The organism is Alteromonas portus, assembly GCF_005117025.1.
In the GTDB taxonomy this organism is placed as follows: Bacteria; Pseudomonadota; Gammaproteobacteria; order Enterobacterales; family Alteromonadaceae; genus Alteromonas; species Alteromonas portus.
On record NZ_SWCO01000002.1, the window covers coordinates 173,015 to 230,685 of the forward strand.

Below are 57,671 nucleotides of genomic sequence, written 5' to 3' on the forward strand. Positions count from 1 at the left end.
TTTAAGGCCGATAAAGGCAATGAATAGCCCTATACCGCACTGCACGCCTATTTTAAGAGAAGGAGGGATAGACTCGGCGATTTTAGTTCTGACTCCGGTAAGCGATAGCACTAAAAAGAGAATGCCGTTCCAAAAAACAATGCCAAGCGCTGCTTCCCATGGGATTTCACGTCCAAGGCAAATTGTAAACGCGAAAAATGCATTTAAGCCCATTCCCGGCGCTAGTGCGATAGGGTAGTTGGTCATCAGCGCCATCATAAGCGTGCCAATGCAGGCTGCGATTGCTGTCACTGTAATTAAGCCTTCAACGGGCATGCCGCTTAACCCCAGAATACCTGGGTTCACCACGAGGATATAGGACATAGCCGCAAACGTAGTAAGACCTGCAATGATTTCAGTTCTTACAGTGGTTCCGTGTTCTTGCAGCTTAAATAGCCGTTCAATTACATTGTTGGACATCAAGAGTTCTCTGTTTGTATTTCATTTTAGTGTTTTTTTGTATTTGGAAGCAAAAAACTGACCAATTAGTCAACTTGTTGGTGTGTTTTGTGCTAACTTATATTTCAGTACAATGATCAATTAACAATCATTGGGTGACTCAAGGTCACTAGCCAGGCAGCACAAAGTCAGCCAAACGGTTAGTAATCAACATAGATGAAGTTAAATAAACCGCAAACAAAACCTAAATGAGCAATAGAACTCGTTTACAGATAGCATTAAAGATAAACTATTACGCACCAATTGAATGCTATTGCATTATTATGGTGCAAAATAAGTGAGGGGCCATGTCGCTGTCATCAATAATTAAAAACATTCCAAAGGCCGAACTGCATCTGCATATAGAAGGTAGCTTAACGCCTGAACTTATGTGGCGCCTAGCTGAAAAACACAGTGTATCACTTCCCTATGCTAACGTGGAAGAGATTGAAGCCGCATATAATTTCAAAGACTTACAAAGCTTCCTTGACCTTTATTACGCAGGGGCAGGCGTGTTGAGGGATGAGGAAGACTTCTTCACTTTAATGTGGGAATACTTAGCCAGGTGCGCTGAGGAAAATATCGTACATACTGAGATTATGTTTGACCCCCAAACTCACACCGAGCGAGGTATTGGGTTTGATGTGTTTATGCCTGGCTTCTTGCGTGCCATACAAAAAGCGGAAGATGAATTTGGCATTAGTAGCTACCTGATAATGTCTTTTCTACGTCACTTACCTGAAAGCGAAGCATTCGAAACGCTTGACGCTGCTAAGCCGTACTATCAATACATTACAGCAGTAGGCCTGGATAGTTCAGAGTTGGGACATCCGCCATCTAAATTCGAGCGAGTATTTAAGAAGGCTAAGTCGCTCGGTTTCAAAATTGTCGCTCATGCAGGGGAAGAAGGGCCGGCATCTTATATTTGGGAGGCCATTGATCTGCTAGACGTTGACCGAATTGATCACGGCGTACGTTGTCAAGAAGACCAAGCACTTATGGCATATTTGAAGGAAAAGCAAATACCGCTTACCGTATGCCCATTAAGTAATTTGAAGCTATGCGTGATAGACGATATGAAAGAGCACAATATTGTGCAACTGCTTGATGCTGGATTATTGGTTACGGTTAATTCTGATGATCCCACGTACTTTGGTGGCTTCTTGAATGAAAATTTTGAGGCGTTACACACGTCGCTTAATATTGATGAAAAGACCATACGTATGCTGGCAGCAAATAGCTTCAAGGCGAGTTTTTTGCCTCAAGAAAAGAAGCAAGTATTTATCGAGCAAGTCGAAGTTGCCATGTAGCGTTGCCATTATTACCGGCGCATAGTCGCTTACTCAGACAAGGGCACCTAGGTGGCTTAGTATTAAGATTGCATTACCGCAATGGTTTGCTCAATTAAGCTGTCTAGCTCTTGCATGTCCTGCGCTATTTCAGTCAAATCGTCACGCTTAGCTTTGTTTTCTATGGACGACGCTTTCTCGCGTATAGCGTCGGCGCCCACGTCTCCTGAAACTCCCTTCATAGCGTGGCTTGTGAAACGTACACCTTCAATATCTTGTTCATTAACCGCTTTTTGTAATGCCTGCTGCTTTTGTGTAATTTGAGCTAAAAACATTTCAACGATACGATTGAGCAAGCCCTCGTTTCCACCAAGTCTGTTTATTGCCGCTTCTCTATTCCAAAGCTGCTGTTCTTGCGCCATATTATGAGTATTTAATGTATTCATATTATTGTTCCCTCGGAATCAACACATACTTTAACTGTATACCAATTGGGCTTTACGAAAAACATTACAGCCAAGGAATTTTCTGTAAAACCTTGTTTTGATATGCAAATTATACTAAAGGCTAATGTCTTTTTACGTATGTCGGACGATACTACATAAGGAATTTATTAAGTAGTGTGGTATTTCTCATGGAAAATGAGACACAGAAAGTAGTCATCATTGACGATGAACCAACAACACTCTTGTTACTAGAAAATGCAGTAGAATCTTTAGCAGATGTTGTTACGGTTTCGCAAAGCGTCGATGCTTTCTCAACAGTCAGGGCGCAACTGCCAGATTTGGTCATTTTGGACATAAGCATGCCTGAGCTCTCAGGGTTCGATGTGTGCAAACAGCTTAAAGCGTGCCCAACCACAGCCTCAATCCCCGTTATATTTGTTACCTCTCACAGCGATTCCGAAAATGAACATATTGCACTGTCTCTAGGGGCAATAGATTTTATATCAAAGCCCATTGATATAGAAATGTGTCGTATGAGAGTAAGAAACCACCTTACTCTTCAATATCAAAAAGTACTATTAAAAGATGTTAATCAAGCGCTCGAGGCCGAGAAGAAGCAACTTGCAATTACGTTAAAATCGATCGCGGACGGGGTTATCTCGATTAATGCCGCGGGTGATGTCACATTTATAAATCCGGTTGCACAAAGGCTAACGGGTTACAATATTCAAGAAGCATTAGGTAAACCTATTGATGAGGTAATGAACTTACGTGATGCATCAAATCAAGAGTCTCTGTTAAATCCGGCGTTGTACGCGCTAGAAGTGAAGCGGCCAGTGGCTATGTCGTATAATGCGACCCTTATCAGCAGGACAAAGGAGATTTTTAGGGTTGAAGATAGCGCATCGCCAATTATAGACGATGACGGCAATATTAGCGGCGCGGTCATGGTTTTTCAGGATGTATCTGAAGCCGTCGAAATGGCGGTAAAAATGACTCACCTTACTAATCACGATCAACTGACAGGCTTGCCAAATCGCGTACTGCTTCACGACCGCGTTGTGCAAGCGATAGCACGCAGCTTTACCAGTAAACAAAGCATCGCCTTATTGCTCATTGATATTGATAATTTCAAATACCTTAATGATAGTTTGGGTCATCAGGTCGGCGATTTTGTTATCTCTGTAATTGCAAAAAGACTTTCAGACACCCTCGGCAAAGATGCTACGCTAGCCCGCGTGGGGGGAGATGAGTTTGCGTGTTTATTGTCTGATATCGGTTCTGGCTATAGTGCAGAAAGTATAGCTATGGCTTGCTTACATTCGGGAAGACAGCCTATAGAAATAGACGGAAAGGCTCATCAACTAAGCTTAAGTATAGGAATAAGCTTGTATCCTCAAGATGCTGTTAACGCGGAAGAAATGATGCGTCACGCAGATTCAGCAATGTACCGCTCTAAATCAAAAGGTAAAGATACATTCAGCTTCTTTTCAAAAGACTTGCAGCACGCCATGCATCATCGGGTTGAAATGGAAATAAAGCTTAGGCATGCGATAGAAAATAACAGTCTAGCAATTTATCTTCAGCCCAAATACGATTTTGAGAACAACGAAGTCGCCGGTGCTGAAAGTTTGGTAAGAATGGTTGATGAAAGCGGTAAAGTTTTTGGACCGGACGAATTTATACCTCTCGCAGAGGAAACGGGGTTAATTCACCAACTTGGTAAACAAGTGCTTCAAAAAAGCTGTGAGTTCATTGCGCGTTGTAACGAGAAAGGGCAACACTTAAAAGTAGCGGTGAATGTTGCGGCTAAGCAGCTTGCAAATCCTGGTTTTGCAGATGAGGTTGCAGAAATAATTCGTTCAGCGGGTATTGAAGCATCGTCTATTGAGCTTGAGGTGACAGAGTCTGCGTTAATGCACGATTTTGAACAAACCCGAGATATTCTAAATGCGCTAACATCACTGGGCGTGACTATAGCGCTTGACGATTTTGGTACCGGCTATTCTAGCTTGTCTTATTTACGTCAATTCCCACTTAATGTGTTAAAAATTGACCGTTCATTTGTTATTGATATGGATGAGGAGCAGCAAGCACACGATATCGTTACCGCTATCGTGCATTTAGCTCTTAGTTTGGAGCTTACTATTGTGGCTGAAGGCATTGAAACCCAATCACATTTCAATGGATTAAAAGCGCTTGGATGCCATCTTGGTCAAGGATATTTTATGTGCCGTCCGGTAGCGATGGAGGACTTCTTCAATCAGTTTATTAGCAATGAAGAAGTCGCGTGAATTAAGATAAGCACTCGATTTTAAATTTCTCAACAGTGTGGGTATTAGGTGTTATTACTAATACCTATTGCTCGTCAAAAATTAACCTTTTCAATATACATCTATCATGAAGGTGTTAGACTGTTCGAAAATGCTATAGTTACTAAAAAAGCTTTTAATAACAATGCAAGAGCCTTAAATATGCGTCTCTGGCATTAGAATAAAAAAACAATGGACAGAAAAGAAATCAAACCCTATTCACAATGCAATGTGCTTATTGTAGATGATGAACCAATGAGCCGCTTGCTGTTGCAAACGATACTCGACACAGAGTTCCACTGCACTACCGTTGAGTCTGGAAGCGACGCTATTTCATACTGTGTAGAAGCACTGCCAGACTTAGTGTTACTCGATATGAACATGCCTGATATCGGCGGATTAGAGGTGTGTGCAACATTGAAAGCAGCGCCGGAAACCAAAGATATCCCGGTAATATTTGTGACTTCTACCATGGATATTAAGAGCGAAAATGCATGTTGGGAAGTGGGGGCATCTGACTTTGTCATGAAGCCGGTAAATGCATCAACGCTTACCCACAGAGTAAAAACACACCTTCAAAACAAGCTTCGCACTGAGTTCCTTGAAATGATGACATTTCACGATCAACTTACCGGCCTCTACAACAGGATGTACCTTACTAAGGAGATCCCCTTGCTCATAAAGCAGGTGGCTAGAGACCAGAGTACAGTTGGCGTAATAATGGTCGATATTGATTATTTCAAACTCTTTAACGATACATATGGCCATCTTGAAGGTGACATATGCCTGCAGAACGTGGCGGAAATTTTATCTGATAACATTAGACGTCCTAAAGATGCGGTAATCCGCTTTGGCGGCGAAGAGTTTTTGATCATTCTTCCTTACATCGATGAAGATGGCACAAAGCTTGTGGCAAATCAGCTTGTAGATGCAGTGGCTAAGGCCAAAATACCTCATGGAAAAGGCATTGAAAATCGCGTCTCTATTAGTGCGGGATTTGCGGTGTGGAAAGCTACTGACGTTGTACGAGATGACCTAGCAGCACTAATTGAAGATGCAGATAGTTCCTTGTTTGAGGCAAAGGAATTAGGTAGAAATCAAGCCAGAGGTTAAAAGCTTAAACAAAGGCTTTAAACTATCCTATTGTTTAATTTCGCAAGTAATGATAGCGCGCTATTATCATTGTAGTGTAGTGCTACTGTGCATTTTTTCAGGCGTGGATTAGCACCTCTCTTTGACGAGTTTAAGGCTTAGGTAGCGAGCAATGGTTTATTTCGACGAACAATCGAGTTTGAATGTAAAGCTGGAAGAGCAGCTTAAAGCATCGCTTACTCAGATAGTACAACGTGGTTGTGACTCATTAGGTATTTTTCAGGGCCTACTTTTGCATGTTGACGAGGATACCGTCAATATCCTCGTCAAATCTTCATCTGCTTATCCACCTAGCTTTAAATCCATTCCTTCGTATGCGAATTGCTCTCCCGTAGACAATTGTTTTCCAGTAAGCAGTGCTAAGTGCTCTTCTGCATTTAAGCAGTGGTTTACTACTTACTTCAGTGCGGAAAAATACATAAGAGGGCAAGTTCACAAGCTTGATGGTGGGCATGTCTGCCTAGTTTTCATTAACGCTTGCCCAGAACAACCAAATAATTTAGAAAAAGTGGCGTTGCTCGACGAGTGGTTATCAGTAACGTTGGAAAAATTCCACGTAGAAAAAGCTGAAACAAATCAAAATACGCTATACGAGAAGCTGCAAAGTGTTGCGAATGTAGGTACGTGGGAAGTTGACCTTATTACCAGTGAGTTGACCTGGTCGTCTCAAACTCGCCTTATTCATGAAGTAGACGAAAACTACAAGCCAACGCTAGAAACGGCGATTAATTTCTACAAAGAAGGGTTCGATAGAAATGAAATAAGCCGTATCGTTTCTCACACCACAGAAACGGGTGAGCCGTGGAGCGCGACCCTGGAACTTGTTTCGGCAAAAGGAAACTCTGTTTGGATTGAAACCCACGGTATGGCAGAGATGAAGCACGGCAAATGTATTCGTTTGTTTGGAACATGCCAAAATGTGAATAAATCGGTACAGCTTAGATTAGAGTTAGACGCCCGTCGAAAAGAAGCTGAAGCCGCGTCGAAAGAGCGAGGCATGCTACTTTCAAGAATTAGCCACGAATTGAAAACGCCGCTGAATGGCATTACTGGCATGCTTCAGGCTATTAAATTTGAAACGAAAGACAACGTTCGAATTAGAAAAGCCGATATTGCATTACATAGCGCAGACCGCTTGCTATCACTTATTAACGATGTACTTGATTACACGTCAATTATTAATGGTGAGTTTACTCTCAAACACAATGATTTCTGCGTTCGTTCTTTATGCGAAGACATTGTTGATGTGTTTAAAACAAAATGTGCAGAAAAGGGGGTACGGCTTTATGCTGTGCTGTCTTTTGATGAAAAAACCTATGTTCATGGCGACGCAGCAAGAATAAGTCAGGTAATTACGAACTTGCTGTCTAACGCAGTCAAATTCACCGCTAAGGGCTACATATCTGTTCAGGTTACCCTAAAACACCAAGGCGACGTTCCCATACTGCTCGCTTCTGTTGAAGACACGGGGGTTGGCATGAGTGACGATATCCTGTCGCGAGTGTTTAGACCATTTCAAAACGATACCGCTAGTGCTTCCGAAGAACTCAATGGGAATGGCTTAGGACTTTCAATAGTAAGCCAACTCGTTGATAAAATGGGTGGTGAGTTAGAAGTGCGCTCGAAAGTAGGCAAAGGCACGTGCTTTGATATTGCTATTCCTATTGAAATGGCAACATTAGACGAAAAATCTAGTGGAGAGATTGAGCTGTCCTCTGAAGTGCTGAGTGTGCCTTTAAATATTTTGGTTGTTGATGACAACGACATTAACCGCCTAGTTTTAGGCTCAATGCTAGAAAAATTCAATTACTTTCCAGACGAAGCGGAAAATGGCGAAGTAGCGGTACAGATGGCAAGGTCCAGAAAGTACGATATTATATTTATGGACTGTGCTATGCCGGTGCTAGACGGTGTAAGTGCAACAAAAATCATATATCAAGAAGGTTTAATGCCGAAGCATGGCCGCATTGTTGCGGTTACAGCGAACACAACGGCAGAAGATAAAGCCAGCTGCAGCGAAGCGGGAATGCAAGACTTTCTGGCTAAACCCGTTGTACAAAATGATGTTACTTTACAGCTTAAGTTAACGTTAGACGCAAAATCTGTAACGGTATAGGGGCCTTTGATTGCATTAACCTGCAAAGCCCCATTTGCTTAAGTACATAAACGTTAGTTACATCAAAGCCTGGGTTGAGCGAGCAGGCTGACAAAAACTAACGTCGGCCACTCAATTTAGCGGCAATCTAACATTGCTGTTTTTTGTTATTCAGTAACCGGAATACTGTCTTTTGTAGAGTCCCAATTCTGCACGATGTAGTTGGTAACACGAGAGCCAACGTTATACGCCGCTTCAATTGCTGCTCCCATTGCGGCATAGCCTTCACCAGAGCTTTCAAGTTTCAAGTTTTGTGCAGCACTTAACGAAGGCGGTTGCATGGTAAAGTTGCTCGCCGTTCTTAAAATCATTAAACGCTGTTTATCTACCAAGCCAGCATTATCTAAATAGGTTAAACTTTGTAGCGTAGCTGAGTCTTCCATACCTGATGTGACGAAGTTTCCTTTGCCTTGTGTCCAGTATGCTACCCAATCGTTTGCCCATGAATTTAGCTTTTCTCCGTGCCAGAAAGTAGACGCAGATAAATGCGCACCCATAGAAACATTGGGAAGAGTCCTAGCATTAGGTGAGTGAGTATATTTCGCTCTAAGTAAATTCATTGCGTCGTTATTTAAAAGCTTGGTGTCTTTTGTCAACGAATAAGCCCACTTAGCTAAAGGCAGATTAAGCGCATAAACCTCACCATTTGGGCTGTTGTTCACATCCACTTGCTCGGCGTTTTCATAAGGTGCATGGGTAAACAGAGGAAAATATCCTGTACGCCATGTTGAAGGAATTTCTCTTGCATCGATGTGATGCGCAAGGTCACCATCTACAACGTAGTCAGTCCAAATAGCGCTTCCAATAGTATTATCGGCAGGGTCGACACCTGCAATACCTGCTACAAGCCAATAGGCTTTTGATAAGTCGAAGCGAGGGTCGAGCCCTAGTGCCATTATTGCCGCTGAAGCACGCGCAATACCCATACCTGTCACTATGCCAATTACGCCCGTTTCAGTGTTTGCATACACATCGTGAAAGCCGTGGGGCAGTGGGTATTTTGTTGTCAGTTTTTGACGGGCTTTCCACAACTGAAATTCGCCGGGTGCGTCACCCTCGTCATCACCAATTTCAAACATACTCACCACTACAACTTTCACTTCCATAGGTGGTTCTTCTTCACTAGCGTATGCATTGACTGAGAGTGTGCTTATCACAACGCCTTTAAACACTGCTAGTGCAAATGATTTGCTTAAAGTAGAACTACTGCGGTGTTTAGCAATATGCAAAAGCGCGCGTTGTGCAAAATGTCGAATGAATAGGGCTAAAGACATAAAATACTCCTAAAAAAAAAGAGCCCAAGTTTAGAAAACTGAGCTCTTGATTTAACGTGATTTATTAAATGATGCCGTTAACCTTCTACGTTCGATAGAAAGCGTGACATCATTCACAGGCTAAGCATACTTAGAATGAGTAAGTAACTTTAGCATTAAAGTGACGCGGTAGTTCAGGAAGAACGATTTGGCTACCGAATAGATCAGGGAAGTTAGAACGGAAATAACGTTCATCAGTTAGGTTTTTAACGGTTAAGTTAAATGACCAGTCTTCAGCCTGATAAGATAAGCCAGCATTCACTAGCGTATAAGCCGGTAGCGTTACAGCAGCAGAGAAACCTGATGCTACTTCTTCAACATCTACCACGCTTACGTTAGCCGCATAACCATTTTGGAAATCGTAAGTCGCAGTTAGCGTATAGATGTTTTCAGGGATACCTGCTTTACGTCCATCTGTATTATTAAAGCCTTCACCGATAAGGTTAAGACCAATCACGTTACCACCGAAGATCAATGAAGGATCTTCAAGGTTCACTAAGTCTTCAGCACCCAAGAAACCAAACTGGTTACCATTTTCAAGTGCTGTAAGGTTAATTACCTTAATGTTGGTGTAACCTGCAGATACAACAAGGTTGTCGTTTACTACCCAACGAAGTTCAAACTCAGTACCTTTGTTGTTGGTGGTATTATTAGTTACCGTGTTTTGCGCGTTAAAATCGGTACGCTCTTGCTCAAACGATGAAAGTGCAAAATACAGTGTATCTTCTAACAAAGAACCTTTAATACCAAACTCAAGAAGTTCAGAGGTATCAAATGCGCTGCCGTCGCCTAGTTGGCTAACGCCAATCTCAGCACCTTGACCTGCTACAAGCGTTGCTTGTTCTGCCGCAGTTACGTAAGGAATAAGGCCAAATTCGAATTCGTATGAAAGGCTGGCGTTCCAAGACCACCCGTCTACCGTTTCTTCAGCGTATTCTGGTGTTTCATCGCCTGTTGCACCTAACAGAAGATCGGTACGTGAAGTACTTTCAATATCGATAGTGTCGTAACGCAAGCCTAACACTAGGTTTAAGCCCCAATCCCAAGTTAAGTCTGTCATTGCAGCAATACCTAGGTCTAGGTAGTTACCCACATCATAGTTATCGTAGTTTTTACCTGAGCGGGTAGACAATAAACGACGATCCAGTGCCGAAGATGGCATGGTTAGGTCGCGACGGTTGAAATATTCAAACGTGAAATCATCGCCGTGTTCGAAGTCGGTATAACGAACAGATGGCGAGAATTGAAACTGTGCAAGCAGGCCATCGTTTTCATATTCGGTAGCGAAAATTAGCTTGTCTTCAACAACCCAGCTGTCGTGGAACTGTGAGAAACCGTACGCATTTTCATTGATGTTGTCGTATGCATCATAGAAAAGTTGGTTGCGGATTTCCCAGTTATCTGTGTAGTAAATCGTGTCGAAATACAGAGTAATAGCTTCGTTGCCAAGCTGATCATCAGGCGCTACCAGTACTTGGTTTCCACTAAGCGTTGTGGTTCCAACGTTTTCTAATTGCATTAACGCTGTGGCTTCGTCATCCGTAAAGCTAGACGCTGGAACATAGAAGAAGCTCTCGCCGGCAATGTTTACCGCAGCGTATTCTTCGTGGCTAATTTGGCCGTCGCCATCAGTGTCTAGAGGCTGTGCTGTACCTGTAATATAAGTACCGTCGTCAACTAGCTCTTGGGTTAGACGGTTCCAACCAGCAACTTGGTTGCCGTCGTAATCGTGGTACATACCACCAAATTCGAAGCGAAGGTTGTCGGTAACATCAATGTTAAATGATGCTTGTAATACCGTTTGGTCAGTTTGCGTATTGTCGTAATAGCTGTCTGAATTTTCTAGCTCGCCGTATATGTAGTAACCCATCTCTTTGCCCGCGACGCTAGTCGGGCCGCCAACTTCTGCGGTTAAGATGCTTTTATCCCAAGAACCAGTGGTGTAAGACAACGCACCCGTTGGGGAATCTAGATACTGGCCGCCAGAAGCGCGTGCAGATTTAGGGTTAAAGTTTAGATAACCACCAATTTTAGATGGACCATAAATAGGTGATGCAGGACCACGTACAATGTCGATACGGCTTGAAGCACCGATAGGTGTAGGGTAGTTACCCGGGTTATCTAAGCGCTTAACGCCACGGAAGTATGTTTCACCTGGCGTACCACGTACGTCTAGTGAGCCCGCAACACCAAAGAATGATTGAGTAAACGTACCTGGAGCAAATGCTACCAGTTCGTCAATGTCAGAAACGTTGAAGCGCTCCATCTGCTCTTGCGAAATTGTCGATGCAGAACGTGGCGTTTCAAGAATAGACTTACCAAAACCAAATACCGATTCTACGTCTTGGCCTGGAAGACTACCAAGAGAACCCGTCACTTCGATCTTCTCTACGTCTTTTTCTTTTACCTCTGTATCTTCTTGAGCAAAAGCTTGCGACGAAAGTGCGACTGCAGTGCTCATCGCAAAAGCTTTTGCTAGAGGAGATAATTTGAATGTAGTGTTTTTCATGGTTTCCTCAGATTTTAGTTGCCCTTTTTTAGGGCTTTTTTAACGAATTATTTTTATGATTCTTGTCGTTAGCAAGAGAGTTAGCAGGATGGATGCCAACTACTTGTCCAGTTGGTCAACTTTTGACCTGCTTTTAAGTTGCTGAATTATAGGGATAAAAAAATATAATGTTGTTCTTATATTGTTATTTTTATGTAAAATCTAGCGGTATCGCCAAAGCTTGCACCTTCAAAGTGATTTCTAGCGACTTTTTGCACCAAAAAGAGTAGGTGCGCCATCAGCATGGCCTTTAATACCTAGAATTACGTTAAGAGGTTGGGGAAATGACACCGCCTCTTTGTTTTTATAATCATTTCTATTCGTTTTTGGCGACAGCGTTGTATCGTTTGCGTTGTCACTTTTAATGGCTGAAATTTCGTCAGTAGCAGAAGAGGCCTGGGTGCAGTCTTCAGTGCTTAGTTCTGGTTTTGTATCTGAACTCTTTGCTTTTTTACCTGGCAAGGTTAGCTCTAAAATTACGGCAGTAAGGCCGGCTGATGTCACAGGGGAAAGCAAAATGTTTTCGAGCCACGTTGGCAGTTCAGCAAGGGCTTCGGGAACCATCATTACGCCTATTGCCATACCAAGGGCGCAGGCGGTTACAAGGCTGCTGCGTCTATCAAGTGCGTAGCTAGCAAGAAGCTTTAACCCGCCCACTGCTACCATTGCAAACATCACCAGCGTTGCTCCGCCTAAAACTGGCTTAGGAATAGCTTGCAACACGCCACCAACAATAGGAAAGCAGCCAATAAGAACAAACAGCGCTGCAACAAAAAAGCCCACTTTACGGCTGGCAATACCGGTTAACTGAATAACGCCATTGTTTTGGCCAAATGTGGTATTTGGGAAAGTGTTAAACATTCCGGCAAGTAGTGAGTTGACCCCGTCTCCCAAAATACCGCCTTTTACCCTTGCTAAATAAACAGGGCCGCTTACGGGTTGCTTACAGAAAAGGCTATTTGCTGTTAAGTCTCCCGCCGTTTCTATTGCGCTAAACAGGTAAATAAGTGCAATGGGCAAAAATAAATTAATGTCAAAAGCAATGCCAAACGCAAATGGGGTAGGGATAGCCACTAATGAAAGTGAAGCGAGCCCAGAGAAATCAAGGCCTTTTGTAAAACCAACATACGTTGCACCTATAGCCATGCCAATAAAAATTGCGCTTAAGCGAAGCCAATGGTTGGTAGACGCATTTAAGAATACGATAACCAGTAATACACAAAGACCAACTGCTAAGTTTTCAGTACTGGCAAAGTCAGCGGCATTAAAGCCACCGGCTAGGTCGGTCATACCTACGTTTATCAAGCTAAGGCCTATCGCAGTGATCACTATCCCCGTGGTTAAAGGCGTAATGATGCGCTTGAGTTTATTCACAAATAGGCTGAACACTACCTCAACTAACGCCCCAGCCATGGTCAGGCCAAACAGTAGGGCTAAAATATCCTCTGGTGTGCCGCCATTGGCTTTTACTTGGTTTCCGGCCAAAATCAACGCACTAATAAACGCAAAGCTGGTTCCTTGAATGGCAACAAGGCCACTGCCTACTGGGCCTATACGTTTTGTTTGAATTGCTGTGCCAAGGCCGCTGACAAACAGCGCCATACTAATAAGATAAGGGGTGTATTCAGTAAGACCTAGCGTTGACGTAACAATAAGAGTAGGGGTTATAACACCAACGAAGCTCGCTAATAAATGCTGGAATGCCGCGGTAAGAGAAGGAAGAAATGCCGGGCTATCATGTAAGTCGTAAAGTAATTCGCTGTGATTTGAAGACATGAGCAATTTTTCTTGATGACAGTTGCTCATTGTTTGCAAGATGTTGACCAATTGGTCTGTTTAAGGCTTGTTTTGTAAACTTTTGTTTTTGAATGTTTTTATATGTGTTCTGTAAATAACTTAAAACAATCAGAAAGTAGCTAAGCCCCAATTTGGTGCCTAAACGAAAAAATGCGCTAATTTAGCGCATTTTGTAAAGCGACATAGGCGTTAAATTAAAAGGTAACACCTTCATCTAACGTCACAAAAATAGAGTGGCGAACTTCATTGTACATAGCCCTTGAACAGTGGCCTTCACCTTCGGTATCTTCCAGTAACAGCACGTCGCCTGCTCCAAATACATGACGCTCGCCGTTTGATACGGTAAATTCTGCGCGCCCTTTTAAGATGAAAAGTAACTGTCGCGCCGGAGCAGGGTGCCACTTGAAGTCATAATCTGCGGGGGTTTCGCGAAAAATAATTTTATCTGCACCAAATTTTTCTGACAGCATGCCGATAGGGCCGCCGTCTTTTAGCGCTATCTCAACTTCACCAAAGTGGCTTTTGCCCGCCTCATCGTTGTAAATCCTTGTTATTTTCATTATTAACCCTTAATTAAAACTTTACTGATTAGAACATTACGCGTGCTTAAGCTTGCCGATAGTTCTATAAAGCACTGACAAACTTGCTGCTACATCTTCACTGGTAATAGACTCAGCAGGATGATGGCTAATGCCGCCCTTACAGCGTGTGAACAACATGGCTACAGGGCATATATCTGCAATAGCCATAGCATCGTGACCTGCACCAGATGCAAGAATTCGCGGTGCAATACCGCTTTCCTCTACGCCGCGAACTAACGCGTCTTTTAACTGGCTATCGCAATGTACTGCAGGCGCACTGTGGGTTTGCTCGCGAGTAAGTGTTACTTGTCTAGATTGCGCAATGTCATCAAATTTTTGCAATATTTCTGCCAATACTGAATCGCGCAAACTGTCATCTTCGCTTCGAATATCTAGGGAGAAACGTGTGCGACCAGAAATGACGTTAACGCCGTTAGGTGCATTTTCAATTTTCCCTACGGTAGCTACCACGCCCGGGCGTTGTAAGCTAATACTCTCAACAGCAAGTAGCATTTCTGCACTTGCACATAAGGCGTCACGACGCATTGACATAGGTACAGTACCGGCGTGACCAGCCATACCTTCTACCGTAAAGTTAAAGCGTTTCGCACCCGCAATGGCACTTACCACACCCACAGGCAAGTTTTCTTGCTCTAAAACAGGGCCTTGCTCTATGTGAAGCTCTATATAACCTAAAATGTCAGTACGCGAGATGGCCGCACTATTCACCGCATCGAAATTAAGCCCAAAGTTCGCCATGGCTTGCTCAAGGCTCACGCCATTTTCATCTTTTAAATGGCGCCATTGTTCTTGCCACTTGCCCGTTAAGGCGCGGCTGCCTAGTAGCGTGGTGCCAAACCGTGTGCCTTCCTCGTCACAAAAGCCAACAATGTCGATGTGAAAAGGGAGCTTAGTTTGCGTACCGTCAAACATGGCCACCAGTGAAATTGCAGCGACCACGCCAAGCATGCCATCGTACTTTCCGCCGTTAGGCACAGTGTCGAGGTGACTGCCTAGAATTAATCGCGGCGCGTTGGGTACACTTGATGTATAGCGTCCCCAAATATTACCCACAGCGTCTTGCCACGTAGTCATACCCGCTTCAATCATCCAACCAGAGGCCAGTTGATTCGCAAGCTTGTGTTGATCAGTCAGGTAGCGCCTGTCTAGACAGGTTGGGTCTTGGCTTATTGTGCCTAATGTCTCACACCTCGCCATAACCTGTGTCGCCAGTTCAGTAAATTCTACGAATTCACCCATTCGCGACTCCTGCAGCTTTGGCCTTGGCGTAAACGCTAATCGCTGCATCTACCCCTTTACCCGCAGGTAGCTCAAAACCTTGCATACGAAGCACAGTTTCAAGTGACTGAAGTGTGTGAAGAACAGCGTCTTCCCTGGCGTTGTAGCCCATGGTGCCAATGCGCCAAATTTTGCCTTTTAGCGGACCAAAGCTAGTACCAATTTCAATGTTAAAGCGCAGAAGCAAGGTTTCGCGCACTTCTTCGCCATGAACACCATCTGGAATGTGTACGCCAACAACGTTGTACATCTTGTGTTTCAAATCGCCAAAGGGCTCAAGGCCCATGGCTTGAATACCAGCAAGCATGGCATCGCCGGCCACTTTGTGGCGAGCAATAACATTTTGTTGGCCTTCTTCTATATGCACACGTGCGCATTCCCGTGCGCAATAAAGCATACTAGCCGCTTCGGTATGGTGGTTTAGTCGCTCTTCGCCCCAGTAATCCATGATCATAGGTAAGTCGAAGTAGTTTGAGCGAATTTTAGGGCCTCGTGCGGCTTCATGATGCGCATCGCGAATACCTGCTTCAACGTGATGACGGGTACGCACGGTTTTAACAAACTTGTCGCTTAGTGTAATAGGTGCGCTGCCCGATGGACCACCTAAACACTTTTGCAGGCCAACTGATACCGCGTCTAACTTCCATGCGTCTACGTCTAGCGGGTTACCGCCTATTGACGCTGTAGCGTCGCAGTAAAACAAAACATCGTGCGCTTCACAAATAGCACCAATATTCTCAAGCGGTTGAAGCATGGTGGTAGACGTATCGCCTTGTACTATGGCAAGAAGCTTAGGTTTTACTTCTTTTATTGCGGCTTCTATTTGCTCAGGTGTAAATACTTCACCCCAAGGTACTTCAATGGTGTGTACTTCAGCGTCAGCACGCTCAGCAATTTCGGCAAGTAAATGGCCAAAACGCCCAAAGATAGGTACAAGCACCTTATCGCCCGGTTCTATCGCTGAAACTAAAACAGCTTCAATACCAGCGCGCGACGTACCATCAACAAGAAAGGTTTGCTGGTTTTTCGTATTAAAAACATTGCGGTAAAGCTGCATCACCTCATTCATGTAGCCGGTCATTACGGGGTCATATTGCCCTACTAACTGGGTAGACATCGCGCTTAATACACGTGGGTAACAATTAATTGGCCCCGGGCCCATTAGTAGTCGAGGTGGCGGATTAAGTGGTGCGAACGTATTTGTAGATGCTCCTGTAGACATTAGAACACTCCTAGATAAGCACTTGCGCTAGCATGCGCAAGCCAGTGATGATAAGAACAACGGCAAAGATTTTCTTAAGTAAACCAGCATCTAGCTTGTTGGCGATAGTTGCACCAAGTGGCGCAAATAACACGGTAAGTGGAACAATGCAAGCAAAGCCCAGTAAGTTTACGTAGCCGTAGGTAGCAAAGGGCGCATCGGCAGGTGTAGTACCTACAAATAGCAGGGTAAGTGCCGCAGGAAGCGAGATGATCAGGCCAACCGCTGCGGCTGTGCCCACCGCTTTATGCGCTGGGTAGTTACAAAAAGTAAGGGTAGGTACGGTTAACGTGCCGCCGCCAATACCCACCATAGAGCTAAACAGCCCAATACAGGTTGCCATAACCGACTGACCCGCACGGCCCGGAAGCCCTTTAAATAAGGCGTCTTTCTTGCCAATAAGCATATTAAGTGCTGACAAGGTTGCGATAACACCAAATAGCAATGTCAGGAATGTTGGGTTAACCACCGTAACCGCATAACTACCTGCAAGCACGCCAATTAAAATAAATATTGCCCACGCTTTTAACAAAGCAAAGTCTACGTTTCCTTTACTGTGGTGAGCGCGAATAGAGCTAACTGAAGTAGGAACAATTGTCGCAAGTGAAGTGGCTGTGGCTATAACCATTGCGCTTTCTGGCGACACACCAAGGGCTTGAAATAAGAAAAACAGTACCGGCACAATAACAATGCCGCCACCCACGCCGAGCATACCTGCCAGTATGCCCGCAAATACGCCTGTTCCCGCAAGCGATAATATAACCGTAAGGTTATCCATTAAAAACTGCATGTGATTTCTTTCTCTTTAACGTTTGTTGTTTTAACTATTTTGTACATGCTGCGTTTTAGCGATTGCGTTTTAGTAACTACAACGTAAACGGCAAGACTTAAACGCAGTAACGAAACTAGCGATGCCCTAAGTAGGCTTTACCGTCGCTTCTAGGGTCGCTTGCGCCGCTTACAGTGCCCTCTGTATCACGAATGATTGCGCCAGCATGGCCCATTAATTCATTGCAAGGGTCTACCGTCACCATATCGTGGCCCCTAGCAAGCAAACTCTCGCCTACATATTCAACCAGGTCACGCTCGGCTTTTAGGTTGTGGCTTTGATCGCCCCATGTTCTGCCTAGAAGCCATCTGCCAAGAGATATTGCTTTAGCAATAGGCTGTCCGTGATAAATATGGCGGGCGAAAAGTGCCGCCTGAGTCTGCGGCTGACCTTCACCACCCATAGTGCCGTAGCTCATACGGCGACCATCAATAAGTTCTGCAAAAGCTGGGTTTAATGTATGGAAAGGCTTCAACCCCGGCGCTAAATATTGGTTACTGTTAGCGTCTAGCGAAAATGAGGTGCCTCGATTGTTCCAAACGATACCCGTTTGCGGGCTTACTACGCCTGAACCGAATTCCCAATAAAGCGATTGTATGTAGCTCACCATACGTCCTTCTGAATCGCAGCAGCCCATCCAAATGGTATCGCCGTGCTTGGCTTCATGTGGCCATGGCAGGGCTTTGTCTAGTGAGATATTCTTTACCATCTCATCAAGTACATGGTCGCTCAGCAGGCTTTGTAAACTTACCGGCGTACGAGAAGGGTCGGTTACGTTTGCGTTACGTGCAATAAAGGCTTGTTTTGTACACTCAATGAGTAGATGCACCATGTCGGCGTCGGTGCTACCTAAATGCTGAACTCTGTCATAAAGCGCTAAAATGATAAGCGATGCTACACCTTGCGTTGGTGCAGGCAGGTTATAAAGCTTGCCTTTACTGGTAGAAACTGACAAAGGCTCAACAATGGTTGCCTTGTAGTTGTTGAAGTCTTCAAGGCGGATGGGGGAGCCTGCCGCTTCTAAATCTTCAGCCAGTTTTGAAGCCAACTCACCGTGGTAAAAATCATCCAGCCCTTTTTCTGCTAGGTGTTTCAACGTTTCAGAAAGCTTTGTTAACTTTAATATTTTGCCTTTTTTAAGGGCTTTACCTTTAATCAAAAACTGATCGAAGTTTTCATCTGCGCTTAGTTCGTCAAAGGTTTTGTTGCTGGCATCGACTAAACTTTGTGTAACCTCAATTCCCCAGTTAGCCTGGTTTATTGCCGTGTCGAAAAGTGTACTTAGCGGTAAACCACTTTGCCATCCATGACTTATTTCAAGTGCAGCTTTCCAACCAGCAACGGCACCTGCCATGGTCAGTGCAGACTTTCCGCCTCGGCTAGGTATGGCATCGTTACCCTCGTAGAACGCTGGCGTTGCGCCTTGTGCCGCCACGCCCGATGCATCAATACCAATAGGTTTTTTACCCGGCTCACTAATTAGCCAAAAACCATCGCCGCCCATACCGTTCATATGGGGGTATTCAACGGCGATAGAGGCAGCTGCTGCAACCATAGCTTCAATGGCTGTGCCGCCTTTTTCAAGAATGTTTAAGCCTACTTGCGACGCCGCAAAGTGAGGCGCTGTAAACGCGATATTAGGTTTTTCACTCATAATTATTTCCTTCAAAAACTCAGCAACCACGCCGTCATATTCAGCCTAATGCGGGCAAATTGACGTGCGTTTAGGTCTTACTTCCGCTTTCTACTTTCAACTTGAATGCGATAGGATGCTTTATGCCCTATTTAAGTACGATTTATCTGTGACTTAAATAAGGCCAGCACACTGTGCACGTTTAGCGAGTGGTTAGCTTTTTTGCTAACGCGAGAAGTGCAAGATCGTTGCCTTTTTTGCCCACAAGCGATAATCCGCATGGGGCATTGTGTAGGGTAAACAACGGCAAATGAAGCTGCGGTAAACCCGCAAGCCCAGCTATAGCAGTAAGTGCAAGCAGAGCGTTTCTATCATTTGCCAGCGTCGTTTCATCAGCGTCGCAACGAGGTGCAACGCCGGGTGTTGTGGGCATAACCAATACATCTATTTCTTCAAACAGTGTATTTATATGGTTTATTACCACAGATTGTTGCGCTTTAGCCTGTTGAATATCTTGGGCAGTGATGGTTTTACACCAATCCAAACGCAACATAATATCTTTAGCGATATTGGGTTGAGTGTCTTCAATCCATTCGCCATGCTGCTGCCAAATCTCGCTACCTTGTAAAGTGCGAAATGTAGCGGCAGTTTTTAATGTATCTAAATTAAGCTGTGCTTCAGGCAGCTCAATGCAGTCGTTTGGCTCAGCAAGCGCTGAAAGCCAGGTTTTGCATAGCGATTTGTGAGCAGTTTGCTCGAACAAATGGGTTGCTATGCCAAGTTTAGGTGCTTCTGATATTTCGCTTTGCGCTGCGCTATTCAAACAAACGTTTGCAACCTTAGTTAGCGTGTCTAGGTCGCGGGTCATCCAGCCTACAGTATCAAACGAAGGCGCAAGTGCTACCATATTGTCGCAAGCTACTGCGCCATGTGTAGTGCGAAGTCCCCACAACCCTTGATAGCTAGACGGCACCCGAATAGAGCCGCCCGTATCTGTGCCAAGACCAATGTCGGCAAGGTGTGCGCTAACAGCTACTGCAGAGCCCGACGAAGAACCTCCAGGAATATGTGCTGGCGCCACTGGGTTTACGAGCGTTTCGTAATGTTTATTTTGCCCATGTAGGCTGTAGGCCAGTTCATCGGTAATGGTTTTACCTTTAAACGCGGCACCTGCACTTAGTATTTTTGCAACACAACTATTTGTACTTTCTGGTATCGGGTGGGTTGCTAACCAATCAGGATTACCCGCCGCGGTTGGCAAACCTTGAATATGAAACAAATCTTTGACCGCAAGGCCCAAACCGCACAGCGCTTGGTGAGCATGGTGGCGCTCACTTGTCGAGCCACAAGCCACTGCTTGCTTTTGCCCATTACTAGATGACGAAGTTTCATCCTCAATGGGGTCATAGCAGTTAAAGGTTGCTTTTAGATTGTTAATTGCCTGCGTGAACGTTGCATCACAGGGCTTCAGTACAAAAGGAGAGCTCACAGCGCATTCTTATTAGTTGATGTTTCTTTATTCGTCTTCACTCCATGAAACAACTGTTTCATTAAAAAGTCAATAGAAACGATCGTTACTCCTAAATAAACGAAAGAGATAAACGAAAAAGATAAACTGAAAAAGATAAGTCGAAAAAGACAAACCAAAAAAGATGAGTTAAAAAAGCTATGCCGCTAAATTGGTAACGCCTAAAAACACAAACAACGTAAATAGATGAAATAGCGGCCAAATCACAGGATATAAATTAGTATGGTGCGCTTTAGTAATAGATACTTAGGTCAAAACTCCAGAAGTAAGCGCTAAAGACAACCCCTACACGAGCATTAAAACCCTTGAGGATACTTCTTCAAAAAAGCCACTTCGTCAGAAGTTGACTCTCTACCCAATATAGCGTTTCGGTGAGGGTAGCGGCCAAACCTTTCAATAACCTGTTGATGGCGTTTTTCAAAGGTAAATTCTTGTTCTAAGCCTTCTTGAGAGAACAGTTCCATTGCCACATCATGAATAGCTAGCGATTCACTGTGCATAAACGGCATATAAAGAAATGCCCGCTGTTTAGGAGTGAGTACCTTATCTGCTTCCACGCTTACGGCTTCCTGCGCAAGCACTAAAGCAATACTATCTGCGCTGAATGCATTTGGCTTGTTGCGATAGATGTTTCTTGAAAATTGATCGAGAAGAATTATTTCGGCTAATCTTCCCGTCGCAGTGGCGCGCCAGGGCCATAACTCTCCGAGCATCGCTGCTTTCAGCAACGAAGAAAATCGCGATGTAATTGTTTTGTCTAGTGCCGCATCTTCCGTAAACCATTGTTCAGGCGATAATTCGCCAAACCAAAAGTCTAGCACACCGTTAGCTTCTTCCATGACCACTTGCGTTTTATCCATATTCACTCCAACAACACGCTTTCAGCAGTTAAATACAAGTCAACGTGACTTATACCTATTTTTTAGCAAAAAAGTTCCATTTCTGCTTGCAAAATAACAATTCTCTGCTACTCACACTACCATAGTATTGCTTAAAAAATGTGCTATGGGAAGTGTTAACGCTTTAGGCTCTCCAATTCATCCATTTGAACATAGATGTCGGAAATAGCGTCAACACGGTCTGCTGCCTTGCTGCCTAAAGCTTCATAGGTAAGGTTACACAGTGATGCGACTAAGCTCATTGGTGCAGCATAGCTATCAAAAGGTGAGTCACTGCCAATATGGGTGACAATGAGGTGGTCGACATCGTGGCGATAACCTTGTCCTGTCGGGTCAGTAATAAGTACGGTTTTACAATGTTTTATGCTATTTAAAACAAACTTAAATTGACGGGTTCTACGACGAAAACCGAAAAGCACCACAAGATCGTTTTTGGTTAGGTCAATAATATCTTCGCTCAGTGTCTGTCCTGGCTGTGGAAGCACGCGAACCGACCCCCTTATTTGTTTAAGCTGCTGCCTAAAATGAAGGGCAATGGGGTAAGCGTTGCGAAACCCAATCAACGTAACCTGGCCCGCTGAAGCGAGTAATTTTGCAATGTCGCTTAATGCTTCTGACGACGTCCCTTCGAAAGTATTGGCTAGGTTTTTACTATCACTTTCATGTTGCAAAACGCCACTAGAAGGGCTTATCACCGGCACGCCTTGCTCGCGAAGCTGCACAAGGGCTTCTTTAGCTTGTTGGTGTGAATCGAAGCCTAATTGGCGAAAGAAACGACTTACAGTGGCTTTCGACGTTCCCGTTTTTTCGGCAATGAGTGATGTGGATTGGCTTAATACGGCAATGGGGTTTTGCTGAATATAATGCGCAATAGATTTGCCCGAAGGGGATAACGAGGCATAGTGTTTTTCAATTTGTTGTAAAACGTCGCTAGGGCTACTTTTTGTCATTGGTATCGCCTTATACATCTAGCGCAATTATTTCACGACTTTTGTGCGATATACAAACACTACGTGAAAGTGGCCCACTATCTCGTATCAAATACGATTAAGGTTTTAGCTAAAACAACTACGAACGGTCCATATCCAAACCCTTGTTCTGCACCGTGAAGGGCCCATTCACATTTAAAAATGTAAGCCTAATAATGGCTTACATGCACTGCATATTTTATAGGGCTAAAGTAGCATCTAATTACTTACTCAAGCTTTGCAAATTGGCACTACACTTTCATACATATTAACCGTAAAAATTCATAAAAGTGTCATCGGTTGGTAATTGTATTGTTGATCTGTCCTCGGTTCTAAAGGCGCAAATGGTCCGGAGAATCATAAGAACAAGGTCAATATAACTGAGAGAAAGAGGTTAGTTGTGGCAAAGTTGTGGTCTGAATTGATCGTATTATTTGTAGCGATCCCTTTTGCCGTTCTCTACTGGATTAAGCATTTTGCAAATTATCTCATGCCTATTTTAGGGGTGATGGGAATTTGCTGTTTAGCTGTCTTGTTAGCAGATAAACAATTTAAACGGTTTAAATTGTGGCATTGGGAAGACTATCGAATACATTTTAAAAGTACGCTTAAGTTATTTTTGCCATGGGCAAGTTTACTGGCGCTGGTGGTTTACTTTTTAAAACCCGAACTGTTTCTTCACTGGCCTATGAATCAGCCGTGGATGTGGGTGGCGACCTTGCTGATTTATCCCATTGTTTCGGTGATCCCCCAAGAGATTATTTTTCGCACCTATTTCTTTCATCGCTACAAGCAAATCTTGCCTTCTAAATACGCGAGATGGGCGTTAAGCACTTTTTTATTCGGTCTAGCACACTTGGTATACGGTAATTGGGTAGCAGTTGTGGTCTCTTGGATTGGCGGGGGCATTTTTGGTTATCGGTATATGCAAACCAACTCTACGCCGGTTGTAGTTGTTGAACATGCCCTATGGGGAAGCTTTTTGTTTACCATTGGTTTGGGATCTTATTTGGTTATTGCGTCGTAGATATTTGTAGTAAAAATCAATACACATGAACGCCAAGGAGTGAGGTGATGTTCAGTGCCCAGCAATTATTATTACCCGGTTTTCTAAACAAGCGAGTAGGGCTTTCTTTTACGCAAACCGATACAATTTCAAGCGAACGCTTTATACAAACTTTGCTTCAACAAAGCGAAGACGGTGGCGCAATAAGCAGTTTATCCAGTGCACAGTCGTTACTCTCTCAGCTTTGGGATAGCTTTATTTATCGTTTACCTGGCTTGGCTTTAGGTTTGGTTATTATGGTGGCGTTTATTCTATTAGCGCCACATATTGCAAAGGTTATAGTTAAACCGTTAACACGTACAACCACCTCTGCGCTGCTGCGTTCGGTCATACAGCGAAGCGTTAGCTTGGTATTAATTCTGCTCGGCATTTATCTCTTTTTGTTTTTGGCCGGGCTAACCGGGTTTGCTATCGCCGTGGTGAGCGGTACTGGCGTGGTAGGGCTTATTCTTGGCTTTGCTTTTCGCGATATTGCAGAAAACTTTATATCAAGCTTACTGCTTACTATTCAACGCCCCTTTAGAATTGGTGACATCGTTCAAATTAACGATTTCACGGGAATTATTCAAAAAGTCACGGCACGGGCTACTACCTTGGTCGACTTCGATGGTAATCATATTCAAATACCCAATGCCACAATCTACAAAGGGGTAATCAAAAACCTAACGGCCAACCCGCTTATGCGAGGACAGTTTATTATCGGCGTAGGGTATGATTCTGATATTCAGCAGGCACAGCGAATAGCGCAAAAGATCACAGCAAGTCAAGACAACGTTTTAAAAGATCCCGAACCGCAAATTCTGATAGATGAATTAGGCTCGTCAACTTACAACATTAAGGTTTATTTTTGGGTAGATGTAGAGAAAACCAGCGTGTTGAAAATGGCGTCAGTGTTAATGCGTAAAATCACCCAAGCATTCTTAGACGCTAACATCAGTATGCCTGATGACGCGAGAGAGCGTATATTCCCAGAGGGCCTAAACCTTCGTGTTGAACAAAATGAAGCGACAGGTTCGCAAAGAAGAAAAGAAGAAAGCCTAGAAGATAAGGGAAGCGTGTCTACAGGGTTCTCTGGCGGCCGAGAAACAACTAATGAGAACAACGTTGACACTACAAACCATGAACGTTCTCAGGCTAAGGGCAGTGATAGTCCCAGCATTGAAAGCAATAATAAGGGGAAGAACCCGTTAGGTCATGGCGCCGCCGGTGATTATTCGGTTAACCCAAAAGATGCGTTAGCGCAAAACTCCGAGCGAAAACACAGTAGCAACCCTAAAAACACAGCTTACAACGAAAGCCCTGAAGAGCGCCTGTCAACGCAAGATGACGTATCGTCAGAAGCGCATGAAATTAGAGAGCAAGCCCGTAGGTCGAGAGATCCAGAGGCTGGTGAAAATATTCTTTAGTGCAAGCGTTAGCTTAATTAAACGGGTGCTACAGGTGATAAGTTGCACCTACCAAGAAAGTTTTGCCATAGGTTTACATGCGCTTTCATGGCGTTGCTGTATTCGGTGAAACCGTCTTGTGTTTGTTGCTTGATATAGCGTTTAAATTCTTTATGCAGCAAAGGTTGTGCAAGCCAGTCTTCCCATAATGGTGCTAGCTTATAGTGGTATTGATTCACCAAACTACCTACGGGCTGTATTTGCTCAATAAAAAACAGATAAAACACATTGCGTAATATTTTAGCTTGGTCGCTGGCACGTCCCTCTGGGCAACTCACGGCATCAAGCTCACTAGCAAGCATACTTGTAAGCAGCGAGAGGTTTTGCGTTAAGGTTTGTTGAGTGTGCCAAAGCGTAGCGGGTAATCGGGCTGAGCGTATAATTTGAAGCTGCTGCTCTAACTCGCTGCTGTTTATAGGGCGTTCGTTTTTGTTGTTTAAGCTATCAAGGTAATACAGGGCATTAACACTCGACAGGGCATCTTTGTTATTTTCAACCGACATCAAGCGTTCAGGGGTATTAAGTGCTAAACGCAATTCCTGACTTCCCTGGATAAGGTTTGCCCACGTCTTGCTGTAATCTTGTGACTTTTGCTTACGCCACAACGCGATGGTCGAGGCCAGTGCCCCATTGTTTTGGTCGGCGTTGCCATCTTTTGCAAGCGCTGCTTCACAATTTTTTAGTGCCGTAAGTAGCTTGCTTTCATATGCCAATCTTTGCGACGGCAGCTGGCTTTTGCCCAACGACGTATTGCGCTCGGCCACAACAGTACCTAATTCACAATCTTGCAGAGCATAAAATTCACGTAGATTAATGCTTACCCCTTCAATAGTGTGTTTAAGCGTGGCTGAGTCAGCAAGCTTGGGAAGCGGTGTAGTGATTTTTTCATTGAAGGAGTCGGGTAAGGAAACATCGAGCACACGAGAAAGCCGAGCTGCATAATCTTCAATGCTTTGTTTAACGGTACCGCCTCCAAAACAGCCAAGTAAGGTAAACAGCCCCACACTAATAATGCCAACCCGGGCCATGCCTTTTATTTTGCGAGCGTTACGTTCTAACCCGTTAAGGTGAAAAGCATTTACCCAAGAAGCCTTCACGCTGATGCTCCGGTGTAAAGGCCGCGCCCACCATCAACGTAAATGATTTGCCCAGTAATGTACGAAGCCGATGTCAAAAATGAAAGGGTATTGGCAATATCTTCAGGTGTACCGAGTTCGCCAAGTGGAATACTCGACAAAAGTTTGTCTTTTTCTTCACTATCCATTTCACGTTCTGGCCACAGTATTGCCCCTGGCGCAATACCATTCACGCGCACATGTGGCGCCAGGTCTATCGCTAACGACTGGGTAAGTGAGGCAAGGCCCGATTTAGCAAGCAAATAAACGCTATGCTTGGGAAGTGGGCGGTCAATATGCATGTCGACCATATTAACAATACAGCCCTTGCTTTCCTGCAACGCTGGCGCCAGAGCTTGAGACAAAAACAGCGGGCCTTTAACGTTGCTACCTATTAAAGATCTCCAATCTTCTTCCGAAATTTCACCCACTGGCGTAGGGTAAAAACTAGACGCATTGTTAACTAAAACATTAATCTGGCCCCAAACGCGAAGAGCCTGCTGACCAAGCAAGGTTACTTCATCTGAGTTACACAAGTTTGCTTGCAGGCAGGTAGCGGAATCTGCGCGCTGACTATTTAGCTTTTCGGCTAATGCAAAGGCATCGTCTTTAGAGTGCCCATAATGGATGATAATGCGATAGCCTTCGCTATGAAGCTTACACGCCATGGCGGCGCCTATGCGTTTTGCTGCCCCTGTGATTAGCGCAACAGGGCCTGAGTTTGTCATAATAAAAGCTACTCTCTATTTTAAATCTTCATATGTTTATATGCTGTTCTTACACATGTTAAGCGCTATCTAATGCAGGCTTTCTACGGTAATTCACGCATAAACCGGTTAACAGACAACAAAATACAGGCTTGTTCATATGTCGCTTTGTATATAGCGCTATAAATTGCCTATGCGCGGCACTACTTAGAAATTAAGGGCTGTAAATGTCGTCTACTACTTGTCTGGCTTGCGCAATGTAATGCGCGCCGAATAATAACCCGTGATTTAAAATATGGTAAAGCTGATAAATTGGTTTTCTTAATTGGTAATTTTTTTCAATCGGCGTGTGTTGGTTGTAGCCTTCAAAGAAGGTTTGCGGAAAGCCGCCAAACAATTCAGCCATGGCAAGGTCGGTTTCGGCGTCACCAACATACACGGCAGGGTCAAATAACACCGGCCCTTTTTTATTAAAGCCAGCATTGCCGGCCCATAAGTCACCGTGTAATAGCGAAGGGTGGGGCTGATGCAAGCTTAGAAGATGCCTCACTTTCGTAACGATACCATCTATATCGCCATTTTCTGTGGGCCATAGCCCATTTGAAGCTAACCGTTCTAGCATGCTGCCTATGCGTTTTTCGGCAAAGAAATCAGCCCATGACGCCATGCGACCATTGGTTTGCACGCTGGCACCTATGTAATTGTCATGCGGCCAGCCATAACTGGTGTAGGCGTTAACTGCGTGCAGCGCAGCAAGCTGCTGCCCTAAAGTGAAATAGTCAGGCACGGTAGGTTCAACAAATCTAACATGCGAAAGTACCAAATATTCCATATTCGGCGTTTCATTAGCGGTAATGCCATGACAAATGACTTGTGGCGTGGCAATGGTTTGGGTGTCAGCGATGGCGGCAAGCCCTTCGGCTTCATGGGACAATTGTTGGGTGTCGTCATACTTTCGGGTTTTAACGAAGTAGCGATGAGTGGAGTCTTTTATAATGTAACTGTCGTGGGTATCACCGCCACTTACTCGCTGCGCTTTTTGGCAGAAAAAAAACTGTTGGGTCTTATCTGAAATATGCTCGCTAATAAAATGCCACATAGTGCACACTCTGCTTTGTTCAATGCTTCAGCCCAAGGCGGTTTGGTGGTTATAGTAATCGTTCAATCACCCATACTACCCTAAACTAAAGTATGGGATAAAATGGGTGAAATGCATAAATTCCTGTTTCAAAATCTCGCCAATTGAAAAACAAAGTCTCACTTATTCGCTAATTCAGGCTTTTCAATATTGAAGTTGACCATACACTGGTTATAATCCACCACTTGCTTTGTCACGACCTACTTTAGTGCAGGTCTATTTATCACGCGTATAATGAGTAGTTGTTCGTTGTAAGCGTGTGTTTTAGTAAAGCAAGTTTCGAGTGCTGTTAGTCGAGCAAGTTTCGATTGCTATGAAGCACGATTAATTTTTTCAAAAAATATGCATGTGGCGCAGAGTAGGCGTCACCACTGTAAAGGAATTAAAATGCCTGTAATTACCCTTCCTGATGGAAGCCAACGCGCTTTCGATAACGCTGTTTCTGTACTAGATGTTGCAAACGACATTGGCCCTGGTTTAGCCAAAGCAACCATTGCAGGAAAAGTAAACGGCGAGTTAGTTGACGCCGTTGATATGATTGACGCGGACGCACAACTTCAAATTATTACTGCAAAAGACGATGAAGGCCTAGAAATTCTTCGTCACAGTTGCGCGCACTTGTTAGGCCACGCTATCAAACAACTTTGGCCTAACACCAAAATGGCTATCGGCCCGGTTATCGACAACGGTTTCTATTACGACGTTGATATGGAAGAAAGCCTAACCCAGGAAGATTTAGCCAAACTAGAAAAGCGTATGCTTGAACTGGCTAAAACCAATTACAACGTGGTTAAAAATAAAGTCAGCTGGCAAGAAGCACGCGACGCATTTGAAGCGCGCGGCGAAAGCTACAAAATGGAAATTCTTGATGAGAACATCAGCAAGGATGACCGCCCGGCACTTTATCACCATGAAGAATACACAGATATGTGTCGTGGACCTCACGTGCCAAACATGAAGTTCTGTCACCATTTCAAACTAATGAAAGTGGCAGGTGCTTACTGGCGTGGCGACAGCGACAACAAAATGCTTCAGCGTATTTACGGCACTGCGTGGGCAGACAAAAAGCAGCTTAAGTCTTACTTACAGCGCTTAGAAGAAGCCGAAAAGCGTGACCACCGTAAAATTGGTAAAGCTCTAAACCTTTTCCATTGGCAAGAAGAAGCGCCAGGCATGGTGTTTTGGCACAACGATGGTTGGTCAATTTATACCGAGCTTGAAAGCTACGTTCGTAAGAAACTACGCGAATACGGTTATGACGAAGTAAAAGGCCCATTAATGATGGACCGCTCGCTTTGGGAAAAGTCAGGTCACTGGGACAAGTACGCTGAAAATATGTTCACGACTGAATCTGAAAAGCGTGAATATGCCGTTAAGCCAATGAACTGCCCAGGCCACGTACAAATTTTCAACCAAGGTTTGAAATCGTACCGCGACCTACCTCTTCGTATGGCTGAGTTCGGCTGCTGTCACCGTAATGAACCATCGGGCGCACTACACGGCTTAATGCGAGTTCGTGGCTTTACGCAAGACGATGCTCACATTTTCTGTACTGAAGAACAGATCCTAGAAGAGGTGAGTGGCTGTATTAAGATGGTGTACGAGACATACGCTGCGTTTGGTTTCGAAAATATCAAAGTTAAGCTGTCTACTCGCCCAGAAAAGCGCGTAGGTGCTGACGAGATTTGGGACAAATCAGAAGCTGCGCTTGCAGATGCACTTAAAGCCAATGATATCGAGTTCGATTATCAGCCTGGAGAAGGTGCGTTCTACGGACCAAAAATTGAGTTTACGCTGCACGATTGCTTAGACCGTGCATGGCAGTGCGGAACCGTACAGCTAGATTTCTCAATGCCAGGTCGCTTAGGCTCTACTTATGTAGCAGAAGATGGCGAACGCAAAGTGCCGGTTATGATTCACCGCGCTATTTTGGGTTCACTAGAACGCTTCATTGGTATTTTGACCGAAGAATTTGCAGGTTTCTTCCCGCTCTGGTTGGCTCCTCAGCAGGTTGTGGTAATGAATATTACCGACAAACAAGCTGAATATGCCTCAGATTGTGTAAAAAAACTGCAAGAATTAGGTTTTAGAGCAAAGTCTGACTTGCGAAATGAGAAGATCGGCTTTAAAATCCGCGAGCACACTTTGAAGCGTATTCCGTATATGCTAGTTGTGGGCGATAAAGAAATGGAAGCGGGCGAAGTAGCAGTGCGCTCTCGTCGCGGCGACGACCTAGGCAAAATGCGCCTGGAAGACTTTATTGCCATGGCTCAACAAGAAGTTGTTGAAAAGACGATTAAGTAGTTGAGCAAATTGTGTATAATACACAATCAAGGTGTCTGCTTTTGGTTTTACTTTGGGTCAACCGACCTCCCAAAAGCAGACAAAAGAATTAAATGTTTGGAGGAATAGCACATTAAAGGCGCTAACAACAAGGCTCAGGGCGACAAAGCCCGCATTAACGATGAGATTAAAGCCAGAGAAGTAAGATTAATTGGCAAAGACGGTGAACAGGTTGGTGTGGTTTCTTTAGCAGAAGCTACTCGTAACGCAGAAGAAGCGGGCCTAGATCTAGTAGAAATCAGTCCGAATGCCGAGCCGCCAGTCTGTAAAGTTATGGACTATGGCAAATTCCTCTTCGAAAAAAGTAAAGCTCAAAAAGAGCAGAAGAAAAAACAGAAGCAAATTCAGGTCAAGGAGATTAAATTTCGCCCTGGCACTGATGAAGGCGATTACCAGGTCAAACTGCGCAACCTGCGTCGCTTTCTTGAAGGTGGTGATAAAGCCAAAGTTACGATCCGCTTCCGCGGTCGTGAAATGGCGCACCAAGACATCGGTATCGATCTGCTAAACCGCGTTAAAACCGATTTAGAAGATATCGCTACATGCGAGTCTTTCCCACGTCGTGTGGAAGGCCGTCAGATGATCATGGTGCTAGCCCCAAATAAGAAGTAGTAACGGTCTAAAGTTTTAAGGAATCTGCACCCTTAAACACCTTGCTGCTAAACATTAACCGGTATGAAGTGACTGCAACACGAAAAATACCGATATTAAACAATGCGGAGTTTTAGCAATGCCTAAAATGAAAACTGTAAGCGGTGCCGCCAAACGTTTTAAGAAAACGGGTTCTGGCCGCTTTAAAAGCAAACAGTCTCACTTACGTCACATTCTGACTAAGAAGAGCTCTAAGCGTAAACGTCACCTTCGTGGCAAAAAACTGGTTCATGACTCTGATACCAAATTGGTTCAGCGCATGTTGCCTTACGTATAAGACTTAGGAGACTGATTAATGGCTAGAGTAAAACGCGGCACTATCGCACGTGCTCGTCACAAAAAAGTCCTCAAGCAGGCAAAAGGTTATTACGGCGCACGTTCACGTGTATATCGCGTAGCGGTACAAGCTGTAACTAAAGCTGGTCAATATGCTTACCGTGACCGTCGTCAGCGCAAGCGTCAATTCCGTCAACTATGGATTGCACGTATCAACGCTGCTGCTCGTCAAAATGGTATGTCATACAGCCGTTTCATCAACGGTTTGAAGAAAGCGTCTGTTGAAATCGATCGTAAGATCCTTGCCGACATCGCAGTACATGACAAAGCAGCTTTCAGCGCACTAGTCGAAGCGGCTAAAGGCGCATTAGCTTAATTATTAACTAATTAAGTTTAAGTTCTTTCGGAAAAAGGCGAGCAGGATGCTCGCCTTTTTTCGTTTTTGTGTCCCGTCCTGAAATAGCATCGCCAGCCTAAGATCGCTTCTAAAATTCACTTTTTAGTAGAAAATTTGTCAATATCAGTTATCTAGGCTAGCCCTTATATCTGTCACTCGTGTAAACTACCGCTTTTATTTCAGGCAAGCCTTAGCGCACAGAATAATTCTTCCTATGCTTTGGCCATGCAGTCATCATGTAAATTGAGGAAAACATGGAGCTTGACGCTATTATCAATCAGGCACAAAGCCAGATTGACGCTGCACAAGATGCAGCCACATTAGACCAAGTTAGGGTCGAATTCATGGGTAAGAAAGGTAAACTTACCGACTTACTTAAAGGGCTTGGAAAGTTATCGAACGAAGAACGTCCTGCCGCAGGCCAAAAGATTAACCAAGCTAAGCAAGTTATTCAGCAAGCTATCTCTGCAAAAGGTGAGTTTTTACGCACTGAAGAGCTAAATAAAAAGCTAGCAGAAGAAGCCGTAGATGTAACTTTGCCTGGTCGTACAGAAAAGCCAGGAAACTTGCATCCGGTAAGCCGCACGATTGCGCGTATTGAATCTTTCTTTGGCGAACTTGGCTTTTCAGTTAAGACTGGTCCTGAAATTGAAGATGGTTTCCACAACTTCGACGCGCTGAACATTCCTGCGAATCACCCAGCGCGTGCCGATCACGATACCTTTTATTTCAACCCAGACATGATGCTTCGCACGCAAACCTCTGGTGTTCAAATTCGTACTATGGAAGCGGAAAAGCCACCATTGCGTATTATCTCGCCAGGGCGCGTGTATCGTAACGACTACGATCAAACTCACACGCCAATGTTCCACCAAGTGGAAGGTTTGATGGTTGATAAGAACGTTAGCTTTACCGACCTTAAAGGTATTTTGCACGACTTCCTACATCACTTCTTTGAAGAGTCACTAGAAATTCGCTTCCGTCCGTCTTACTTCCCGTTCACTGAGCCTTCAGCTGAAGTAGACGTTATGGGTAAAAACGGTCAGTGGCTTGAAGTATTGGGCTGCGGCATGGTGCACCCAAATGTACTTAAAGCTGTGGGTATCGACCCAGAAGAGTACACAGGTTTTGCCTTTGGTATGGGCGTAGAGCGTTTAACTATGCTTCGTTATGGTGTTAACGACTTACGCGCGTTCTTTGAAAACGATCTTCGTTTCCTTAAGCAGTTCAACTAAGGCAGAGAGTACACATGAAATTCAGTGAAAAATGGTTAAGAGAGTGGGTTAACCCATCGCTGTCGGCACATGAGCTGTCTGAACAGTTGAGCATGGCTGGCCTAGAAGTAGACGGCGTTGAACCAGTAGCAGGCGATTTTAAAGGCGTGCTAGTGGGTGAAGTGGTTGAGTGCGGTCAGCACCCGAACGCCGACAAACTGCGCGTAACTAAAATTAACGTAGGTGGCGAAGAGCTACTTTATATCGTTTGTGGTGCGCCTAACTGCCGTCAAGGCATTAAAGTAGCAGTTGCTGTTGTTGGCGCTGTATTACCTGGCGACTTTAAAATTAAAAAAGCGAAGCTTCGCGGCGAGCCGTCATTCGGTATGCTATGTAGCTTCTCTGAGCTAGGTATTAGCGACGACCACGACGGTATTATCGAGCTTCCAGCCGATGCACCTATTGGCGCAGACATTCGCGATTATCTTGGTCTTGATGACAACGCCATTGAAGTAGATCTAACACCAAACCGCGCAGACTGTTTGGGTATTCGCGGTATTGCCCGTGAAGTTGGCGTACTTAATAACCTTGACGTGTGCGAGCCTGAAGTAGCTGCGGTAAACGCAACTATTGATGATAAATTATCAATTACGTTAAGCGCTGACGACGCATGCCCACGTTATTTAGGCCGTGTGGTTAAGGGCGTTAACGTTAAAGCAGCATCGCCACTGTGGTTAGTTGAAAAGCTACGTCGTTGCGGTATTCGCAGCATCGACCCCATTGTAGACGTGACTAATTTTGTATTGCTAGAGCTTGGCCAGCCAATGCACGCGTTTAACCTTGCCAGCATTGAAGGCAATATTAACGTGCGTATGGCGAATGAAGGCGAAACGCTTACGCTACTTGACGAAACCGAAGCTAAGCTGCAAAGCAATACGTTAGTTATTGCTGATGACAACAAAGCGTTAGCAATGGCAGGTATTTTCGGTGGCCTACACTCAGGTGTAACTACTGAAACACAAGACATTTTGCTCGAAAGTGCTTTCTTTAGCCGAGATGCCATTATGGGCCGTGCCCGTCAGTACGGTTTGCATACCGATGCGTCGCACCGCTATGAGCGTGGTGTAGACCCACAGCTTCAGCGTAAAGCCATGGAGCGCGCTACTGCACTAGTACTAGAAATTTGCGGTGGTGATGCTGGTCCAGTAGTTGAAGCTGTGGCTGAAGACAAGCTACCTAAGCAAGCTACGGTTACGCTACGTCGTGAACGTTTATCTCGCGTACTAGGCATTAGCATTGACGATGCAAAAGTAACCGAAATGCTAAACCGCCTTGGTTTAGACGTAACGCAAACCGAAGCCGGCTGGGAAGCAGTTGCGCCAAGCTATCGTTTCGATATTTCAATTGAAGAAGATTTGATTGAAGAAATTGCGCGCGTATACGGTTACAACAACATTCCAAACGTGGCACCAAAAGCGACGTTGGCAATGCTGCCTTCGCAAGAAGCCAAGCTGCCGCTAAACACTATGAAGTCGTTGCTTTTAAGCCGTGGCTACAATGAAGCAATTACTTATTCGTTTGTTGATCCTAAAATTCAAAACGCATTGTTCCCAGACGTTAAAGGTATGGTGCTACCACACCCAATTTCATCTGATATGTCGGTAATGCGTGTAAGCTTATGGCCGGGTTTGTTAGGTGCGACTGCTTATAATCAGAAGCGCCAGCAACAACGTGTTCGCATGTTTGAAACCGGATTACGCTTTATTCCTCAACAAGATGCGCCAAATGGTGTATTGCAACAGCAAGTAATTGGTGGTGTAGTAGCAGGGCGTCGTAATGAAGAACATTGGGACTTGGGCGACAGCCCGGTTGATTTCTTCGATGCAAAAGCCGACGTTGAGGCGTTATTGGCACTTACAGGCAGAACCGGTGAGTTCCAGTTCGTTACAGGGCAACACAGTGCGTTACACCCTGGCATGACGGCAAAAATTTTGCTTAATGATGAAGAAGTTGGCTATATTGGTGCTATACACCCGCAGTTCACTAAATTGCTTGGTGTTAACGGCCGTGTATTTGTGTTCGAACTAGTGGTAGATGCCATTACCGATCGCAAGTTACCGTCAGCCGTACCAGTATCGCGCTTCCCATCGAATCGCCGTGATATTGCTATTACGGTTAAAGATGAAGTGCGTGTAGGGAATGTTCTTTCTTACATAGAAAATATTGGCGTAAATCAACTAGTTGCTCTAAACTTGTTCGATGAGTACAAAGGCAAGGGAATTGAGCCTGGCTATAAGAGCCTTGCTTTGTCACTTCATTTACAAGATCCGGATAAAACCTTGGAAGAAGCTGAGATTCAGCAAGCTGTAGATACTGTGGTTAAAGGTCTGGAATCTGAGTTTGGGGCCGCGTTAAGAGAGTAAACTATGGCATTGACCAAAGCCGAGATGGCTGAACACCTATTCGAGAAACTAGGCATTAACAAGCGTGATGCGAAGGATCTGGTAGAGCTTTTTTTCGAAGAGATTAAAGGCGCTCTGGAATCTGGTGAGCAAGTAAAACTGTCAGGTTTTGGCAACTTTGACCTGCGTGATAAAAATGAACGTCCTGGCCGTAACCCTAAAACTGGCGAAGACATTCCAATTAAAGCGCGTCGAGTGGTTACATTCCGCCCGGGTCAAAAATTGAAAAGCCGAGTCGAAAACTCTGCACCTGTCGACCAATAATCTTTAGGTCGTTACAATACTGAAAAAGAGCGGGACCTCTCGCTCTTTTTGTATTGCTTCTTTTATACAGTGCCGCCGCACTGGTTTTCATATGCAATTTCTTTGGAGGAAAGTGTGAAAAAAGCACTTGTCGTTCTTGCTATTATTGTTGCTGCTACCTTTTCATGGTTTGCTTATTTGTCGCTAGATGCAGACAAACGAGATCAAGATGCAGCGCAAGTTCCACTTATAACGGTAATGGAAATTCTGCACGCAAGCGATTTGCAGGCAGGCGTTAAACAGGCTGTTAAAAACGGCAATGAAGAAGAGATAGACGCGTGGATGGCACAAGCCCGCGAAGTAGGGCAGGCTGCTAACTTGTCACCTGAAGATATGGATTATCTTAGCTCGGAAACCGCCGAAGACTACGTAGTATTCAATGCTAAACGTCAGCTGTACAACGAAGCATTTGAAGCACGCTATTACGCGCTAGAAGATGTAGATGTGCTTAAAGAGCAATATCCCGAAGCCAAAGACTTGTTTGCTCGCACTGATGCGTTGATTGAAAAGCGTGACGCTATTATTCAACAAATTGCTGTAGCTATTTCAGGAAGCGAACAGCCTGACGAAGCAGCGCTTGAAGAAGCACGCAAACAGTGGTTAGCGCAGGCGAGTAATTAGGCAGTCGCATAACCAAAAGCTGCATTGTAAGTTTTCGCTAACGCAGCTAACGATATAGTTGGTTGTGCTAAGTTAACTTACCGAAATATCCGCAAATTTGGCGCTTGTTAGCAAAGCTAAATCGGCAGGAGAAAGCGCCACTTCTAACCCTCGCTTTCCTGCGCTTACGTGCATAGTGGCAAGGCCTTCAGCGCTTTTGTGAATTACGCTGGCTAACCGCTTTTTCTGGCCCAACGGGCTTACCCCACCTAATACGTAGCCTGTGGCAACCATTACCGCGTTTGCCTGAGCCATTTCTACCTTTTTTACACCTAACGCTTTTGCCATTTTCTTCTCGCTTAGCTTGGTGTTTACGGGTACTACGGCAACGGCCAATTTACTGGTGTCTATGCTAACCACTAAGGTTTTAAATACGGTATCGGCGTTAAGGTTTAGTTTTTCAACGGCCTCCAGACCGTAAGACGCAGCATTGGCATCGTGATCGTATTTTAAAACCGTATGTGCGATACGTTTTTTTGTTAGTAGTGTAATTGCGGGTGTCATTCAACCTCTTTTTTATAGAAGGTACGGCTGTGTATAGGCTCGCTTGGTAGTAAGGGCGTTGCCGCGTGAGTGGCGTAGTCGTTAAAACCGGCTGTAAAAAAGTCTGACAGCGGGTGTCCGCTCTGCCCACCAGGTAAGGTTAAAATGGCGTCTTCTAAGTGGCCTGGGCTTACAAAAAAACGCTCCGATGCGCCAAAGCTAGGGGTTTGCACTGCGGGCATGTAGGTATCGCCAAAGCCTTCCACTTGCTGCATATTTAACATGCTTCCTACTAATGGAATTTGACTAGCGAAGGGGTGCTCTACCGATAAGGCATTAACCTTACCCCAAGCCAAGGCTTCCATGTTTGCCTCTACCGGAGAATATTTATCTAATAATTTGTGTTTGGCACGGCGGTAAGCGTCTACCAGTAACTCGTCGAAACTTTCGGTGTCGGCAGGCAGCCAGGAATCAGGTTGGCTATGGATAAGCTGCCAAGTGGCCGGTTCGATGCCTCGTAGCAGGTTGCGGCTGTTTACACCTTGTTGATCTAAGTTTGAAAGTAAACCACCAAAAAGGGTTTGTATCACTTCGCGCCTAAAGTGTTTAACTAAGGTATAGCCTACCGAGTCTTCACATGCGCATTCACTCCAAGTATTCAGATAAGCAAGATCTGGCTTAAACTCAATATCTTGCATGTTCAGCAAGCCGTATAATAGGTGTTGCCACGGAATAAGAAAGCGAGCGTGATTATCTAACTGTATGGCGTAGAAATCGGTTTCACTGAAGATGTCTTTTTCAAATAGCCTGTCTCTTATCTGCTGGCCGCGAGCACCCAGGGCATAACCACCGTCGCCCCATACCTTGAAATCTTCAGCTGATATTACTCTGGCATTGGCTGTCCATATTCTTCCCATTTCAGGGTTTATTACCATGGGAAGCTTTGTTGCCCGTTTTGGTGGTGTGGTGGCTGCGTCTTTTTCTTTTATTGCGGTGAACGACGCTTGCTGTCTGTCCATCACAGCGCCGCCAGGCAGCCATGCTGCGTTGCCGCTTTCATCAACAATGACCAAATTTTGTGTAGGAATGGCTATACGCTGCCCCGTTCTAACTGCCGCTTGAACACTTTTAGCGGTACCAAAATTTATAATGCCCAAGTTGGCAGCAAACGGGTGGTGGGCCACCCAATTAAGCGCGTAGCGCTTGCCATTCAATTCTTTAACGGGCCCGTATGCGCTTAATTCAAATTTGAATTCGTGTTCGCCTTCGGGAAGAAGAATACGCTCTGTTACAGTTTCAGTGGGGGTTGTGTCATCAAGTGCTATCCAATCCACATTGTCTAGGTTGGCGTTAGTAAAGCCCCACGCAATATGGCCGTTTGTGCCGACTACTATGCCCGGAATACCGGGCAAAGACACCCCCGTTACTTGCACGTTGCTACCCGACTCTTGGTAGTTTAGCTGGGCGCGATACCAAATAATGGGCACACGCAAACCCAGGTGCATGTCGTTCGCTAAAAGGCCCGCGCCTGTTGCCGTATAGTTTCCTGTTACTGCCCAGTTGTTGCTGCCAATGTCGGGAAGTTCAGTACCCATGTATTGGGCACGAGCAATTGCCGTATTGCTGTATTTTATATGGCTTGCGCTAGGTGGTGGGGCGTCTTGCTCTGTGTTTAAATCCGTGTTTTCTTCAGTGCCTTGTTCAGAATGTTGGTCGCTGTCTTGCTTATTAATAACGGCACGCAGCGAAGCAGGGTACTGTGGAATTTCAGCCTCTAGTAATGGTATTTCGCTGGCATCTAACGCTGCTTGGTAGTTGCTAGGCTGCGTGATAAACCCATAAATATCGTTCCCAAAGGTTGTGAGTAAAGCTTCTCTTGCTAAATCTAGCTCTACCTGAGTACCTTGTAGGTCTAAATACATACTGTAAATAACAAGAATACTGTCGGTAGGTTGCCACTGTTGTATGTCAACACCTGCGGCTAGGTACTCAAAAGGCGGAAGGGTGTATTCGCTAAGCGCGTCATTAACGCCGTGAGAATAACGCACCAGCAATTCTTGTTGTTTAGAGGGAAGGTTATCAAACACCGCCTTTGCCCGTTTTTCAAACTGGTGAAAGCGCGCTTTTTTATCTATATCAAGTGCTATGTCGCCAACCCATTGCGACAAACCACCCGAAGCGGCTCGGCGCTGAAGGTCCATTTGAAAGAACCGGTCTTGTGCGTGAGCAAAACCTAAAGCGTACGCGGCGTCGAAAATATCGTTGGCGTTAATGACCGCGTGACCTAAGCTATCGCGGCTTAACTCGGTAGGTGCGTTTACGTGATACGTGGCGCTATTTCCATCAAGCGCGGGCAAGCTAAGGCGAAGGGATATATAAAGCCCCAGTGCCACCATTATGACCAGTGTTAAAACACTTAAAACCAACCACTTGAACCAATTTATCACGTGTAAAACTCCCTATTTTTCTCTATCCTAACCACAGAACTAGCAAAATTGAAGTGATGTTTTATGACACATACTAAGGCGGTGCCGTGGGGCCATTAATGTTGGATTGTCAGGCCGAAGAACTTCTGCCTGAAGAAAAGGAAAAATTAGCCCATCCTGTTGTGGGTGGCGTAATTTTATTTAGTCGTAATTATCATGACAAACGCCAGCTTTTTGCGCTGGTTAAAGATATTAGGCGCTATGCAAAACGGCCGGTATTAATAGCCGTCGATCACGAAGGCGGCCGCGTACAGCGCTTTCGCGAGGGTTTCACTGCTATACCTGCAATGGGCAGTATTTTAAAGCAGTCAGAGCATCAGGATGAAAGTGCTGCGTATGCGAAGGCCTGCGGCCTGGTATTAGCCCACGAGCTTAAAACTCTTGATATCGACTTTAGCTTTGCGCCGGTACTTGATATTAACGGTGTATCTCAGGTTATTGGCGACAGGGCATTTGCTGACAATGCGAACGAGGTCATTCGTCTTGCTACCCACCTTATTCAAGGATTAAAAGCAGTGAATATGCCTGCTATAGGCAAGCACTTTCCTGGGCACGGTAGCGTGGCGCCTGACTCGCACATAGCACTACCAGTAGATGAGCGCGATTTTGAAGACATTCGTAGCACCGATATGGTGGTATTTGAACGATTAATAGAGCGTGCAATGCTTGATGGCGTTATGCCTGCCCACGTTATATATAATCAGGTGTGTGATAAACCAGCAGGGTTTTCACCAAAATGGCTGCAAGAAGTGCTTAAGTGTGACTTGAGTTTTGGTGGCGCTGTATTTTCTGACGATTTGTCTATGCATGGTGCCAGCGTAGCTGGTGGTTATGTTGAGCGCGCTGAAGCTGCGCTAGATGCTGGCTGCGATATGGTACTTGCTTGCAATAACCCCGAAGGGGCCGAGAGTATTCTAGATGGATTAGAAGCACGCTTTTCAGCCTTAAATGATAGCGATTTACAAAAGCAAGAGCGTGTAATGGCGCTTTACGGGCGGGTTATGCCTACGGGGCTTAAAGAAAAGTACGAAAGCGCGGTTGATTTAGTTAAGCGTCTGAGCGAACGGTAGGTGTTATACCTACCGTTTTATTCATCATTTATGCTAGTCAGATATCTCGATGCACGTTTGCCTGCTTTGATAGCTGATTTTATTACTACCTGTTTCCTTGGGCGCACCACTGGCACTTGGACACCCGCACTTTAAACCTTTGTTTCCTCTACGCCTGCTTCTACATTCATAAAGCGCGCAAAGGTGAAAAGGAAATCGCTTAAGCGATTTAAATAGGCGTGCACCACTTCGGGCACCTCGTAATGCTTAGATAAGCTAATAACGGCTCGCTCAGCGCGGCGGCACACAGCGCGGCACACATGAGCCTGTGCAGCAGCTTTACTACCGCCAGGCAATACGAACGATGTGTTTGGCGGCATTTTATTGGTAATGCTGTCTATAAGGGTTTCTAAGTTTTCAACGTCAGTTTGCGTTAGCGTAGAGCTTGCTGAAATTGCGAAGCCTGCTTGAAACAGGTTGCGTTGAATGTCGTGAAGCATAGGTTTGTGTTGAGCAGCAACATAAGCGGCTAGCAAACCAATATGACTATTTAATTCGTCCATGTCGCCGTAGCTTTGTACTACCAAATCGTCTTTATCAACACGTACGGCTTTGTCGGCGTAAATTTGCGTGCTGCCTTTATCACCAGTGCGAGTGTAAATCTTCATAAAAACCTTATTTTCTGAACTCTTTTCTTGAACTGCTTTTACGCGCTAGGCCATTAAATACTGCAAACTAGCAACTAGCAACTAGCAACTAGCAACTAGCAACTAGCAACTAGCAACTAGCAACCAGCAAAGCTGAACCCGCCAATGCTGCAGCTGGCGCGAAAAACGCTATTCGCCAACGTTAGGGCGGTTGTAACGGCGAACCTGAACTACAAACCCAAACAAGGGGTGGTCGAAGTAGTGTAACTGCGTGCTGATTACCCGTCGCTGCTCGGCTAGCGGAACCGATACCAATTTGTATTCGGTAGGTGTTGCTTGGTTGGCTGATGCGGCGTTACTTTCTTCACTGCTAAAATAGCTTAACGGCACTGGCTGGCGATAAAACATTTCACCATCTACATGAAGATACGGCACGCGATTAATGTATTTAAGAAATACCTTTATTGTGCCGTCGATCTCCCAAATAGGAGTTCTTAACGCTGCGGCTGTCCCGTTGTCTTCGTCTTGCTGCACAATCATAGCGGTATCTAGCGCTTTAAACGCTTCATAATCGATGGCTTCTGGGTTCGAAAGGCGACGATCTAAGTCAGCGAAAATATCAGGCACGCCAGCTAAGTCAGCGTCGCTAAGTGCCGAGGTGTAAGCGCTATTCGTATCTTCGCTTGTATTTACGGAGCTATATGGGGAGTTCTTGTTTGGCGAATTTGCGGTCTTATTAATGCTTAAACCCGCTGTTGCATCATATCCGAACTCTGACTGACCGTTTTGTGATTGGGTGATAGATGCGGTGGGTTGTACTTGCTCTCGCATATCGCCATTTAAGTCGAACTGCTGCGCATAGTTCTGTCCACCGTATAAACGAACATTAAACGCCTTGTTTTTGCCAAACATTACAGGCTGTCGCCACGTTGCGTGAAATAAGCGTTCTAGCTCGCGATTTGAGCGTATTTGGCGAGAAATAGATGACAATGCTTGTTGGTTACTGGTTAGCAGGTGAGCTTTTGATGCAAGGGGCCAGTCGTGCCCTTCAACAACAATGGGTAAACTTGCAGGAGCAGGGAGCCTGTTGTCTGGCTTGTTTACCTTCCATACTATGGCCGGTCGCATTGCTGATTTAAGCGCACTGGCTCTCGATGCGTAATCATCTTGCATCGCACTAGCGGTTACTTCGCCCTCGGCGGATGCATTTAGATTCAGCACAGTAGTAATTTCTGCACTAAGCCAAGGTTTAGACTCTTCGCAGTATTTAAAAGTAGGTACGGTAATAGGCGTGGTGTGTTTTACGCCGAAAAAAGATGTCCAGTAGCTAGCGATAGTTTCTGCATCTGGTGCGTTACCTGCAGCTTCTTCATTTGCATAGCTAGAGCCGTTGGTATAACCCGCTGATGAATAAGCCAGGTTACCTTGATTAGAGGTAAATGCGTCTTTTGCCTGCGTGTTAGCATTTTCTGCTTGGCTAGCGGTATTGTTATAGGCGCTGCCAGCGTCGTCAGAATACGATGTTGGTGGCACATCAGTGTACGAACCTGTGCTTTGCTCGCTATCTGAAGTTGATAGCGATAGAAAATCCACATCTTTTGACGGAATTTTAAAAAGAGAGTCGTTAGGCCACTTTATCGTAGTGTCTGCACCGCATACGGCTAAGCCTTGTTTTAAATGGCTGATATCAGGGGCGATTACATCGCTGATAATGTCTGCCTGAGCGCGAGGGGCGTTTAAGTTGTCGGCTAGCGAAAACTGCTCTTCTAACTCAGTAAGCGCCACGTTGCGCTTAAATGCAATTACCTCCACATCAAACCACCAGTTGTCGTTGGCGTTGGCTGTGGTTGAAATTGTTGTTAAGAAAACGGCGCTAATCGATGCAACCAGCGGGCACCAGCGAGATAACTTCATGTTACCGCGACTCCTTTGCAAAATCGGCAATAATATCGCTAATAAACGCGATGCGCTCTTTAGCTGTTTCGGTCTTTTTCACCAAACGCAGTTTTTGGCTTCCTTCAAACTTAAAGGTGTTGGGTTTGGTTTGTACCAAGCTGATAATAAAGCCCGGGTTGACCTTGGTAGTTTCTTTAAACTCTATGGTACCGCCTTGGGCCGACAAGTCTACTTTTAGAATGCCTAAGTCTTGGGCTTTTAGTTTAATTTCAGCCACTTCTATCAAGTTTTTAGCAGGCTCTGGTAACAGGCCAAAACGGTCGATACATTCTACCTGGAATTCGTCAATGTCGTCTTGCGTTGTGCAGCTTGCCAAGCGTTTGTATAGCGATAGGCGAGTGTTAACGTCGGCAATGTAGTCTTCAGGCAATAGGGCTGGAATACGTAATTCAACCTCGGTGTGGCCTGATGTTGCATCGTCTAATGACGGCTCTCTACCTTCTTTAAGCGCGTTAACGGCTTTATCGAGCATATCCATGTATAAGCTAAAACCAATGCTGGCAATTTGGCCTGATTGGTCATCGCCTAACAGCTCACCCGCACCACGAATTTCTAAGTCGTGGGTCGCAAGGGCGAAACCTGCACCTAAATCTTCAAGCTGAGATATAGCTTCTAAACGTTTCACTGCATCTTTGGTCATGCGCTTTGGATGCGGCGTTAACAAGTAGGCGTATGCTTGGTGATGGGAACGACCCACACGGCCTCTAAGCTGGTGCAGCTGCGCTAGCCCTAAATGGTCGGCTCTATCCATAATAATAGTATTCGCACTTGGTACGTCGATACCTGTTTCAATGATGGTAGTACACACAAGTACGTTGTAGCGCTGGTGGTAGAAGTCGCTCATTACGCCTTCAAGTTCACGCTCGCGCATTTGGCCGTGACCCACTGCAATACGGGCTTCGGGAACAATTTCAGCGATTTCTTCAGCCGTTCGTGCAATGCTATCCACTTCGTTGTGAAGGAAGTAAACCTGACCACCACGCAGTATCTCACGCATAATGGCTTCGCGAATAACGGCTTTGTTTCGCTGCTGCACAAAGGTTTTAATTGATAAGCGACGGGCAGGTGCTGTGGCAATAATCGATAAGTCGCGCATGCCAGATAGCGCCATGTTAAGCGTACGTGGAATAGGCGTTGCCGTAAGGGTAAGGATATCAACGTCGGCACGCAGTGACTTAAGCTTCTCTTTTTGACGTACGCCAAAGCGGTGTTCTTCGTCGATGATCACAAGGCCTAAGTCTTTATATTTAATATCGCTAGACAGTAATTTATGTGTGCCTACTACGATATCTACTTTGCCTTCACCGATGCGCTCAACCACAGATTTTTGCGCTTTGCCGCTTACAAAGCGGCTCATGACTTCAATTTCAAACGGCCATGCCGCAAAACGGTCTTTGAAGTTCTCATAGTGTTGCTGCGCAAGCAGGGTGGTAGGCACTAATATGGCCACCTGTTTACCAGCGTTAGCGGCAAGGAAGGCTGCGCGCATAGCAACTTCTGTTTTACCAAAGCCTACGTCGCCGCATACTAAGCGGTCCATTGCAGATGGGCTTCCCATATCGTGCATAACCGCAGCAATGGCTTGGGCTTGGTCGGGCGTTTCTTCAAAAGGAAAGCTGTCTGAAAACGCTTGGTAGTCGTCCCAATTAATTTTGTAGGCAAAACCTGGCTTGGCTGCACGGCGAGCGTATACATCTAAAAGCTCGGCGGCTACGTCACGTACTTTTTCAGCGGCTTTTTGCTTAGCTTTCGTCCAGGCGTCAGAACCTAAAGCGCTTACTGGTGCGCTGTCTGCGTCTCCGCCGGTGTAGCGTGAAATTAAGTGAAGCGAGGCCACGGGCACATAAAGCTTAGACTGCTTGGCGTACTCAATACACAAATATTCGGTTGCTACACCGCCTGCATCTAGTGTTTGTAGCCCTAGATAACGGCCAACGCCGTGATCTAAGTGTACAACCGGTTGGCCAATAGAAAGTTCGGCCAAGTTGCGAATTATGGCGCTTTCGTCGGTGGCGGTGCGTTTATCGCGAAGACGGCGCTGACTAACTTTCTGGCCTAATAGTTCTGTTTCAGTAATGAATAACAGCTCGCCTTCCTGGGTTTTCCAGCGGAAGCTGTTATCAACCATACCTACGGTAATGCCGATGTTGTCGTGACTTGCAATAAAATCGCTAAAGCTATCGACTATCTTTGGCTTAATGCCCGCTTTAGCCAGAACGGTTAGCAAGCCTTCTCGTCTGCCTTGGGTTTCAGCACAAAACAGTACTTTAGCCCCGTTGTCAGTGGCGTGCTTTACGGTTTTAATAAGTCGTTCAGCAGGTACTTTTTTCTGCGAGTTAATCGCAATGTCATCAAGCTTTTCACACTTTAGGTTGGTAGAACCTTGTTTTTCTTCAAGTACCTTGCTGGAAAGGGATGCTCTAGGCCACTGTTTAATGGCCCCGAACAGCTCGTTAATAGGTAAAAATAGTTCATCTGGCGCAAGCAATGGGCGGGCTAGGTTGTAGCGATATTGCTCGTAGCGTTCTTGCACGTCGGCCCAGAAAAATTCGCTAGCGTCTTGCACGTCGCCGTGAAGTAATAACAGGCTTTTCGGGTGAAGGTAGTCAAAGAGCGTGGCGGTTTTTTCAAAGAAAAGGGGGAGGTAATACTCCACACCGCTTGGCATGGTGCCTTTGCTTACCTGAGAAAATACGCTCTCAGATGCATTGTTTGCATCGAACTTTTCTAAAAACTGCTGGCGGAAAAGGGTGATTGCTTCTTTATCTGTTGGGAACTCACGAGCCGGTAGTAAGCGAATTTTATTTACCGCTTCGCCTGAGCGCTGAGTTTCAGTATCGAAATAGCGAATAGAGTCGATTTCATCGTCGAATAAATCTATACGAAACGGCTGATCGCTTCCCATAGGAAAGAGGTCGATAATGCTGCCGCGTACCGAAAATTCGCTGTGGCTCATTACCTGGCTTACATGCAGGTAGCCCGCTTGTTCTAGGTTTCGTCTGAATTGATCCCTGTCTAATGTATCGCCTTTATTTAGCATTAGTAGGTACTTTGCTAAATAGTCGGTAGGGGCAAGACGCTGCATTAACGTGTTAACGGGCACAATAAAAATGCCTTCGCCTTGCTGGGTAAAACGAAACAGGGTTTCTAGTCGCTGAGATACGATGTCTTGATGGGGCGAAAACGAATCGTAGGGCAGCGTTTCCCAATCTGGAAATAAGGTAATGGGCGTATTTTTTGTATTATCGCTTAAGAAAAACGCTATTTCTTTTTCAAGCTTCATTGCCGAGGGAGTATCGGCGGTAATCAGTACAATTGGGCCTTTATATTGGCTAAGGGCTTGGCTTATACATAGTGCAGCGCTGCTGCCCTGAAGTTGCCCCCACTGTTTGTGATCTTGTGATGAGGCTTCTTTTTTAGGCGCAGGTAATGGAAGCGATAATAAAGTGGCTGTCATGACGTCCTGTTTTTTAAGTGCAAGATGAGTTTTACGGCTTATATACTGTTGTTAGGGGTTATTCAGATCCCGCTTTTTTCTCTTTCGCCCGTTTTCTTAACTGTTGAGTTTGAATATGTAAACTGGCGCGAACTAGAAGCTCCTGATCTTGCTCTCGAATAGTGTTAAAAATAAAAGCGATATGGTAACTGTCTTCTACTTGCTCGCAAGTAATAACTTCGCCAAAACAAAAAATTGCTGCTGCTTCGGCATCAAGAAAAAGCTTTAGTTCAGCACGTGTGCCTACTTCTAGTGGATCATTCGACTCAATAATTACGCCACCACCACCCAGTTTTACCGTTTTGAATCGGTATTCGGGTTCGTCTTGCTGGTGCAACACAAACGACATCATCAGGTCAATTTTTCGGGACTGATGGTTAAGGTATTCGGCCAAGGTTTCAGCGTGATCGCCTAAATTTCTTAAAGGTCGGATTGCCTGCGCTTCTAAAGCGGCCATTTCACTGGCAATGCGAAATGCATAGGGCATCGATTCTTCTAGATTTTCTTCATCAGGTACTTTTTCATTGGCACCTAATGGGCGCACGTTTGCATTTATGCTGTGCGCAATAGAAAAGTATTCATCGAATTGGGCTTTTTTTTGTTCTAGGCTTAGTTCGCTCACATTATTCCTCTGCCACTAATTCTTGTGCAGTTAGTAACTTATAAGTAGTATACCGACCACGTAGTATACCCACTTTACTATTTTGGGGTTAACCCGTCATCTCGCCTTTGGGCTACTTATCTGAATTATTTATTCATTAAGCATAGCTAAATGTAAGGCAGATTACCGTATTACTGAAAAGCAAGGCGCTATGTTTTATCCTCTTTCTGCATTCATTGCTTATCGTTATGCCAAGTCTAACAAAGCAAGCCAAACCAGTTTCGTCTCATTTATCAATCGATTTTCAGTGGCCGGCATCGCACTGGGATTAATGGCGCTTATTATTGTCGTATCAGTTATGAACGGCCTAGAAGGCCAATTAAAACAGCGCATTTTAGGCATAGTCCCTCATATCGAAATTACAAAGACACCCATCGCAACAAACAGCCTTAACAAGACACCCACTCAAAAAGACGTTACAGAGACACCCACCTCAACAACTCAAAAGCCAGAGATTACAGAGACACCCACCTCAACGATGAATACAAACGAGGATGGCAATAGCGAAAAAAGTTTTAGCAAGACACCCACTCAAAACGCAACCGGGTCGAAGTCTTTAGCGTTAAACGAACTTAGCAAGACACCCATGCAAGGCGTTGTTGCTACGATGGGATATCGAGAAGCAGAAGCGGTTGTGCAATCTCGCTCAGACCTGCGCGGCGTGCAGGTTCACGGCGTTCAACCTGATGTGATGCTAGAACATACGTTGGTTGCAAATCACATGGAACAAGGTCGGTTTAATGATTTAACGGAAGGGAGCTTCGCCGCCATAATTGGACGCTCCCTTGCCATTAAGCTTGAAGCGCGCGTTGGAGACCGCTTGCGAGTTATGGTGGCTGGCGCCAGTGTGTATACCCCATTTGGAAGAATGCCAAGTCAACGGCTTGTTACTGTGGTGGGTGTCTTTGATATGGGGTCACAGATGGATGACAAGGTGATGTACATGAACCTTGCTGACGTGAATCGACTGATGCGTGACCCTAAAGCTAGTGAACAATCGCTTCGACTCTTTTTAGATGATGCGTTTAATTACCAAGCTGTTGTTGATGAGTTAACGGATAGGGTGGGTGTCTCGGTAAATAATATTCGAACGTGGCGTGAGCGTCAGGGGCCGTTGTTTGACGCGGTGAAAATGGAAAAGAACATGATGACCCTTATGCTGCTGCTTATAATTGCGGTGGCGGCGTTTAATATAGTGTCGGCCCTTGTCATGGTGGTTACCGAAAAGCAGGGCGACATTGCGGTACTTCAGACTCAGGGTATGTTGCCAAGTTCGGTTATGTGGATTTTTGTATTAAATGGTTTGTTTAACGGAGTAAAAGGCGCGGGTATTGGTCTAATATTAGGTGTGGTTATTACGCTTAATTTAAACAATATCTTAGACGCGATAGGTTCGCCATTAGCGCTTGCTGCAGACGGTAGAGGCCTACCAATAGACATGGATATAGCGCAAATAGTAAGCATTACTTTGTTGTCTTTATTGCTATGCGTTTTGGCCAGTGTTTACCCTGCACGCAAAGCGATGAAAATAGCACCGTCGCAAGCGCTTCAAAACGAATAAATAGTTGAATTTACCGTGCAAAAGACCGCGAAATTCACTATACTCGCGGTCTTTTAAACTTTGCCCAGTGAGACGTCATGAACAAGAATTTTATCACCTCGCAATCGCTTCTACAGGATTCCTTTCGCTTAGCGGCAAAGGTGTATGAAGACGGCTTCCGCCCTGACTTTATTATTGGTATATGGCGTGGTGGTGCTCCAATTGGTATCGCAGTTCAAGAATTCTTCGAATTCAAGAATACGTCAACCGACCATATCGCAGTACGTACATCGTCTTACTACGGAATTAACAAACAATCGAAAGAAATCCGTGTTCACGGGTTGCATTACCTGGTTGAAAACGCCAATGCTGACGACAAGCTGTTGATTGTTGACGATGTGTTTGATTCAGGCCGAAGCGTTGATGCGCTTATTAAGCAAATCAATAAGTTAATGCGCTTGAACATGCCTAAAGATATTCGTATTGCATGCCCATGGTATAAGCCACAAAACAACACCACTGATATCGTGCCAGATTACTACGTTAACGAAAGCGACGAGTGGTTAGTATTCCCTCACGAAATTGCTGGTTTGTCAGAAGAAGAAATTCGTGAAGGCAAGGGTGAACTGGCTGAAGTGATGGATATTTTATATAAAAAATAGCCAATGTAACGCTAACGTTAGCGTTTAAGAATTGCTATCTAATGTACCTAAACCGCACGATTGTGCGGTTTTTTTATTAGTGCCTATAGATGGGAAAGAGAGGGTAAATGTGGTACCAACGTTAACTTCGCTATCAACATCAATTGTGCCACCCATTGCTTCTACAATAGAAAAAGAAATATAAAGACCTAGCCCAGTCCCTTTGCCAGTAGGCTTGGTGGTATAAAAAGGCTCAAAAAGCTTTTGAAGGGCGTGTTTTTCAATACCACACCCCGTATCTTTTACGGTAATGATAGTATTCTCGCCCTCTTCATACGAAGTAATGGTTAGTTTGTCTCCATCCTCCATCGCTTGTGCGGCGTTAACGAAAAGATTAACTAAAATTTGGTTCAACTTTCCGGTTTTACCTTTGATGAAAGGCACGTCTGTTAGGTGCTGCTGTATTTTTATGCGGTGCTTTAATTCACTGTTTACCAATCTTAAAGCGTGCGTGATGCAATCATTTACGTTGATGGTTTCATCATCAGCAATGTCGGCATCATGAGAGAATGAACGAAGGCTTGTAATGATTTCGGTCACCCTGTTAAGGCCTTCTTCCGATTCGCCACAAATATCTGCAATTTCGTCACTGAGTGAGTCGATTTTATTGTGCGATTGCCACGAAATTGCGGCTTTGGCAATCTCGGTTCTTTCTTCTGCACTGGAACTAGACGCCAGTTTAAGTACGATTTCCTGCATTTCTGATAGGGCAGGTAGTACGTTCCTTAAAAAATGAATATTGCTGTTTATAAACGCAATGGGGTTGTTTATCTCATGGGCTACGCCTGCAGCTAACAAGCCTAGCGACGCCATTTTTTCGGAATCGATGAGGCTTTTTTCTACCTTGGCTTTTTCTTCTTTCAACCTAACGGTTTCAAGCGCCATTAACTTAGCCTGCATTCCCATTGCCATCTGCTCTGTAAAGGTGCGATATCTGTTGGCCATATCGACATATTCTTGGGTGTAATATCCCAATGATTGATGACAGAAAACAATGACAGCTTGCTGTTGGTGTACTTTAAATGGGCAATACAATACCGACGTGACGGGAGTTTCAAATAAGGACAAGTGCTGTTGCCACGTTGGCTGCTGCTGAATGTTGAACAAAGCTACGGGTTCACTTTTCACGGCACGGGAAAGTGTGTCGTCTATTTTCCATACGGTATTGAGTAAGGGGGAGTGCGTACTGTTTATGCACCTCATTTTACCTGCACTCTCATTCTCAAGCACGAAGCAAAACTCGTAGTTGTAAAGGCCTTTAAAGACACTAAACATTTTCTTATACAGGTCTTTTTCGTCTACAGCGGTAAGCAATACTCGCGTTGCTTCAAGCAAGGCGTCGCTTTCCTTTTTATGCGCTTCCGCTTGTTGTTTTAACCGGTAGACAAGCGCTAAGTCTTCTAAAACATTTTCGTAATCTTTATTCATTGAGAGAACACTACCGCTGATATCATTAGGTTACCGTGCCTGTTCATGCCATCTAAGAAGCGCCCTTGCTCGCCAAAAGTAAAAGGTCCACAAATGGGTAATGATGAAAAGCGTTTTTGAAGTGAGCCGAGCATGGAATTGATTTCATCGCCCACCATCAACCGGCACCCTGCACAGTAAATCATTAGTACGCCGACTGGTTTCTTATTCTCAGGTAGCAGCATGATCGCGTTATTAATAACACGTTCGGCCCGTGAGGTGAGGCTAGAAATGCTTCCTTCCATTAATACAAGGTCTTCACCTTCTTTCACTTCAGAAAAAACATTTAACGCACCGCTTTCAACTGAATCGGGATGACAAAGAAGATAATTAACAGCACCGTTGTCTAATTCTACGGGTTTGCCTAGCGGTGCTGAGGAGGTTAGCCCCAAAATCTGTCCACCGTTTAGCTGATCTGCAATTAATCCATTAGTCACGTTGTTGTATGCCATGCTGGCTTGCTCATTATTGAGTTGTAGCAGCTTTCGCCCTTGGACTTTTGTGGCTTTTAATACAGTTTCGGTAGGTTTATAACCAGAGCTGTAACTTAATCCGAGCGGTGTTGATGGATATAAAACAGCTACTGCAATAATCTGAGGCCCTGCAGAGGTTTTAGTAACTGTGCGCCAGTTGCCTGAAACGGTATTGTCTGCCATAGAGCCGCCAAAAATAGGGACCTTTTCTCCTACAACGCTGACAAACCCTTCCAATATACTCTCTTCATCACCAGGGGGGAGCGCACACCAAATGAGTGCAGGGCTTTCGTAAGGCCTTTCGGCGCTTGCCAGCGCTTGCTGCAACGCTGTTGCTCCCGCTTCAAAGGGGCTGCTTTCAGATATGTCAGCACTGCCCACACCGTAGGCTCCACTTTCATCGTTAACGCAAAACAGCGCTAAGTTACAGTTGGATGAGACAGTATCGTCATCGCAAAGCAAAGCGCCTAGGCAAGAGCTAGAGATAAAAAAGGGGAGTGACGAGTCGCCTATAATTGATGGAAGTGCTTCTAAAGGGAAATCAGTATTGCCATAACCTATAAGCAATGACGGATTCTCATTGGTTAATACAGACGCCATTTCCGAAGCTAAGCTTTCTATCTCATCACACTGTAATGCAAATGTCTGAATCTTCATCTGAGCCCACCAATCAAACACACCCCTTAATAATAGATTGAATTCAGAAGAACCTTATTAACCATTAGTTTAAAAAGCTTTAAAAGTGAAATGAAAAGAGAAGATAGTTTGCTTAATTGTCTAGATAAAATTTGTCGTGGAAGGTGTACACCCACGTTGGTTGGTAGATAACAAGAAGGGTAATAGCCATGCCGTTAAGTAGTGCTTCTGGAAACACCAATAGCGGAATAAGTAGAATATAGTTATCAAAAACAATGTCCCACGTGTACGTACCTTCAATATAGTAAAAGGCCCCTAACGAGAGTGTTTTTAGTGCAATTGAAAGGGCGGCAGGAAAGAATGCACATACGAAAATGTAGACGAACAATTGCCGAGGAATACGGTGAAACGACAGCATGTAGAAAAGGTAGGTAGTTCCAATAGGTAGGATAGTTCCAAGTAGGCCGTTAACCCCAAAATTTTCCCACGTTCCATAGCCTGTTACGTTTGCACCTAAGAGCGCAATAAATGAAGCAATGATGGCGTTTCTAAAACCCAACATCAATGTGAGTACGGAAAGGCCAAGAAAATGAACATCTAGGCCTTCAAAAATTCCGGCTTTAAACAACCACAGCACAAACAAGCAGGCAGCAGTGCCGAAAATAAGGTGTTGCTGCTGCTTGTTTCGCGCAAAGTGAGTGAAGTCGATATGCTTAACTGCGTAGAGTAAAAACGCGCCGTAAATTAGCAATGCTATCAACTGTAATGAACTCACTTTTACTCCTTGAACTGTGCCGCTTTATTTACTGTGGGCCAGCTACTTTTTGTATTCAGCCCAAATGGGGGCGTGGTCAGATGGCTTTTCAATGCCCCTTAACTCATAATCGATGCCTGCGTCATGAAGACGGGCGTGCAACGGTTTGGTTGCCAGTATGAGATCGATACGCAGGCCGCGATTGTCGTTGAAACCTTTCGAGCGATAGTCAAACCACGAAAACTTGTCATTAGTTTCTGGATTAAGCGTTCGAAAACTATCTTCGAAGCCCCAGTCTATAAGGGTATTCAACCATTCGCGCTCTTCAGGTAAAAAGCTGCACTTACCTGTTCTAAGCCAGCGTTTACGGTTTTCTTCCCCAATACCAATGTCCAGATCTGTATGAGAAATGTTTACGTCACCCATTACAATTACGTTTTCGTCTGGCGTGTGGTTTTCATCTAAGTAGGTCATCAAGTCTTTGTAGAACTTGCGCTTGGCGGGATACTTTGTTTCGTGCTTTTCGTTCTCACCTTGAGGAAAGTAACCATTAAGAACCGTTACTGGTTCGCCGGCTTCATCAGTGGTTTTCAATATGATCATTCTGCGCTGAGCGTCTTCCTCATCGGTCGGAAAGCCCATTGTCACTGAAATAGGTTCTTTTTTTGCTAAAAACGCGACGCCATAGTGACTTTTCTGGCCGTGAAAATAAACGTGATAGCCCATCGCCTCTACTGCTTCAACGGGAAACTGTTCATTGTGAACTTTAATTTCCTGTAAACCGATTATGTCTGGTTGATGAGCATCGATAACCGCTTGTAATTGATGTAGGCGGGCGCGAATACCATTGATGTTAAATGAGATTACTTTCATGCTTTATATTTATGTTGTTTCGACGTTGAATTAAGTCTACCAGAAACTAAGCAACCGCTTAACGAAGAACTGCCGTTATATTAATGCATTCAGTCGATTGGCTGGATTAAGTTTATTTATAGCTTAAGCGCTGAGTTTGAATGGCGCATTAAGGTTACGGCCACTAGGCATGTGGCCGTTGTATTACTAAAGGGGGATAAAGGCGGTAACCTAAGGTACATAGTACACTGATAACCCAATGAATATGTTCACCGAGTTAGCTTAATCTGATTATGCTAGCCTTAAATTTTTATCATGGCCTACTGCTTCAGCCAGTGAGATCAAATATTCAAACCATGCGTTTGCATCTTCAACTATCGCTTCAATTAAGCTTTCTGAGCTTTCGGCAAGCTCTGGTAGCAGCGCATCAACTTCTTGTTTGAAAGACACCCATGCTTTCGCACACCCCGCCATGGCTTGGTAGTAGTTAGTGGGTATGCTCCGCTCCATCGCGTTTAACCTTCTCACAATGATATTGGCCCCCATCGACGAACCTAACCATACATAGATTGCGGCAATGGCTTGGCTACTTGGCGAGCTGCAGCTTGGAATTGTCACGCTGCTGGGGTGGGTGTCTTCGCTAATTGCTTGAATTGGCGAGCATGCTGCCGCTGGGGCATGGGTGTCATCGTTAAGCGCTTGAATGTCTGTATTCAGTGCGTTTAAAACCGCTTTGCTATTTATCATCGCAGAAACTCGCGAAAGCAAAGGCGCATGATCCGCAGCGTGCTGAACCGCTTCAGCAGTCGCTTGATGGAACAATTTCATGATCTGCAAAATAGCGTTGTAAGCTGCGTCATCAAATGAATTGTTGTTGTGATAGATGGAAAAGGGAAATGTATTTTCCAAAATGCTGTGGTTAGCGTGGGTGTCTTGCTTAAGAGCGGTAAATAGGTTGCGCATGAGGTACAGGTCTTTGCGTTATAGCTTTTTAATTGTGTTGTGATGTTGGGTAACTTTAGCATGGGTGTCTTTGTAACGGGTAATAAATTAAATTACAGCAGATCATTTAAAGAAACCTTTGATAAGCGGGTGGTTTGGCTGGGTGTCTTGCTTAATGGCTATAGCGCGGGTGTCTTTGTAAGGAAGTTTTGGGTTTCTTATTGTGGGTGTCTTTGTAAAGGAGGCTTCGGTTGTTTAAGCGTGGGTGTCTTTGTAAAGTAGGTTTCGGATTTTTTGCATGGGTGTCTTTGTAAAGTATTCGGATTTTTAGCGAGGGTGTCTTTGTAAAGTAGGTTTCGGATTTTTTGCGTGGGTGTCTATGTAAGGCATATTTTGGTGACTATTGCATTGCGCCTTGTGCTGGTGCGGGTATACTTGCCGCAAATTTTGAGATAGGTGAATAAACGTGTTTCCAGAAACAATTGCCGACAAGCTAAGCGATGCAGTTATCGAACAAGCAATGAAACTGAGTGCTGAAGACAGACAAGAACTTATTGTTAGCTATATTGCAAAAGCAAAAGAGATTTGGATGGTACAGGGTACGGAAGGCTTCGTGATGTTCGAAGGTGGTGACAGTGTTCAGTTACCCGTTTTTCCTCATCGTGATTTGGCGCAAAAGTTTGTAGACATGAACGAAATAGAAGGGCAGTGCGTTAATATTTCGCTAGACGAGTTTACACAAACTTGGTTACCTGGCCTTACTAAAAACGGCGTGGAGTTAGTGATGTTCCCAACGACTAGTGATGTCGAAAATTTGGTTATGACAGCAGAAGATCTAGCTTCTGAACTAAACGGTAATTAAGCTGGGCGTTTCGTAAATGAGTTCAGCTGATATTTTGCTTCCACTGGCTTCTTCACTTGCCAATTCAAAAGGGTGGGATGACTTTACGCGCACGCTTATGCTGGCAGGTAAATCTCTGACGCCTCTCCCTTTAGATGAACGCACAGCCGAAACTGCCATTGAGGGTTGTGAAAGCCCAGTGTGGTTGGCCTATTTAACTGAACAAGATAGCGTGATGGCGTACTCGCCCAGCAAAGTTATTCGCGGAGTGCTTGCTGTGTTACTAGAAAAGGCCAACGCATTAACCGGTGAGCAGCGCCGTAATTTCGACTTTGAAGATTATTTGTCTCGCTGTCAGCTAGAGCGCTACCTTAGTCAGTCTCGTGGAAACGGGATAAAATCTGTTATCGCTAAGTTGAAGGGCATTTAGGCGCAGAGCCTGCTAAGCCCTCCTTTTTTCTTCTCACTTATTCTTTGCTTCTATCCATTGGCTCATATATTTACTCGCCGCCAGCGTTTGATGCCACAATAAGCTTTGCATAAACAAACGGCCTCTATGGCTGTCTAGCGTTTGCTGCAAGTCGCTTATCCTTTCAATGAAGGGGACATCTGGCTGCAGATTTTCAAATGCGTTAAGCACACGAACACTCATCTTACTTGCTGCGTTCCACGTGTTTTCATCGTTATAAAGCGCTACGGCGTTATCGACGTAGGCTTGCACAACCTCTGCATCGCACGTGTCAGTGCTGCACAAAGCGCCAGGCCACTGCCCATCATCCGTGTTTTCATCGCGAGTAATACTGTTTGCACTTGAAGCAATACCTTCTGCGCCTATCCAAGTTGTAATGCTCGGCGTGGCGCAGCGCATCGCGTCTAGCAGCTTTCCCTTTATTCCTGCCCCAAATCGCAATGGGGCAATCAGTACCTTTGCGTTTGCCATTACAGTTTCAACATCTTGTGCCCAGCCTTTAACTAAAAAACCTTGTTTCTGGTTGTGAAGCTGCGTTGCTTTTTTGGGCGGGTAGGCGCCATATATATGTAATTCGGCATGGGGCAGCGCTTTTTTTATTGAAGGCCATAGGTGTTGCTTTAGCTGCAAGACCGCATCCCAATTCGGCGCGTGACGGAAATTGCCAATATGAACGAAGTGTGAGCGTTCCTCAAACGATGGAGCAGGGGTAATAGATTTCCCAACGGCAAGCGGATGATACTGAAGCTGAGATGCTGGTACACCGTAGTGTTCTGTTAATAATGCCATTTCATGTTTTGAAATCACTAAGGTGAGATCACTTCTTATAATGGCGGCAACCTCCCGCTGCGCGAGCTCGCTATTAAGGTGTGCTAGACGGGCGTCGCCGTGCTGTTTTACCGCTTCGTGTCTTGCTTGGCGAAGGCTGTGAAGGTCTTCGGTGTTAAGAATTCGAAGTGCATCGGGGCAAACTTCTTTCACACGCCAAGAAAACTGTTCCTCAGTCATATAGCGGTCGAACACAACAATATCTGGCGATAACTGTGCTATCAGCGTATTAAATGAGCTGCAGTTTAGGGCCACGGGCGCTACGCTCACGCCAATTGCTTCTAGATCTGCTTTATGTTCACTGTCCGTGGCCGCGGTTAAAAACGTTACGTTGAAGTTAGCCGCTAGGCAACGTTTGATGATAGACAGCATGTTCTGCCCAGCAGCCGAAGAGTTCGGCTCAGGCCATACATAACCGATTACGACAACATTTAACATGGTTAAGACTACAACTTGTACGTTATGAAATGAGTTTGGCTTGCGTTGAATTATCGTAGGCGATGCTACCACAAAACAGCCATCGTCATTACTTTAAACGTGTATTCCTTAGAAATTCTAATTCTTGTAGGTAGTTACCCTAAGTTTTTCTTAGTAGTGCAATTTTAAGTAGGTAAAAATGCGCGGCTGGTTATAATACGCGACTTTTTATAGGGTTTGAGGAACACCAGACGGTTCTTGGAGTCTACGATATTGGCACAATTGATAATGCTCGGAGACGAAGGAACAGTTTATACTCGCTAATCAAAAGTAATTAATAATGATTCAGTTAAGGCTTTTTTAACTTTCTGATTAGTAAAGAAATCATACTTTTTTACTAGGTGATATTAATTGACCTCTGCGGATTTACCGCCTATACCTTACATTAAGTAAGGCGAACGGAGGTGCCTTAAACACGACAATCATAAAGGCTGCATTGAAGAGAGTGCACGAATGAATTTAGATGAATTAGTTTCGAAAGCGGAAGACCTCTTTGTGTTACCTGATTCGGTAACTCGACTTAAAGCTTGTATGGATGATGAAGCTTCAAGCATTGACGACATTGGTGACATCATTGCTTTCGACCCGTCATTGGCTACGCAATTACTCAGAGTGGCAAACTCGGCGCTTTATCGCTTTCCTAATAAAA

48 protein-coding genes (2 of these 48 running past the window's edge) are annotated in these 57,671 nt (G+C 44.8%); 20 read left to right on the forward strand and 28 right to left on the reverse strand.

Annotated elements, in window-relative coordinates; translation table 11 throughout:
- Positions 1 to 459: the beginning of an NCS2 family permease gene (locus E5672_RS04880; protein WP_136781176.1), read on the reverse strand. It extends 873 nt beyond the left edge of the window; 459 of the gene's 1,332 nt are visible here — the first part of the coding sequence; its start codon is at positions 457 to 459; the stop codon falls past the left edge of the window.
- A 326-nt stretch (positions 460 to 785) separates the two neighbouring features.
- Here E5672_RS04880 and E5672_RS04885 point away from each other — a divergent pair, with 326 nt between their 5' ends.
- A complete protein-coding gene (locus E5672_RS04885) occupies positions 786 to 1,787 on the forward strand; it encodes an adenosine deaminase (protein WP_136781177.1) in 1,002 nt (333 codons plus the stop codon).
- A gap of 62 nt (positions 1,788 to 1,849) precedes the next feature.
- Here E5672_RS04885 and E5672_RS04890 read toward each other — a convergent pair whose 3' ends face one another.
- Positions 1,850 to 2,212, reverse strand: coding sequence for an Hpt domain-containing protein (locus E5672_RS04890; protein ID WP_136781178.1), 363 nt, complete (start codon positions 2,210 to 2,212; stop codon positions 1,850 to 1,852).
- A gap of 188 nt (positions 2,213 to 2,400) precedes the next feature.
- On the opposite strand from E5672_RS04890, the gene E5672_RS04895 reads away from it, so the two are divergent.
- From E5672_RS04895 to E5672_RS04905, 3 genes are all read left to right on the forward strand, one after another.
- The gene (locus E5672_RS04895; protein ID WP_136781179.1) at positions 2,401 to 4,506 is read left to right on the forward strand and encodes a two-component system response regulator; all 2,106 of its coding nucleotides are present in this window, start codon (positions 2,401 to 2,403) and stop codon (positions 4,504 to 4,506) included.
- Positions 4,507 to 4,716: 210 nt separating this feature from the next.
- Positions 4,717 to 5,637, forward strand: coding sequence for a GGDEF domain-containing response regulator (locus E5672_RS04900; RefSeq protein ID WP_136781180.1), 921 nt, complete (start codon positions 4,717 to 4,719; stop codon positions 5,635 to 5,637).
- 151 nt (positions 5,638 to 5,788) lie between these two features.
- The gene (locus E5672_RS04905; protein ID WP_136781181.1) at positions 5,789 to 7,792 is read left to right on the forward strand and encodes a hybrid sensor histidine kinase/response regulator; all 2,004 of its coding nucleotides are present in this window, start codon (positions 5,789 to 5,791) and stop codon (positions 7,790 to 7,792) included.
- Positions 7,793 to 7,938: 146 nt separating this feature from the next.
- Here E5672_RS04905 and E5672_RS04910 read toward each other — a convergent pair whose 3' ends face one another.
- From E5672_RS04910 to E5672_RS04960, 11 genes are all read right to left on the reverse strand, one after another.
- A complete protein-coding gene (locus E5672_RS04910) occupies positions 7,939 to 9,105 on the reverse strand; it encodes a purine nucleoside permease (protein ID WP_136781182.1) in 1,167 nt (388 codons plus the stop codon).
- Between the two features lie 130 nt (positions 9,106 to 9,235).
- On the reverse strand, positions 9,236 to 11,653 hold the full coding sequence (locus E5672_RS04915) for a TonB-dependent siderophore receptor (RefSeq protein ID WP_136781183.1): 2,418 nt from the start codon (positions 11,651 to 11,653) through the stop codon (positions 9,236 to 9,238).
- A gap of 240 nt (positions 11,654 to 11,893) precedes the next feature.
- The gene (locus E5672_RS04920) at positions 11,894 to 13,468 is read right to left on the reverse strand and encodes a uracil-xanthine permease family protein (protein ID WP_136781184.1); all 1,575 of its coding nucleotides are present in this window, start codon (positions 13,466 to 13,468) and stop codon (positions 11,894 to 11,896) included.
- Positions 13,469 to 13,683: 215 nt separating this feature from the next.
- Positions 13,684 to 14,049: an AraC family ligand binding domain-containing protein gene (locus tag E5672_RS04925; RefSeq protein WP_071814460.1), complete on the reverse strand. Its 366-nt coding sequence runs from the start codon at positions 14,047 to 14,049 to the stop codon at positions 13,684 to 13,686.
- A 36-nt stretch (positions 14,050 to 14,085) separates the two neighbouring features.
- Complete coding sequence (locus E5672_RS04930; RefSeq protein WP_136781185.1) at positions 14,086 to 15,330, reverse strand: allantoate amidohydrolase; 1,245 nt, start codon at positions 15,328 to 15,330, stop codon at positions 14,086 to 14,088.
- Complete coding sequence (locus tag E5672_RS04935; RefSeq protein ID WP_136781186.1) at positions 15,323 to 16,591, reverse strand: pyridoxal-phosphate-dependent aminotransferase family protein; 1,269 nt, start codon at positions 16,589 to 16,591, stop codon at positions 15,323 to 15,325. Before E5672_RS04935 ends, E5672_RS04930 begins: the two co-directional genes overlap by 8 nt.
- Before the next feature lie 10 nt (positions 16,592 to 16,601).
- A complete protein-coding gene (locus E5672_RS04940; protein WP_136781187.1) occupies positions 16,602 to 17,420 on the reverse strand; it encodes a sulfite exporter TauE/SafE family protein in 819 nt (272 codons plus the stop codon).
- Positions 17,421 to 17,535: 115 nt separating this feature from the next.
- The gene (locus E5672_RS04945) at positions 17,536 to 19,113 is read right to left on the reverse strand and encodes a gamma-glutamyltransferase family protein (RefSeq protein ID WP_136781188.1); all 1,578 of its coding nucleotides are present in this window, start codon (positions 19,111 to 19,113) and stop codon (positions 17,536 to 17,538) included.
- A gap of 181 nt (positions 19,114 to 19,294) precedes the next feature.
- The gene (locus E5672_RS04950) at positions 19,295 to 20,581 is read right to left on the reverse strand and encodes an amidase (RefSeq protein WP_136781189.1); all 1,287 of its coding nucleotides are present in this window, start codon (positions 20,579 to 20,581) and stop codon (positions 19,295 to 19,297) included.
- A 335-nt stretch (positions 20,582 to 20,916) separates the two neighbouring features.
- On the reverse strand, positions 20,917 to 21,480 hold the full coding sequence (locus E5672_RS04955) for a DUF924 family protein (protein WP_136781190.1): 564 nt from the start codon (positions 21,478 to 21,480) through the stop codon (positions 20,917 to 20,919).
- A gap of 155 nt (positions 21,481 to 21,635) precedes the next feature.
- Entirely contained in the window at positions 21,636 to 22,469 is an 834-nt protein-coding gene (locus E5672_RS04960; RefSeq protein ID WP_136781191.1) for a MurR/RpiR family transcriptional regulator, read from the reverse strand.
- Between the two features lie 418 nt (positions 22,470 to 22,887).
- Between E5672_RS04960 and E5672_RS04965 the strand changes: the two genes are divergently transcribed.
- Together E5672_RS04965 and E5672_RS04970 are read left to right on the forward strand one after the other, a co-directional pair.
- Positions 22,888 to 23,514 (forward strand): CPBP family intramembrane glutamic endopeptidase, encoded by a 627-nt coding sequence (locus tag E5672_RS04965; protein ID WP_136781192.1) that lies wholly within the window; start codon positions 22,888 to 22,890, stop codon positions 23,512 to 23,514.
- A 47-nt stretch (positions 23,515 to 23,561) separates the two neighbouring features.
- A complete protein-coding gene (locus E5672_RS04970; protein WP_136781193.1) occupies positions 23,562 to 24,959 on the forward strand; it encodes a mechanosensitive ion channel family protein in 1,398 nt (465 codons plus the stop codon).
- A 17-nt stretch (positions 24,960 to 24,976) separates the two neighbouring features.
- Here the strand turns inward: E5672_RS04970 and E5672_RS04975 are convergent, their stop codons facing one another.
- From E5672_RS04975 to E5672_RS04985, 3 genes are all read right to left on the reverse strand, one after another.
- Positions 24,977 to 26,026, reverse strand: coding sequence for a DUF3080 family protein (locus E5672_RS04975; RefSeq protein ID WP_136781437.1), 1,050 nt, complete (start codon positions 26,024 to 26,026; stop codon positions 24,977 to 24,979).
- 65 nt (positions 26,027 to 26,091) lie between these two features.
- Positions 26,092 to 26,841: a pteridine reductase gene (locus E5672_RS04980; protein ID WP_136781194.1), complete on the reverse strand. Its 750-nt coding sequence runs from the start codon at positions 26,839 to 26,841 to the stop codon at positions 26,092 to 26,094.
- A 193-nt stretch (positions 26,842 to 27,034) separates the two neighbouring features.
- On the reverse strand, positions 27,035 to 27,919 hold the full coding sequence (locus E5672_RS04985) for a fructosamine kinase family protein (protein ID WP_136781195.1): 885 nt from the start codon (positions 27,917 to 27,919) through the stop codon (positions 27,035 to 27,037).
- A gap of 426 nt (positions 27,920 to 28,345) precedes the next feature.
- Here E5672_RS04985 and thrS point away from each other — a divergent pair, with 426 nt between their 5' ends.
- The 8 genes from thrS (at position 28,346) to E5672_RS05025 (ending at position 36,225) form a co-directional block, all read left to right on the forward strand.
- A complete protein-coding gene (gene thrS / locus E5672_RS04990) occupies positions 28,346 to 30,262 on the forward strand; it encodes a threonine--tRNA ligase (RefSeq protein WP_039223730.1) in 1,917 nt (638 codons plus the stop codon).
- Positions 30,263 to 30,373: 111 nt separating this feature from the next.
- Positions 30,374 to 30,913: a translation initiation factor IF-3 gene (gene infC, locus E5672_RS04995; protein ID WP_071814473.1), complete on the forward strand. Its 540-nt coding sequence runs from the start codon at positions 30,374 to 30,376 to the stop codon at positions 30,911 to 30,913.
- 118 nt (positions 30,914 to 31,031) lie between these two features.
- A complete protein-coding gene (gene rpmI / locus E5672_RS05000) occupies positions 31,032 to 31,229 on the forward strand; it encodes a 50S ribosomal protein L35 (RefSeq protein WP_012518091.1) in 198 nt (65 codons plus the stop codon).
- Between the two features lie 18 nt (positions 31,230 to 31,247).
- Positions 31,248 to 31,604: a 50S ribosomal protein L20 gene (gene rplT / locus E5672_RS05005; RefSeq protein ID WP_012518092.1), complete on the forward strand. Its 357-nt coding sequence runs from the start codon at positions 31,248 to 31,250 to the stop codon at positions 31,602 to 31,604.
- A 275-nt stretch (positions 31,605 to 31,879) separates the two neighbouring features.
- Complete coding sequence (gene pheS / locus E5672_RS05010) at positions 31,880 to 32,860, forward strand: phenylalanine--tRNA ligase subunit alpha (protein ID WP_012518127.1); 981 nt, start codon at positions 31,880 to 31,882, stop codon at positions 32,858 to 32,860.
- A 14-nt stretch (positions 32,861 to 32,874) separates the two neighbouring features.
- The gene (gene pheT / locus E5672_RS05015) at positions 32,875 to 35,262 is read left to right on the forward strand and encodes a phenylalanine--tRNA ligase subunit beta (RefSeq protein WP_136781196.1); all 2,388 of its coding nucleotides are present in this window, start codon (positions 32,875 to 32,877) and stop codon (positions 35,260 to 35,262) included.
- 3 nt (positions 35,263 to 35,265) lie between these two features.
- The gene (ihfA, locus tag E5672_RS05020; RefSeq protein ID WP_014949129.1) at positions 35,266 to 35,565 is read left to right on the forward strand and encodes an integration host factor subunit alpha; all 300 of its coding nucleotides are present in this window, start codon (positions 35,266 to 35,268) and stop codon (positions 35,563 to 35,565) included.
- A 114-nt stretch (positions 35,566 to 35,679) separates the two neighbouring features.
- Positions 35,680 to 36,225 carry a hypothetical protein gene (locus tag E5672_RS05025; protein WP_136781197.1) on the forward strand — a complete coding sequence of 182 codons (546 nt, stop codon included), beginning with the start codon at positions 35,680 to 35,682 and terminating at the stop codon, positions 36,223 to 36,225.
- 72 nt (positions 36,226 to 36,297) lie between these two features.
- Here E5672_RS05025 and ybaK read toward each other — a convergent pair whose 3' ends face one another.
- Positions 36,298 to 36,768 (reverse strand): Cys-tRNA(Pro) deacylase, encoded by a 471-nt coding sequence (gene ybaK / locus E5672_RS05030; protein ID WP_136781198.1) that lies wholly within the window; start codon positions 36,766 to 36,768, stop codon positions 36,298 to 36,300.
- On the reverse strand, positions 36,765 to 39,194 hold the full coding sequence (locus E5672_RS05035) for a penicillin acylase family protein (protein WP_136781199.1): 2,430 nt from the start codon (positions 39,192 to 39,194) through the stop codon (positions 36,765 to 36,767). The genes ybaK and E5672_RS05035 overlap by 4 nt, the downstream gene beginning before the upstream one ends.
- A gap of 98 nt (positions 39,195 to 39,292) precedes the next feature.
- Between E5672_RS05035 and nagZ the strand changes: the two genes are divergently transcribed.
- On the forward strand, positions 39,293 to 40,303 hold the full coding sequence (nagZ, locus tag E5672_RS05040; RefSeq protein WP_136781438.1) for a beta-N-acetylhexosaminidase: 1,011 nt from the start codon (positions 39,293 to 39,295) through the stop codon (positions 40,301 to 40,303).
- 131 nt (positions 40,304 to 40,434) lie between these two features.
- Here the strand turns inward: nagZ and E5672_RS05045 are convergent, their stop codons facing one another.
- The 4 genes from E5672_RS05045 to E5672_RS05060 form a co-directional block, all read right to left on the reverse strand.
- Positions 40,435 to 40,950, reverse strand: a complete 516-nt coding sequence (locus E5672_RS05045) for a cob(I)yrinic acid a,c-diamide adenosyltransferase (RefSeq protein WP_136781200.1) — start codon at positions 40,948 to 40,950, stop codon at positions 40,435 to 40,437.
- A gap of 168 nt (positions 40,951 to 41,118) precedes the next feature.
- Positions 41,119 to 42,843 carry a CsiV family protein gene (locus E5672_RS05050; protein ID WP_136781201.1) on the reverse strand — a complete coding sequence of 575 codons (1,725 nt, stop codon included), beginning with the start codon at positions 42,841 to 42,843 and terminating at the stop codon, positions 41,119 to 41,121.
- Between the two features lies 1 nt (position 42,844).
- The gene (gene mfd, locus E5672_RS05055; RefSeq protein WP_136781202.1) at positions 42,845 to 46,342 is read right to left on the reverse strand and encodes a transcription-repair coupling factor; all 3,498 of its coding nucleotides are present in this window, start codon (positions 46,340 to 46,342) and stop codon (positions 42,845 to 42,847) included.
- Between the two features lie 58 nt (positions 46,343 to 46,400).
- Positions 46,401 to 47,003: a PilZ domain-containing protein gene (locus tag E5672_RS05060; protein ID WP_136781203.1), complete on the reverse strand. Its 603-nt coding sequence runs from the start codon at positions 47,001 to 47,003 to the stop codon at positions 46,401 to 46,403.
- Between the two features lie 190 nt (positions 47,004 to 47,193).
- Between E5672_RS05060 and E5672_RS05065 the strand changes: the two genes are divergently transcribed.
- Together E5672_RS05065 and E5672_RS05070 are read left to right on the forward strand one after the other, a co-directional pair.
- On the forward strand, positions 47,194 to 48,603 hold the full coding sequence (locus E5672_RS05065; RefSeq protein ID WP_136781204.1) for an FtsX-like permease family protein: 1,410 nt from the start codon (positions 47,194 to 47,196) through the stop codon (positions 48,601 to 48,603).
- A gap of 77 nt (positions 48,604 to 48,680) precedes the next feature.
- Positions 48,681 to 49,244, forward strand: a complete 564-nt coding sequence (locus tag E5672_RS05070) for a phosphoribosyltransferase (protein ID WP_136781205.1) — start codon at positions 48,681 to 48,683, stop codon at positions 49,242 to 49,244.
- 24 nt (positions 49,245 to 49,268) lie between these two features.
- On the opposite strand, the gene E5672_RS05075 is transcribed toward E5672_RS05070, so the two are convergent.
- The 5 genes from E5672_RS05075 to E5672_RS05095 all read right to left on the reverse strand — a co-directional run bounded on the left by E5672_RS05075 (position 49,269) and on the right by E5672_RS05095 (position 54,428).
- Positions 49,269 to 50,711, reverse strand: a complete 1,443-nt coding sequence (locus E5672_RS05075) for a GAF domain-containing sensor histidine kinase (protein WP_136781206.1) — start codon at positions 50,709 to 50,711, stop codon at positions 49,269 to 49,271.
- Positions 50,708 to 51,880, reverse strand: coding sequence for an FIST signal transduction protein (locus tag E5672_RS05080; protein ID WP_136781207.1), 1,173 nt, complete (start codon positions 51,878 to 51,880; stop codon positions 50,708 to 50,710). The genes E5672_RS05075 and E5672_RS05080 overlap by 4 nt, the downstream gene beginning before the upstream one ends.
- Positions 51,881 to 51,992: 112 nt before the next feature.
- Positions 51,993 to 52,634: an energy-coupling factor ABC transporter permease gene (locus E5672_RS05085; protein ID WP_136781208.1), complete on the reverse strand. Its 642-nt coding sequence runs from the start codon at positions 52,632 to 52,634 to the stop codon at positions 51,993 to 51,995.
- Positions 52,635 to 52,676: 42 nt separating this feature from the next.
- The gene (gene xthA / locus E5672_RS05090; protein ID WP_136781209.1) at positions 52,677 to 53,486 is read right to left on the reverse strand and encodes an exodeoxyribonuclease III; all 810 of its coding nucleotides are present in this window, start codon (positions 53,484 to 53,486) and stop codon (positions 52,677 to 52,679) included.
- Between the two features lie 270 nt (positions 53,487 to 53,756).
- Positions 53,757 to 54,428, reverse strand: a complete 672-nt coding sequence (locus tag E5672_RS05095) for a biliverdin-producing heme oxygenase (protein WP_136781210.1) — start codon at positions 54,426 to 54,428, stop codon at positions 53,757 to 53,759.
- 445 nt (positions 54,429 to 54,873) lie between these two features.
- Here E5672_RS05095 and E5672_RS05100 point away from each other — a divergent pair, with 445 nt between their 5' ends.
- Positions 54,874 to 55,269: a DUF2750 domain-containing protein gene (locus E5672_RS05100; protein ID WP_136781211.1), complete on the forward strand. Its 396-nt coding sequence runs from the start codon at positions 54,874 to 54,876 to the stop codon at positions 55,267 to 55,269.
- 16 nt (positions 55,270 to 55,285) lie between these two features.
- Positions 55,286 to 55,678, forward strand: a complete 393-nt coding sequence (locus E5672_RS05105; RefSeq protein WP_136781212.1) for a SufE family protein — start codon at positions 55,286 to 55,288, stop codon at positions 55,676 to 55,678.
- Between the two features lie 33 nt (positions 55,679 to 55,711).
- On the opposite strand, the gene E5672_RS05110 is transcribed toward E5672_RS05105, so the two are convergent.
- Positions 55,712 to 56,983: a glycosyltransferase gene (locus E5672_RS05110; protein WP_136781439.1), complete on the reverse strand. Its 1,272-nt coding sequence runs from the start codon at positions 56,981 to 56,983 to the stop codon at positions 55,712 to 55,714.
- A gap of 492 nt (positions 56,984 to 57,475) precedes the next feature.
- Here E5672_RS05110 and E5672_RS05115 point away from each other — a divergent pair, with 492 nt between their 5' ends.
- A protein-coding gene (locus E5672_RS05115; protein ID WP_136781213.1) for an HDOD domain-containing protein crosses the window boundary here: on the forward strand, positions 57,476 to 57,671 show its 5' end (the start). It continues 650 nt past the right edge of the window; only the first 196 of its 846 coding nucleotides appear in the window; its start codon is at positions 57,476 to 57,478; its stop codon lies beyond the right edge, outside the window.

Coding starts and splice junctions, on each gene's coding strand:
- E5672_RS04885 (WP_136781177.1), top strand. CDS start 786: ATGTCGCTGTCATCAATAATTAAAAACATTCCAAAGGCCGAACTGCAT.
- E5672_RS04890 (WP_136781178.1), bottom strand. CDS start 2,212: ATGAATACATTAAATACTCATAATATGGCGCAAGAACAGCAGCTTTGG.
- E5672_RS04895 (WP_136781179.1), top strand. CDS start 2,401: ATGGAAAATGAGACACAGAAAGTAGTCATCATTGACGATGAACCAACA.
- E5672_RS04900 (WP_136781180.1), top strand. CDS start 4,717: ATGGACAGAAAAGAAATCAAACCCTATTCACAATGCAATGTGCTTATT.
- E5672_RS04905 (WP_136781181.1), top strand. CDS start 5,789: ATGGTTTATTTCGACGAACAATCGAGTTTGAATGTAAAGCTGGAAGAG.
- E5672_RS04910 (WP_136781182.1), bottom strand. CDS start 9,105: ATGTCTTTAGCCCTATTCATTCGACATTTTGCACAACGCGCGCTTTTG.
- E5672_RS04915 (WP_136781183.1), bottom strand. CDS start 11,653: ATGAAAAACACTACATTCAAATTATCTCCTCTAGCAAAAGCTTTTGCG.
- E5672_RS04920 (WP_136781184.1), bottom strand. CDS start 13,468: ATGTCTTCAAATCACAGCGAATTACTTTACGACTTACATGATAGCCCG.
- E5672_RS04925 (WP_071814460.1), bottom strand. CDS start 14,049: ATGAAAATAACAAGGATTTACAACGATGAGGCGGGCAAAAGCCACTTT.
- E5672_RS04930 (WP_136781185.1), bottom strand. CDS start 15,330: ATGGGTGAATTCGTAGAATTTACTGAACTGGCGACACAGGTTATGGCG.
- E5672_RS04935 (WP_136781186.1), bottom strand. CDS start 16,591: ATGTCTACAGGAGCATCTACAAATACGTTCGCACCACTTAATCCGCCA.
- E5672_RS04940 (WP_136781187.1), bottom strand. CDS start 17,420: ATGCAGTTTTTAATGGATAACCTTACGGTTATATTATCGCTTGCGGGA.
- E5672_RS04945 (WP_136781188.1), bottom strand. CDS start 19,113: ATGAGTGAAAAACCTAATATCGCGTTTACAGCGCCTCACTTTGCGGCG.
- E5672_RS04955 (WP_136781190.1), bottom strand. CDS start 21,480: ATGGATAAAACGCAAGTGGTCATGGAAGAAGCTAACGGTGTGCTAGAC.
- E5672_RS04960 (WP_136781191.1), bottom strand. CDS start 22,469: ATGACAAAAAGTAGCCCTAGCGACGTTTTACAACAAATTGAAAAACAC.
- E5672_RS04970 (WP_136781193.1), top strand. CDS start 23,562: ATGTTCAGTGCCCAGCAATTATTATTACCCGGTTTTCTAAACAAGCGA.
- E5672_RS04975 (WP_136781437.1), bottom strand. CDS start 26,026: ATGGCCCGGGTTGGCATTATTAGTGTGGGGCTGTTTACCTTACTTGGC.
- E5672_RS04980 (WP_136781194.1), bottom strand. CDS start 26,841: ATGACAAACTCAGGCCCTGTTGCGCTAATCACAGGGGCAGCAAAACGC.
- E5672_RS04985 (WP_136781195.1), bottom strand. CDS start 27,919: ATGTGGCATTTTATTAGCGAGCATATTTCAGATAAGACCCAACAGTTT.
- thrS (WP_039223730.1), top strand. CDS start 28,346: ATGCCTGTAATTACCCTTCCTGATGGAAGCCAACGCGCTTTCGATAAC.
- rpmI (WP_012518091.1), top strand. CDS start 31,032: ATGCCTAAAATGAAAACTGTAAGCGGTGCCGCCAAACGTTTTAAGAAA.
- rplT (WP_012518092.1), top strand. CDS start 31,248: ATGGCTAGAGTAAAACGCGGCACTATCGCACGTGCTCGTCACAAAAAA.
- pheS (WP_012518127.1), top strand. CDS start 31,880: ATGGAGCTTGACGCTATTATCAATCAGGCACAAAGCCAGATTGACGCT.
- pheT (WP_136781196.1), top strand. CDS start 32,875: ATGAAATTCAGTGAAAAATGGTTAAGAGAGTGGGTTAACCCATCGCTG.
- ihfA (WP_014949129.1), top strand. CDS start 35,266: ATGGCATTGACCAAAGCCGAGATGGCTGAACACCTATTCGAGAAACTA.
- ybaK (WP_136781198.1), bottom strand. CDS start 36,768: ATGACACCCGCAATTACACTACTAACAAAAAAACGTATCGCACATACG.
- nagZ (WP_136781438.1), top strand. CDS start 39,293: ATGTTGGATTGTCAGGCCGAAGAACTTCTGCCTGAAGAAAAGGAAAAA.
- E5672_RS05045 (WP_136781200.1), bottom strand. CDS start 40,950: ATGAAGATTTACACTCGCACTGGTGATAAAGGCAGCACGCAAATTTAC.
- E5672_RS05050 (WP_136781201.1), bottom strand. CDS start 42,843: ATGAAGTTATCTCGCTGGTGCCCGCTGGTTGCATCGATTAGCGCCGTT.
- mfd (WP_136781202.1), bottom strand. CDS start 46,342: ATGACAGCCACTTTATTATCGCTTCCATTACCTGCGCCTAAAAAAGAA.
- E5672_RS05065 (WP_136781204.1), top strand. CDS start 47,194: ATGTTTTATCCTCTTTCTGCATTCATTGCTTATCGTTATGCCAAGTCT.
- E5672_RS05070 (WP_136781205.1), top strand. CDS start 48,681: ATGAACAAGAATTTTATCACCTCGCAATCGCTTCTACAGGATTCCTTT.
- E5672_RS05075 (WP_136781206.1), bottom strand. CDS start 50,711: ATGAATAAAGATTACGAAAATGTTTTAGAAGACTTAGCGCTTGTCTAC.
- E5672_RS05080 (WP_136781207.1), bottom strand. CDS start 51,880: ATGAAGATTCAGACATTTGCATTACAGTGTGATGAGATAGAAAGCTTA.
- xthA (WP_136781209.1), bottom strand. CDS start 53,486: ATGAAAGTAATCTCATTTAACATCAATGGTATTCGCGCCCGCCTACAT.
- E5672_RS05095 (WP_136781210.1), bottom strand. CDS start 54,428: ATGCGCAACCTATTTACCGCTCTTAAGCAAGACACCCACGCTAACCAC.
- E5672_RS05105 (WP_136781212.1), top strand. CDS start 55,286: ATGAGTTCAGCTGATATTTTGCTTCCACTGGCTTCTTCACTTGCCAAT.
- E5672_RS05110 (WP_136781439.1), bottom strand. CDS start 56,983: ATGTTAAATGTTGTCGTAATCGGTTATGTATGGCCTGAGCCGAACTCT.